This is a genomic window from Pedococcus sp. P2_E5, from assembly GCF_056403895.1.
In genome coordinates this window covers 1-56,681 of sequence record NZ_JBFUEP010000008.1, presented here as the reverse complement: position 1 = coordinate 56,681, position 56,681 = coordinate 1, and the positions used below count along the sequence as shown (strand labels likewise).

At 69.9% G+C, this 56,681-nt stretch carries 54 protein-coding genes and 2 tRNA genes (1 of these 56 running past the window's edge); 14 read left to right on the top strand and 42 right to left on the bottom strand.

Annotation, left to right across the window (positions count from 1 at the left end; all coding sequences use genetic code 11):
• A protein-coding gene (locus AC1DVZ_RS04175) for an ATP-dependent DNA helicase RecG (RefSeq protein WP_477616921.1) crosses the window boundary here: on the bottom strand, positions 1-1,426 show its 5' portion. 833 nt of this gene lie to the left of the window's left edge; only the first 1,426 of its 2,259 coding nucleotides appear in the window; the start codon lies at positions 1,424-1,426; its stop codon lies off the left edge, out of view.
• A gap of 11 nt (positions 1,427-1,437) precedes the next feature.
• The gene (locus AC1DVZ_RS04170) at positions 1,438-3,123 is read right to left on the bottom strand and encodes a DAK2 domain-containing protein (protein ID WP_477616920.1); all 1,686 of its coding nucleotides are present in this window, start codon (positions 3,121-3,123) and stop codon (positions 1,438-1,440) included.
• A gap of 170 nt (positions 3,124-3,293) precedes the next feature.
• Here AC1DVZ_RS04170 and rpmB point away from each other — a divergent pair, with 170 nt between their 5' ends.
• Entirely contained in the window at positions 3,294-3,488 is a 195-nt protein-coding gene (gene rpmB / locus AC1DVZ_RS04165) for a 50S ribosomal protein L28 (RefSeq protein WP_056922510.1), read from the top strand.
• Between the two features lie 200 nt (positions 3,489-3,688).
• On the opposite strand, the gene thiL is transcribed toward rpmB, so the two are convergent.
• Positions 3,689-4,654: a thiamine-phosphate kinase gene (gene thiL / locus AC1DVZ_RS04160; protein WP_477616919.1), complete on the bottom strand. Its 966-nt coding sequence runs from the start codon at positions 4,652-4,654 to the stop codon at positions 3,689-3,691.
• Between the two features lie 189 nt (positions 4,655-4,843).
• Here thiL and AC1DVZ_RS04155 point away from each other — a divergent pair, with 189 nt between their 5' ends.
• Together AC1DVZ_RS04155 and AC1DVZ_RS04150 are read left to right on the top strand one after the other, a co-directional pair.
• A complete protein-coding gene (locus AC1DVZ_RS04155) occupies positions 4,844-5,077 on the top strand; it encodes an Lrp/AsnC ligand binding domain-containing protein (RefSeq protein WP_140741828.1) in 234 nt (77 codons plus the stop codon).
• A gap of 16 nt (positions 5,078-5,093) precedes the next feature.
• Positions 5,094-5,594, top strand: a complete 501-nt coding sequence (locus AC1DVZ_RS04150; RefSeq protein ID WP_477616918.1) for a hypothetical protein — start codon at positions 5,094-5,096, stop codon at positions 5,592-5,594.
• A gap of 110 nt (positions 5,595-5,704) precedes the next feature.
• Here AC1DVZ_RS04150 and AC1DVZ_RS04145 read toward each other — a convergent pair whose 3' ends face one another.
• On the bottom strand, positions 5,705-6,835 hold the full coding sequence (locus AC1DVZ_RS04145) for a D-alanine--D-alanine ligase family protein (RefSeq protein WP_477616917.1): 1,131 nt from the start codon (positions 6,833-6,835) through the stop codon (positions 5,705-5,707).
• 74 nt (positions 6,836-6,909) lie between these two features.
• On the opposite strand from AC1DVZ_RS04145, the gene AC1DVZ_RS04140 reads away from it, so the two are divergent.
• The 3 genes from AC1DVZ_RS04140 (at position 6,910) to AC1DVZ_RS04130 (ending at position 8,639) form a co-directional block, all read left to right on the top strand.
• A complete protein-coding gene (locus tag AC1DVZ_RS04140; RefSeq protein ID WP_477616916.1) occupies positions 6,910-7,986 on the top strand; it encodes a trans-sulfuration enzyme family protein in 1,077 nt (358 codons plus the stop codon).
• A gap of 31 nt (positions 7,987-8,017) precedes the next feature.
• Positions 8,018-8,371 carry a VOC family protein gene (locus tag AC1DVZ_RS04135; RefSeq protein WP_477616915.1) on the top strand — a complete coding sequence of 118 codons (354 nt, stop codon included), beginning with the start codon at positions 8,018-8,020 and terminating at the stop codon, positions 8,369-8,371.
• A 67-nt stretch (positions 8,372-8,438) separates the two neighbouring features.
• The gene (locus AC1DVZ_RS04130) at positions 8,439-8,639 is read left to right on the top strand and encodes a hypothetical protein (RefSeq protein WP_477616914.1); all 201 of its coding nucleotides are present in this window, start codon (positions 8,439-8,441) and stop codon (positions 8,637-8,639) included.
• Between the two features lie 461 nt (positions 8,640-9,100).
• Here the strand turns inward: AC1DVZ_RS04130 and AC1DVZ_RS04125 are convergent, their stop codons facing one another.
• The 7 genes from AC1DVZ_RS04125 to AC1DVZ_RS04095 form a co-directional block, all read right to left on the bottom strand.
• Complete coding sequence (locus AC1DVZ_RS04125; protein WP_477616913.1) at positions 9,101-9,499, bottom strand: hypothetical protein; 399 nt, start codon at positions 9,497-9,499, stop codon at positions 9,101-9,103.
• Between the two features lie 50 nt (positions 9,500-9,549).
• Positions 9,550-10,143, bottom strand: coding sequence for a signal peptidase I (locus AC1DVZ_RS04120; protein WP_477616912.1), 594 nt, complete (start codon positions 10,141-10,143; stop codon positions 9,550-9,552).
• Between the two features lie 4 nt (positions 10,144-10,147).
• A complete protein-coding gene (locus tag AC1DVZ_RS04115) occupies positions 10,148-10,726 on the bottom strand; it encodes a SipW-dependent-type signal peptide-containing protein (protein ID WP_477616911.1) in 579 nt (192 codons plus the stop codon).
• Entirely contained in the window at positions 10,723-11,250 is a 528-nt protein-coding gene (locus AC1DVZ_RS04110; protein WP_477616910.1) for a signal peptidase I, read from the bottom strand. Before AC1DVZ_RS04110 ends, AC1DVZ_RS04115 begins: the two co-directional genes overlap by 4 nt.
• A 71-nt stretch (positions 11,251-11,321) precedes the next feature.
• Complete coding sequence (locus tag AC1DVZ_RS04105) at positions 11,322-11,843, bottom strand: alternate-type signal peptide domain-containing protein (RefSeq protein WP_477616909.1); 522 nt, start codon at positions 11,841-11,843, stop codon at positions 11,322-11,324.
• 158 nt (positions 11,844-12,001) lie between these two features.
• Complete coding sequence (locus AC1DVZ_RS04100; protein ID WP_477616908.1) at positions 12,002-13,000, bottom strand: NAD(P)H-dependent glycerol-3-phosphate dehydrogenase; 999 nt, start codon at positions 12,998-13,000, stop codon at positions 12,002-12,004.
• Positions 12,997-13,758 (bottom strand): lysophospholipid acyltransferase family protein, encoded by a 762-nt coding sequence (locus tag AC1DVZ_RS04095; protein ID WP_477616907.1) that lies wholly within the window; start codon positions 13,756-13,758, stop codon positions 12,997-12,999. The genes AC1DVZ_RS04100 and AC1DVZ_RS04095 overlap by 4 nt, the downstream gene beginning before the upstream one ends.
• 97 nt (positions 13,759-13,855) lie before the next feature.
• On the opposite strand from AC1DVZ_RS04095, the gene cofC reads away from it, so the two are divergent.
• The gene (gene cofC / locus AC1DVZ_RS04090) at positions 13,856-14,710 is read left to right on the top strand and encodes a 2-phospho-L-lactate guanylyltransferase (RefSeq protein WP_477616906.1); all 855 of its coding nucleotides are present in this window, start codon (positions 13,856-13,858) and stop codon (positions 14,708-14,710) included.
• A gap of 14 nt (positions 14,711-14,724) precedes the next feature.
• Here cofC and murA read toward each other — a convergent pair whose 3' ends face one another.
• The 4 genes from murA to leuC all read right to left on the bottom strand — a co-directional run bounded on the left by murA (position 14,725) and on the right by leuC (position 19,320).
• Positions 14,725-16,041, bottom strand: a complete 1,317-nt coding sequence (gene murA, locus AC1DVZ_RS04085) for a UDP-N-acetylglucosamine 1-carboxyvinyltransferase (protein ID WP_477616905.1) — start codon at positions 16,039-16,041, stop codon at positions 14,725-14,727.
• 93 nt (positions 16,042-16,134) lie between these two features.
• The gene (locus tag AC1DVZ_RS04080; protein ID WP_477616904.1) at positions 16,135-16,902 is read right to left on the bottom strand and encodes an HU family DNA-binding protein; all 768 of its coding nucleotides are present in this window, start codon (positions 16,900-16,902) and stop codon (positions 16,135-16,137) included.
• Positions 16,903-17,296: 394 nt separating this feature from the next.
• On the bottom strand, positions 17,297-17,890 hold the full coding sequence (leuD, locus tag AC1DVZ_RS04075) for a 3-isopropylmalate dehydratase small subunit (RefSeq protein ID WP_477615521.1): 594 nt from the start codon (positions 17,888-17,890) through the stop codon (positions 17,297-17,299).
• Positions 17,890-19,320 (bottom strand): 3-isopropylmalate dehydratase large subunit, encoded by a 1,431-nt coding sequence (leuC, locus tag AC1DVZ_RS04070; protein ID WP_477616903.1) that lies wholly within the window; start codon positions 19,318-19,320, stop codon positions 17,890-17,892. Before leuC ends, leuD begins: the two co-directional genes overlap by 1 nt.
• Before the next feature lie 159 nt (positions 19,321-19,479).
• Here leuC and AC1DVZ_RS04065 point away from each other — a divergent pair, with 159 nt between their 5' ends.
• Positions 19,480-20,223 (top strand): IclR family transcriptional regulator, encoded by a 744-nt coding sequence (locus AC1DVZ_RS04065; RefSeq protein ID WP_477616902.1) that lies wholly within the window; start codon positions 19,480-19,482, stop codon positions 20,221-20,223.
• Between the two features lie 132 nt (positions 20,224-20,355).
• Here the strand turns inward: AC1DVZ_RS04065 and AC1DVZ_RS04060 are convergent.
• From AC1DVZ_RS04060 to AC1DVZ_RS04040, 5 genes are all read right to left on the bottom strand, one after another.
• Positions 20,356-20,431 (bottom strand) — tRNA-Glu (locus AC1DVZ_RS04060).
• 107 nt (positions 20,432-20,538) lie between these two features.
• Positions 20,539-20,610: transfer RNA gene (locus AC1DVZ_RS04055), tRNA-Gln, on the bottom strand.
• A 102-nt stretch (positions 20,611-20,712) separates the two neighbouring features.
• Complete coding sequence (gene gltX, locus AC1DVZ_RS04050; protein ID WP_477616901.1) at positions 20,713-22,236, bottom strand: glutamate--tRNA ligase; 1,524 nt, start codon at positions 22,234-22,236, stop codon at positions 20,713-20,715.
• A gap of 71 nt (positions 22,237-22,307) precedes the next feature.
• Complete coding sequence (locus AC1DVZ_RS04045; protein WP_477616900.1) at positions 22,308-23,084, bottom strand: fumarylacetoacetate hydrolase family protein; 777 nt, start codon at positions 23,082-23,084, stop codon at positions 22,308-22,310.
• Between the two features lie 64 nt (positions 23,085-23,148).
• The gene (locus AC1DVZ_RS04040) at positions 23,149-24,102 is read right to left on the bottom strand and encodes a GlxA family transcriptional regulator (RefSeq protein WP_477616899.1); all 954 of its coding nucleotides are present in this window, start codon (positions 24,100-24,102) and stop codon (positions 23,149-23,151) included.
• Positions 24,103-24,185: 83 nt separating this feature from the next.
• Between AC1DVZ_RS04040 and AC1DVZ_RS04035 the strand changes: the two genes are divergently transcribed.
• The gene (locus tag AC1DVZ_RS04035) at positions 24,186-24,362 is read left to right on the top strand and encodes a hypothetical protein (protein WP_477616898.1); all 177 of its coding nucleotides are present in this window, start codon (positions 24,186-24,188) and stop codon (positions 24,360-24,362) included.
• Positions 24,363-24,398: 36 nt separating this feature from the next.
• A complete protein-coding gene (locus AC1DVZ_RS04030) occupies positions 24,399-25,373 on the top strand; it encodes a 3-methyladenine DNA glycosylase (RefSeq protein ID WP_477616897.1) in 975 nt (324 codons plus the stop codon).
• Here the strand turns inward: AC1DVZ_RS04030 and AC1DVZ_RS04025 are convergent.
• The gene (locus AC1DVZ_RS04025; RefSeq protein WP_477616896.1) at positions 25,268-26,071 is read right to left on the bottom strand and encodes a PadR family transcriptional regulator; all 804 of its coding nucleotides are present in this window, start codon (positions 26,069-26,071) and stop codon (positions 25,268-25,270) included. The two genes, AC1DVZ_RS04030 and AC1DVZ_RS04025, sit on opposite strands and share 106 nt — an antisense overlap.
• 365 nt (positions 26,072-26,436) lie before the next feature.
• On the opposite strand from AC1DVZ_RS04025, the gene argG reads away from it, so the two are divergent.
• Entirely contained in the window at positions 26,437-27,861 is a 1,425-nt protein-coding gene (gene argG, locus AC1DVZ_RS04020; RefSeq protein ID WP_477616895.1) for an argininosuccinate synthase, read from the top strand.
• Positions 27,862-27,866: 5 nt separating this feature from the next.
• Here the strand turns inward: argG and cimA are convergent, their stop codons facing one another.
• From cimA to AC1DVZ_RS03960, 12 genes are all read right to left on the bottom strand, one after another.
• Positions 27,867-29,447, bottom strand: a complete 1,581-nt coding sequence (gene cimA, locus AC1DVZ_RS04015) for a citramalate synthase (RefSeq protein WP_477616894.1) — start codon at positions 29,445-29,447, stop codon at positions 27,867-27,869.
• Positions 29,448-29,741: 294 nt separating this feature from the next.
• On the bottom strand, positions 29,742-30,470 hold the full coding sequence (locus AC1DVZ_RS04010) for a gamma-glutamyl-gamma-aminobutyrate hydrolase family protein (protein ID WP_477616893.1): 729 nt from the start codon (positions 30,468-30,470) through the stop codon (positions 29,742-29,744).
• A 39-nt stretch (positions 30,471-30,509) separates the two neighbouring features.
• Positions 30,510-31,277: a 3-oxoacyl-ACP reductase gene (locus tag AC1DVZ_RS04005; protein WP_477616892.1), complete on the bottom strand. Its 768-nt coding sequence runs from the start codon at positions 31,275-31,277 to the stop codon at positions 30,510-30,512.
• A gap of 11 nt (positions 31,278-31,288) precedes the next feature.
• Positions 31,289-32,683 (bottom strand): aldehyde dehydrogenase family protein, encoded by a 1,395-nt coding sequence (locus tag AC1DVZ_RS04000; protein WP_477616891.1) that lies wholly within the window; start codon positions 32,681-32,683, stop codon positions 31,289-31,291.
• Positions 32,680-34,047: a glutamine synthetase family protein gene (locus AC1DVZ_RS03995; protein WP_477616890.1), complete on the bottom strand. Its 1,368-nt coding sequence runs from the start codon at positions 34,045-34,047 to the stop codon at positions 32,680-32,682. Before AC1DVZ_RS03995 ends, AC1DVZ_RS04000 begins: the two co-directional genes overlap by 4 nt.
• A 19-nt stretch (positions 34,048-34,066) precedes the next feature.
• The gene (locus tag AC1DVZ_RS03990) at positions 34,067-34,789 is read right to left on the bottom strand and encodes a FadR/GntR family transcriptional regulator (RefSeq protein ID WP_477616889.1); all 723 of its coding nucleotides are present in this window, start codon (positions 34,787-34,789) and stop codon (positions 34,067-34,069) included.
• 58 nt (positions 34,790-34,847) lie between these two features.
• The gene (locus AC1DVZ_RS03985) at positions 34,848-37,316 is read right to left on the bottom strand and encodes a GcvT family protein (RefSeq protein WP_477616888.1); all 2,469 of its coding nucleotides are present in this window, start codon (positions 37,314-37,316) and stop codon (positions 34,848-34,850) included.
• Positions 37,313-38,248 carry a phosphotransferase gene (locus tag AC1DVZ_RS03980; protein ID WP_477616887.1) on the bottom strand — a complete coding sequence of 312 codons (936 nt, stop codon included), beginning with the start codon at positions 38,246-38,248 and terminating at the stop codon, positions 37,313-37,315. The genes AC1DVZ_RS03985 and AC1DVZ_RS03980 overlap by 4 nt, the downstream gene beginning before the upstream one ends.
• Entirely contained in the window at positions 38,245-39,834 is a 1,590-nt protein-coding gene (locus tag AC1DVZ_RS03975; RefSeq protein WP_477616886.1) for an amino acid permease, read from the bottom strand. Before AC1DVZ_RS03975 ends, AC1DVZ_RS03980 begins: the two co-directional genes overlap by 4 nt.
• Positions 39,835-39,991: 157 nt before the next feature.
• The gene (locus AC1DVZ_RS03970; RefSeq protein ID WP_477616885.1) at positions 39,992-41,101 is read right to left on the bottom strand and encodes a branched-chain amino acid aminotransferase; all 1,110 of its coding nucleotides are present in this window, start codon (positions 41,099-41,101) and stop codon (positions 39,992-39,994) included.
• Between the two features lie 102 nt (positions 41,102-41,203).
• The gene (locus AC1DVZ_RS03965; protein WP_477616884.1) at positions 41,204-42,271 is read right to left on the bottom strand and encodes a 3-isopropylmalate dehydrogenase; all 1,068 of its coding nucleotides are present in this window, start codon (positions 42,269-42,271) and stop codon (positions 41,204-41,206) included.
• 125 nt (positions 42,272-42,396) lie between these two features.
• Positions 42,397-42,486, bottom strand: coding sequence for a 3-isopropylmalate dehydrogenase (locus AC1DVZ_RS03960; protein WP_477615543.1), 90 nt, complete (start codon positions 42,484-42,486; stop codon positions 42,397-42,399).
• Positions 42,487-42,815: 329 nt separating this feature from the next.
• Between AC1DVZ_RS03960 and AC1DVZ_RS03955 the strand changes: the two genes are divergently transcribed.
• Positions 42,816-43,352: a GNAT family N-acetyltransferase gene (locus AC1DVZ_RS03955; RefSeq protein WP_477616883.1), complete on the top strand. Its 537-nt coding sequence runs from the start codon at positions 42,816-42,818 to the stop codon at positions 43,350-43,352.
• 141 nt (positions 43,353-43,493) lie between these two features.
• Here the strand turns inward: AC1DVZ_RS03955 and serA are convergent, their stop codons facing one another.
• The 6 genes from serA to AC1DVZ_RS03925 form a co-directional block, all read right to left on the bottom strand.
• The gene (gene serA / locus AC1DVZ_RS03950) at positions 43,494-45,077 is read right to left on the bottom strand and encodes a phosphoglycerate dehydrogenase (protein ID WP_477616882.1); all 1,584 of its coding nucleotides are present in this window, start codon (positions 45,075-45,077) and stop codon (positions 43,494-43,496) included.
• Positions 45,078-45,326: 249 nt separating this feature from the next.
• Positions 45,327-46,355, bottom strand: coding sequence for a ketol-acid reductoisomerase (gene ilvC / locus AC1DVZ_RS03945; protein WP_477616881.1), 1,029 nt, complete (start codon positions 46,353-46,355; stop codon positions 45,327-45,329).
• Between the two features lie 132 nt (positions 46,356-46,487).
• Complete coding sequence (gene ilvN / locus AC1DVZ_RS03940; RefSeq protein WP_140741388.1) at positions 46,488-47,000, bottom strand: acetolactate synthase small subunit; 513 nt, start codon at positions 46,998-47,000, stop codon at positions 46,488-46,490.
• 6 nt (positions 47,001-47,006) lie between these two features.
• The gene (locus tag AC1DVZ_RS03935) at positions 47,007-48,887 is read right to left on the bottom strand and encodes an acetolactate synthase large subunit (protein WP_477616880.1); all 1,881 of its coding nucleotides are present in this window, start codon (positions 48,885-48,887) and stop codon (positions 47,007-47,009) included.
• A gap of 247 nt (positions 48,888-49,134) precedes the next feature.
• Positions 49,135-50,862: a dihydroxy-acid dehydratase gene (ilvD, locus tag AC1DVZ_RS03930; protein WP_477616879.1), complete on the bottom strand. Its 1,728-nt coding sequence runs from the start codon at positions 50,860-50,862 to the stop codon at positions 49,135-49,137.
• A 92-nt stretch (positions 50,863-50,954) separates the two neighbouring features.
• A complete protein-coding gene (locus tag AC1DVZ_RS03925) occupies positions 50,955-51,479 on the bottom strand; it encodes a SixA phosphatase family protein (protein ID WP_477616878.1) in 525 nt (174 codons plus the stop codon).
• 216 nt (positions 51,480-51,695) lie between these two features.
• Here AC1DVZ_RS03925 and AC1DVZ_RS03920 point away from each other — a divergent pair, with 216 nt between their 5' ends.
• Positions 51,696-52,805, top strand: coding sequence for a PLP-dependent cysteine synthase family protein (locus tag AC1DVZ_RS03920; RefSeq protein WP_477616877.1), 1,110 nt, complete (start codon positions 51,696-51,698; stop codon positions 52,803-52,805).
• Positions 52,806-52,875: 70 nt separating this feature from the next.
• On the opposite strand, the gene AC1DVZ_RS03915 is transcribed toward AC1DVZ_RS03920, so the two are convergent.
• The 3 genes from AC1DVZ_RS03915 to AC1DVZ_RS03905 form a co-directional block, all read right to left on the bottom strand.
• A complete protein-coding gene (locus AC1DVZ_RS03915) occupies positions 52,876-53,160 on the bottom strand; it encodes a MoaD/ThiS family protein (protein WP_477616876.1) in 285 nt (94 codons plus the stop codon).
• Entirely contained in the window at positions 53,157-54,245 is a 1,089-nt protein-coding gene (locus tag AC1DVZ_RS03910; RefSeq protein WP_477616875.1) for a WD40/YVTN/BNR-like repeat-containing protein, read from the bottom strand. Before AC1DVZ_RS03910 ends, AC1DVZ_RS03915 begins: the two co-directional genes overlap by 4 nt.
• A 71-nt stretch (positions 54,246-54,316) precedes the next feature.
• Positions 54,317-55,315: a 2-hydroxyacid dehydrogenase gene (locus tag AC1DVZ_RS03905; RefSeq protein ID WP_477616874.1), complete on the bottom strand. Its 999-nt coding sequence runs from the start codon at positions 55,313-55,315 to the stop codon at positions 54,317-54,319.
• Positions 55,316-55,446: 131 nt separating this feature from the next.
• On the opposite strand from AC1DVZ_RS03905, the gene AC1DVZ_RS03900 reads away from it, so the two are divergent.
• Complete coding sequence (locus AC1DVZ_RS03900) at positions 55,447-56,655, top strand: PQQ-dependent sugar dehydrogenase (protein WP_477616873.1); 1,209 nt, start codon at positions 55,447-55,449, stop codon at positions 56,653-56,655.
• Positions 56,656-56,681: the final 26 nt, after the last annotated feature.

Genomic DNA, 56,681 nt, shown 5'->3' with positions numbered 1-56,681 from the left:
GCTCCCACGTGCGCTCGACCCAGCGGGGGTTGTCGGTGGGGACGACGTGCGTCGTGATGGGTGCGCGACCTCGCGGCAGCTCGGTCAGCGTCGAGGTCTCCATGTCGCCGAACACCGTCATCGTCACGGTGCGCGGGATGGGCGTAGCCGTCATCACGAGCACGTGCGGCGGTTGCTTTGCCTTGTCGCGCATGGCATCTCGCTGCTCGACCCCGAAGCGGTGCTGCTCGTCGACGACAACGAGTGCAAGGTCGAAGAACTGGACGTTCTCCTGGATGAGGKCATGGGTTCCGATGACGATGCCGGCCTCGCCACTCGCCACGTCGAGCAGCGACTTCTTGCGAGCAGCCGCCGACTGACTGCCGGTGAGAAGTGCGACCTGCGTGCCGATCTCGCTGCCTCCGAGCATGCCGCGCTCAGCGAGCTCCCCGAGCATGGTTGTGATCGAGCGATGGTGTTGTGCCGCAAGGACTTCCGTGGGGGCCAGCAGTGCGGCCTGACCACCCGCGTCGACGGCCGCCAGCATGGCCCGCAGCGCGATGACCGTCTTGCCCGAGCCGACCTCGCCCTGCAGCAGCCTGTTCATGGGGGTGTCGCCGGACATCTCGCGGGCCAGTGTCGCGCCGATCTCCCGCTGGCCCGCCGTCAGCTCGAACGGCAGCCGGGCGTCGAACGCGTCGAGCAGCCCACCCGCACCGGGAGTTCGGGAGACCGCGGTGTGCTGGAGGGCAGCCTGCGCTCGACGCCGGGCCAGCAGCGTCTGCAGGACCAGTGCCTCCTCGTAACGCATCCGCTGCCGGGCGCGATGGACCTCCGGCAGCTCGCTCGGGACGTGGATACCCCGCAGCGCCGCCAGCCGACCGGGCAGGCCGCGCCGCTGTCGCAAGGCGGCGGGTACCGGGTCCGGCAGCTCGTCGAGCTGGTCGAGGGTCAGGCGCACACACTCGGCAACGGCCCAGTTCTGCATGCCCTTGACCTGGAGGTAGACGGGGATCGGCCCACGGTCGGTGGCCGCCTCGCCCAGTCCGCCGTGCATGAGCTGGTATGCCGGGTGCGCCAGCTGCCAGCGCCCGCGGTACATCCCGACGGTGCCGGCGAACAAGGCCGTCGTGCCGGGCACGAGCGAGTCCTTGTGGCCCCACGCCTTGAAGAACACCAGGTCGACCTCGTGCGAGCCGTCGGTGATCGTGACGGTGAGCATCTCGCCGCGGCGGTTCTTCATCGACCGGGTGGCGGCCGTCTTGACGGTGGCCACCGCCACGACGTACATCCCGACGTGAAGCGTGCTGAGGTCCGCGGTGTGCTCGAGGTAGCGCCGGGGCCAGAACTCCAGCAGGTCCCCCACGACCTTGATCCCTCGGTGGTTCGCCAGCTTGGGCGCCGCCGTGGAGACGATCTGCGAGAGCTTGGTGGACTGCGTGACCACTCCGACCACGCCTACTCGACTCCGAGCAGCAAGGGGTAGTGCGGCTGGCCGCCGTCGATCAGGCTGACCTCGACGTCGCGGTGCCCGCGCTCGATGCGGGCGCCGAGCGACTCGGCGAGTCCGGGAGGCGCGTCGGCGCCACCGATCACCGTGACGATCTCACCGCCGCTGCTCAGCAGCCGGGCCACCACGTCGATGGCGACCTCCTCCAGGTCGGCGCCCACGATGACGACGTCCCCCGCGACCGCTCCGAGGACGTCTCCGGGTTCGCACGGGCCGGCAGTGGTCAAGGCCTGCTTGCTGGCGATCGCGACCGCTCCATGGCGGGTCGCAGCCGCCGCGTGGCTCATCTGGGCGGCATTGCGCGAGGCGCTCGCGGTGGGGTCGAAGACCGCCAGCGCCGCCAGACCCTGGACCGCCGTCCGCGAGCGCACGACGTGGAGCGTGATCCCGTCCTGCTCGGCCGCGCTCGCCGCCGCCTCGGCCGCCATCACGGTGTCGCCGTCGTTGGGCAGCACGATCACCTCGAGCGCATGCGCCGAGCGGGCGGCGTCGAGCAGCTGACCTGCGGACGCGCGCCGCCCCGGCCCGCTCTCGACGACCTTGGCACCGGCCTGTCCGAGCACCTCGGCCAGTCCCGGCCCCGCCGCACAGGCGACGACAGCGACGCTGGCCGCTGGCTGCGCCCGGGCGACCTGGTCAACGAAGTGCGTCACCCGCAAGCGGTAGGGACGTCCGGCGTCGATCCCTGCCTCCACGGCGGCTCCGACGTCGTCGACGTGCACGTGGACGTTCCACAGGTCGGGCCCGCCGACGACGAGCAACGAGTCACCGAGCGCGTCCAACGTGTCGCGCAGCACCCCCACCCTCTCCTCGTCACTGTCACGCAACAGGTACATGACCTCGTAGGCCGGCCCGCCGACGACCAGGTCGCCCTCACCTGTCGGTGATCCCCCGGTGGCGCCCGTCGGCGCGACGACGCCTCCGGCGTGGCTCCAGTCCTCCCGGCGGCGCATGGAGTGCTCAGCGAAGACCTCCATCCGCTCGCCCACGTGGGTCCCGTCCTGGTGCACGACCCGCGCGAGAGCCTCCAGGAGCAGGAGGTAACCCGCCGCGCCGGCATCGACGACGCCGGCGCGCTCGAGGGCGGGCAGCTGGGCGGTGGTGGCCTTCAGGGCCGCGGTGGCAGCATCGAGGGCGTCCTCCGCCACGGCGGCCAGCCCACGGTCGACGGCAGCCGCACCCGCGGTCGCCGCCGCCCGGGCGACGGTGAGGATGGTCCCCTCGGCCGGCCGGGTCACACTCGCGTAGGCGCGCTGGCTGGCGCGCTCCAGGCCATCGGCGATGGTCGCGGCGTCGGCGAGGTCCGCGCCGCTCTCGGCGATCGCCTCCGCGAAACCACGGACCAGCTGGCTGAGGATCACCCCGGAGTTGCCGCGCGCGGTCAACAGCAGCGACCGCGCCATCGCGGTGCACTCCTGCTCGAGCGAGGCGGCCCCCAGGATGCCGGCCTTCTCGTGCTCGGTGCGGACCGAGTCGAGCGCCGCGTCGAGGCTGAGGTAGAGGTTGGTGCCCGTGTCACCGTCGGGGACGGGGAAGACGTTGAGCGCGTCGATCTCGGCCCGCCGCGCGGCGAAGGCGGCCCGAGTGAGCACAGCCCATCGCCGGGCGTCCACGGCACTGAGGGCTTCGAGCACGGTGGCAGGCTAGTCGCAGACGCCCTCGTGAGCCCCGTTTTGGCCGTTGCGCCACACCTCGGCTACGCTTGACCGGTTCCCATGGACCTCTGCGTCGCTGGCCTGTGCCCGCGCGAGGAGACACCGGGAGCGCCCCATTTCTTGTACCAATCGATTTCAGGAGAACACCCGTGGCTGCCAACTGCGACGTCTGCGGCAAGGGACCGGGCTTCGGTCACAACATTTCGCACTCGCACCGCCGCACCAAGCGTCGCTGGAACCCGAACATCCAGCGCGTCAAGGCACTGGTGGGCGACGCGGGAGTGACCCCGAAGCGTCTCAATGTCTGCACCTCATGCCTCAAGGCCGGCAAGGTCAAGCGCTGACCCAGCCCTGCGGCATACCGAATCAAGCCGGCCTCCCCACGGGGAGCCGGCTTCTTTCATGCCCAACTAGCGCTTGAAGTACTTGATTCCTGCTACGCCCGGAAGTACTCGATTTCCTGCTACGCCCGGAAGTACTTGATTTCCTGCTACGCCCGGAAGTACTCGATTTCCTGCTACGCCCGGAAGTACTCGATTTCCTGCTACGCCCGGAAGTGATCCCAGCCGCGCGGCTGCTGCACCACGCCGCCGAGCATGACGCCCTCCCCCGCCTCGACCACACCGATGGTGCGCCAGCCGTCCGGGACGCCCGCGGGAAATGTCGCCAGGAGGCTGTGCTCCTCACCGCCGGCGAGCAGGCACTCCCACGCCGCGTCGCCGACAGCCTGCTCAAGGGCCGCGAGGTCGTCGTGCAGCGCCGCCGGTGACAACGCGAGGCGCGCTCCACTGGCTTCGGCGATCCGGTGTCCGTCACGCAGCAAGCCGTCGGACAGGTCGATCATGGCGCTGGCGCCGGCGTCGGCCGCCTCCCTCCCGGCAAACACGTGGATCCTCGGGCGCAGGTGGTGGGCGAGGCACGCAGCGGGTATGCCGGCCGCGGCCGCTCGCGGGTCGGCGCCACCCTCGAGCAGGGCCAGGCCGGCGGCGGAGCGACCCAGGGTGCCGTAGACCGCGACGACGTGCCCCGGCCGGGCGCCGCTGCGCAGCACCGGTTCGCGCCCGTCCAGGTCACCGAGCGCCGTGACCGACACCATGAGGACGCCCGCCGGCGCCGAGGACAGGTCGCCGCCGGCGACGACCACCCCCAGGGCGGCCGCGTCCTCCCCGAGGGTGCGTGCGAAGTCGACCACCCAGTCCAGCGAGGTCGCCGGGTCCGCGACGAGCGAAACCAGGATCGCGGTCGAGCGCGCGCCCATGGCCGCGACGTCGGCGAGGTTCTGGGTGAGCAGCTTGGTCGCGACGTCGCCGGGCGTCGACCACTCGTCGAGCCAGTCGCGTCCGCGGACCATGGAGTCCGTGGTGGCCACGGTGGTCGGGCCGGTGCGCAGGACCGCGGCGTCGTCACCGGGGCCGACGTCAAGCGACGGACCCGCCTCGAAGAACGGGAAGATCCGCTGCAGCAGGTCGGACTCGGACACATCCGCAAGCGTCAGGGCGGCCGTGACCATGACTTGACCTCCTTCTGACGGCCCGGGGGAGACGGGCGGGACACGGGCACGGTAGCGTCTGGCGTGGCCGAGGTGTGCCCCGGCCGCGCGGTTCTCCCGGGTCTTGGAAACAGGCTCTGTCTTAGAACAGGCTGTGCTCAAGGAAACAGGCTCAACCTGTTGTCAACAGAAAGTGTGAGGTGTCTCGTGGTGGTCCAGGCTTACATCCTGATCCAGACCGAAGTCGGCAAGGCGGCGTCCGTTGCCGAGGCCATTGCCGCAATCTCCGGTGTAGTCCTTGCGGAGGACGTGACCGGGCCCTACGACGTGATCGCTCGCGTCGAGGCCAACACCGTCGACGAGCTGGGCAAGCTCGTCATCGCCAAGATCCAGGACGTGCCGGGCATCACCCGCACCCTGACCTGCACCGTCGTCCACGTCTGAGCGTTCGACTCTCGACGTGAGCCTCGGCGCCCGCCTCGCGGCCGCGCGCCCACAGCGCACCACGACCACCGGCCTCCTCGTCCTCGGGGTGGCCGGTGGTCTGCTGTCGGGGTGTTCCACCTCGGTCGAGGTCACCCCTCCCCCGCACGCCGCAGCGTGTGAGTCCGCCACCGCGTTGTGGCCGACGAAGGTGGCGGGCAACGGGACGCGGGCAGTCGACGGTGGGGACGGCACCAGCGGAGCGGCAGCCAGGGACGCGAGGGCGTGGGGCGACCCGGCGGTCATCGCGTCGTGTGGCTGGCCCGCGCTCGGCGCCACCGACAAGGAGTGCCTCGACGTCGACGGCGTCTACTGGGTCGTCGAGCGGCTCGGGGACGGCGTGAAGTTCACGACCTTCGGACGCGCACCGGCGATCCAGGTGCTCGTGCCGGACGCCTACAAACCCGAACCCCTGCTGCTCCCGGCCTTCGGACCCGCTGCCAAGGCCCTGCCCACCAACGGCCGAGACTGCCGCTGACGCTCCACTCCTCCTCGAGGAACCTTTGCTAGCAAAGGAAAGTCAATCGTGGACAGGTTGCAACCTGTCCACCATCTGCTAACCCTTGCTAGCAAAGGTTGGTTGGGGCGTCAGCGCAGGCCGACGGGGCGGGTCAGGGCGAGCTGGATGAGCTCGTCGATCAGCTCCGGGTACGGCAGCCCGGTCGCCTCCCACATCTGCGGATACATCGAGTGCGGTGTGAACCCGGGCATCGTGTTGATCTCGTTGATGACGACGTCGCCGGTGTCGGTGTAGAAGCAGTCCACCCGCGCCAGTCCTTCGCACCCGAGCGCCTCGAAGGCCGCCCCCGCGAGCCGCTGCACCTCGGCCGAGACCGACTCGGGCACGTTGGCCGGGCAGGACAGCACCGCGCCGTCGTCGAGGTACTTGGCCTCGAAGTCGTAGAACTCGTGGCCACCCTCGGTCGTCACCTCGATCTCGCCGACGTGGGAGACCCGCGGCGCGTCCGTCCCTCGCCCCTGGAGCACCGCGCACTCGATCTCGCGGCCGACGATGCCCTRCTCCACGATGACCTTGCGGTCGTGCTCGCGGGCGATCTCGATGGCCGCCTCGAGCGCCTCGGGGGACGACACCTTCGAGATCCCCATGCTCGACCCCGCCCGCGACGGCTTGACGAAGACGGGGTAGTCCAGCGCCCCAACCGCATCCATCGCCGCCGCCTTGTCGCGCCGCCACCGCGAGTCGGTGATCACGGCATACGGGCCGACCGGGAGCCCGGCCCCCGCGAACAGGACCTTCATGTAATGCTTGTCCATGCCCGCTGCGGACGCGAAGACGCCGGACCCGACGTAACGGATGTCCGCCATCTCGAACATGCCCTGGATGGTGCCGTCCTCGCCAAAAGGCCCGTGCAGCAACGGAAAGACGACGTCGACCTCGCCGAGGCTCCGCGGGACCTCCTGCGGCTCCAGGGTCGTGAGGGTGCGGTCCGTCGTCGCCAGTGGCACGACGACGCCAGCGCCGCCCGGCGCGACCTCGGGCGTGCTGTCAGCGGTCAGCTCGAGCAGCTGCGGGTCGCCGTCGGAGAGCACCCAGTGCCCATCACGAGAGATGCCGATCGGGATGACCTCGTAGGCGTCGCGGTCGATCGCCCGCATCACCCCCGCCGCGGTCGCACACGAGACCGCGTGCTCCGACGAGCGGCCACCGAAGACGATGGCGACTCGAGGCTTGTGGGTCGCTGGCTGGTCCGTAGTCATCGCCGCCGAGCGTATCCCGACCATCCGCCGGGCACCCGGCGCGGCCCGCGTGGCAGCGCCTCTACGCTGGCGGCGTGAGCCATGACCACCTGTCCCCCGCCTCCCGTGTCGTCGCCCTGGGACGCCAGCCCCGTATGCCGGGTGCCGGGGTCAACGCGCCCCTAGAGTTCACCTCGACGTACATCGCCGACGGGCCGGTGAACTACGCGCGCGCCGGGAACCCGACGTGGTCAGCCTTCGAGGAGGCACTGGGCGGACTGGAAGGTGGCGACGCCCTCGTCTTCGCCTCGGGGATGGCCGCCGTGTCGGCGACACTCTCGCTGGTCCCGCACGGGGGCGCGGTCGTCGTGCCCTCGCACGCCTACAACGGCACGACGACGCTGCTCGACCAGCGCGCCGAGAGCGGTGCCGTCGAGGTCCGGAGGGTTGACCCCACCGACCAGGACGCGGTGCGCGTCGCTGTCCAAGGCGCGGCACTGTTGTGGATCGAGACGCCCACCAACCCCATGCTCGAGGTGTCGGACATCCCGGCACTGGTGGCGATGGCGCGCGAGTCAGGTGCGCTGACCGTCTGCGACAACACGTTCGCCACCCCGTTGGTGCAGCAGCCGCTCGCCGACGGCGTCGACATCGTCCTCCACTCGGTCACCAAGTACCTGTCCGGACACTCCGACGTCATCCTGGGCGCCCTCGTCACCTCCTCCACGGAAGCGGGTCGTGGTCTGCACGCGCGCCTGTCGACCGCCCGCCTCCTCGGCGGTGCCATCGCCGGACCGATGGAGACCTGGCTGGCGCTGCGCGGCCTGCGCACCCTGCACGTGCGGCTCGAGCGGGCCACCGCCAACGCCCGCGAGCTCGCCGCCCGACTCGAGGGGCACCCCGCGGTGTCTCGCACGCGCTATCCCGGGTTCGGCGCGATCATCGCGATCGAGGTGCAAGGCGGCGCCGAGGCAGCCGAACAGGTTGCCACCACCACGTCCCTGTGGACGCACGCCACCAGTCTCGGGGGTGTCGAGTCCCAGATCGAGAGGCGCCGTCGCTACCCCGCGGAGCCCCCGACCGTCCCCGACGCCTTGCTGCGGCTGTCCGTCGGGATCGAGGACGTCGACGACCTCTGGCACGACCTCGACCGCGCGCTGACGGACCGGTGAGGACCCCAGCGACGAAGGAGAAACGAGCGACATGGAACGTGTACAGGGAATCGGCGGATACTTCCTGCGGTCCGCGGATCCGGCGGCCCTGATCGCCTGGTATCGCGACTGCCTGGGGCTCGATCTCGACGAGATGGGCCTGTGGCAGCAGCCTGCCGGGCCGACCGTCTTCGCGGCGTTCGAGTCCGAGACCGACTACTTCGGGTCCCGCGCCCAGCAGACGATGCTCAACTTCCGGGTCGGGGATCTTGACGCGATGCTCGGGCAGCTGCGCGCCAAGGGGGCGGACGTGGCTCTGGAGACTCAGGACATGGAAGGTGTCGGCCGATTCGGCTGGGTCACCGATCCTGAGGGCAATCGGGTCGAGCTCTGGCAGCCCGTCTGACCACGCTTGCGTCATGAGTCTGCCGTTTGCGCGTCCTTTGGGTAGTCAACCAAAGGAGAACCACCGCATGGCCCAGGACGAGGACGGCCGACGACGTCGGCGCGGCGCCATCATCATCACCCTTCTGTGCATCGCCCTCGGCGCCGGCGCTGCCACCTCGGCGGTCGCCACGGTGCTGAGTGTTCAGCAGCCAGACGACCGAGGCGCGGTCCTGCGGGGTCCCGCCGACCTCGTGGACCCGGCATCGGTGATCTCCTACGGCGGCTGACTCCACCGGTCACGGCAACACCAAGGGCACAGGGCTGGCAGCTGCCAGCCCTGTGCCTTGTGTCGTGTGCCCTGAGGCAAACACGCCTTGGGCCGCCTGACTGGTCCTGGTCACGCCTGCCGGCGGTGTCTGGCATGGGGTTCCAGGTCCACACGAGTCCTCGTGGCGTGATGGCGGCCGTGGTGGGGCTGGCGACAGCTGGGCGCCGGGTGCTCCCGGCCTGGTGCACGGCATGCCTGGTGGCGCCGTCGCGCCTGGCCACGTGCCCAGCGACGACGTGGTGGCATCCGGGCATCAGCCGTCCCCTTGCAGGTAGTGAGAGATGGGATCCCAGCGCCGACACCGACAGCGACCCGCCAGCGCTGGGACCCCGCCCTCGGCCGTTCGGTGTGGCCTCGGGTACCTATAGAGACGCGCATGGGCTCTGGACGTGACTCCACCCTTGAGGGTGGCCGGCTCAGTCAGCTGCAGAGGCTGACGGCCGCGACGGTGTAGGAACGCGTCGGCGACGCGGCGGAGGTCCAGGTGGTGGCGCCGAAGTTCCGGTTGGCCTGGACCCAGGCGGTGCCCCCGGAGACCACCGCGGTCACCACGGTGGTGGTCCCTGTGACGACTGTGGTCTGGGCGCCGCTCGCGCCGTAGTGGAGGGTGTAGTTGGTGGCGCCGGTGACGGCGGTCCAGTGGAACCTCACCGAGAGGGCTCCGAGGGCGCCGCAGGTGAAGGTGGCGGGGGCAGGGACCGTGTAGGTCCCCACCGTGCTGCCGGAGACCGGGACGGGGTCGCTCCACGCGGCCCGAGCGGGGACCGCGGAACAGGTGCCGAGTCCCAGGACAGCGGCTGCGGTGACGACCCGGATCATGGTGCGCGACCGATGTCTGGGCAGCCACGTCGTGCGAGTGACCGACGACCTCACCGGCGCGTGGACACGCTCGGGCCGCCTGACTTCCGATCGTCGCGCCCGATCGGATCGTCGCGCCCGATCGGATCGTCGCTCCCCCTCGGATCGACCCCCCGAGGGGCCCGGGGCCGATCGCCGCAGGAGCAGCGCAAGGAGGCGGCGGCATACCCCGCCAGCACGAACACGCCAGGGGTCCGCGACAGCCATGCGAGGAGCGCACCGGCCCGGGGCACCGAGACGAGCACTCGGGGCGCGGCCACGACCTCGTGGGGCCGGTCGTCGGCGCGGGCGTTCGCGTCTCCGCGCAGCCGCAGGGTTGCCGACCCATCGTGGCGGGTGATGGCGACGATGCGGTGGGTGACCTGTCTGTCGCCGACGGGTACGGCGACGACGTCGCCGACGCGCAGGTCTGCGGCTGGCACGGGGCGGACCAGGGCGAGGCTCCCGGCCGGGATCGTGGGAGACATCGATCCCGAGAGGAAGATCACCGGTCGGACCCCCCAGGACACCCCAGCCACCGTCATGACCAGGCACAGCACCCCGGTGGCGGCGCCCAGGGACAGGGCGAGGTGACCCACCCGATTGAGCACGCGCCGGGGGCTCATGGGCTCACTGGCTCGCGGTGAAGGTCAAGGAGATGTTGGTCGTCGCGCCCTGCAGCGAGCTGACCGCGGTGGTCGGCAGGGTCGCCTGGATGCACAGCGTCTCGGACACCCCAGCGGCCAGGGATCGCTGAGTCGCAGGGGCGCCCACCAGGTTCCCGGCGAACGTGGTGCCCGTCGTGGCCAGGGCCGCCCCGGCGCAGGTCCGTGCCGGCGCCGTCCCGGTCACGGCGGAGTCAGCAGTCACCTTGACGACGAGGGCGGCACCGAGGCCCTTGCCGTCGGCATTGGTGGCGGCTGCGGTCGCGTAGTAGGTCAACGGGATGGTCCCGGCATTCCGGACGGTGAGGATGCCTGCCACGGTGTTGCCCGGGACCATCCCGGTCAGGTTCAGATCGGTGTAGGCCGGGACGGCGTCGAGGGTGTTGACCTTGAGGTCCAGGACCCCTGACGAGATCGTCACCCCCGAGACCGGCACGCTGTCGGTCCACAGGGCATAGGTCCCGCTGACTCCCACGGTCAGGACGGCTCCGAGCGCGAGAGCGGCCCTGACCCGGGTTGACCTCAGGTGGCGTGGACGAGTCATGGGTGCCCTCCCTCGCGTTGCAGCGCCGCCCGATGCCGGTCTCGCAGGCTGCCGGTGAACATGGCGGCCGCGTAGGCGAGCAACGCCGCGGCCACGACGTAGACGAGCAGCCGGTGCTCCCGCCCGCTCAGGGCGGCATTGACCCGCCCGAGCAGGGGGGCGGCATACCAGAGCTCGCCCTTGAGCTGCACCGGCCTGACCCACCCCTCATCCGGGACGTCGTTGGCGTCGCCGCGGGTCCGGAAGGTCCGCGAGCCCGCACCGTCGACCCCGAGGGCGACGACCCGGTGGGTCACGACAGCAGGCTCACCCGACCGGAGCTGGTAGGTGATGACCGACCCGATCCCGATCGACGCCGACGACACCGGCCGGACCACCGCCAGGGTGCCCTCGGGCAGCGAGGGCCGCATCGAGCTCGTCAGCACCGCATAGGGGGTGGCACCGAACGCGCGGGGGACGATGACGGCCACAGCCAGGACACCGGCGACTCCGAGGATCACCACCCAGGCCAGGACGTGCCCCACCCACCCGGCCGCACGAGGTCCGCGGGTTGGGTCCGACCGAAGGACGACGTCGGGCACCGACCTGTCAGCCGTCAGCCGTCGTGGGTCTGGGTCGCGACGACGTTGACATCGTTGAGGGTCGCCAGCAGCCCCTGGCTCAGGTTCGTCGCAGCGGGTCCGTTGAACACCACACTGACCGTCGCCTGGATCTCACCGACCCCGGTGTCGTCGGCCGTGGTGACGTGGGTCTTGGCTGCGCCGTTGACCGTGAAGGTTGCCGAGGCCGCCAGCTGGTTCGTCAGCGTGTTCGTCGCGCCCCACGACGGCAGGCCCAGGGCAAGGTCGGCGCCGAGGTGCGCGCCGTCCGCCACGAGGTCGATCGTGCAGACCTCGGTCAGGACGTCACCGGGGACGAGCGCCTGGGTGAAGGCGGCCCCACCGTCGAGCGTCCAGCCCTGGCCGCAGTCCGGCTCTCCGAGCCACATCACGCCGCTGACGAGGTCGACGCCAGGCACGCTCACGGTGTCGTTCCAGTAGGCCAGCGTCCCGGCCCCTCCGAGCAACAGCACGGCCGCGGTCGTGGCGGCGAACGCACCCTTGGTCGACTTCTTCATGGCGGTCCTTCCCGAGGAGTCCACCGCACCCGCCACGGTTCAGTCCGATGTGTTGTCCCCCGAAAGACCCCACGACGACACGAACCCTTACGCGGTCGGGCAAAGAAGATCAGGCAGAAGGGAAGACCGCAGGTCGCTGGCGACCCCCGAGCGTGTCGCTAGTCGGTCTCGTTCTTGAGGGCGCGCACCATCAGGGCACCCACGACGTCCTCGACCCGTCGTCCGTCGTGCACGACCGCGGCGACCTGCTCGATGATCGGCACCCGCACGTCGTGCTTCTGCGCGAGCTGCAGGATCGACTCGCAGGACTTCACGCCCTCGGCCGTCTGCTTGGTCACGGCGACGACCTCCTCGACGCTCATGCCCCTGCCGAGGTTCACGCCGAAGGTGTGGTTGCGGGACAGTGGCGACATGCACGTGGCGATGAGGTCGCCCACGCCGGCCAGCCCCGCGAACGTCATCACGTCGGCGCCGAGCGCCATGCCGAGCCGGGTGGTCTCCGCCAGGCCGCGGGTGATGATGGAGGCCTTGGAGTTGTCGCCCATGCCGAGCCCCTCGGCCATGCCGACCGCGAGGGCGATGACGTTCTTCACGGCACCGCTGATCTCGGTGCCGACCACGTCGGTCGAGGTGTAGGGGCGGAAGTAGGCCGGGTTGGAGGCCTCGGCGACCCTGCCCGCGACTGCTTCGTCGATGCAGGCGACCACGCTGGCCGCAGGCTGCTTGAGCGCGATCTCCTTGGCGAGGTTGGGGCCCGAGACGACGACGATGCGCTCGGGTGCAACCCCGCCCGCCTCGGCGATGACCTCGCTCATCCGCTTGGTGGTCCCGAGCTCGACGCCCTTCATCAGCGAGACCACCGCCGCCGTGTCACCCAGCACCGCACCCCAGTCGCCGAGGTTGGCCCGCAGCGTCTGCGAGGGCACCGCCAGCACGATGATGTCCGCGCCGTGGGCAGCCTCGGCGGGGTCGTGCGTGGCCGACACCGTCGAGGGCAGCAGGAGGTTGGGAAGGTAGTCCTCGTTGCACCCCGCGTTGATCTGGTCGACCACGGCCTGACGGCGTCCCCACATCCGGACCGTCGTCCCGCCGTCGGCGAGGATCGCGGCATACGCAGTGCCCCAGCTGCCCGTCCCGAACACAGCAGCGGTCGTCATGCGTCATCTCCCTGCGGTCGGCGGAACTTCCCGGTCTCGGGAAGTCCGTGCTTGCGCGAGTCGAACCGCTCGGCGGGGGCCTGCTCACCGCGGATCGTCTCGAGCTCGGCCGTGATGGCAGCCATGATCCGGTCGGTTGCTTCGCGCAGGAGGGCACCGGTCACGGGCTGGTCATAGAGGTCGGTGAGGTCGACGGGGGGGCCGGCGCGCAGGTGCATCGTCCTGCGGGGCAGCAGCCTCGGACGCTTGCCGTAGGGCTCGAGGACGTCCTGCGGTCCCCACTGCGCCACCGGGATGACGGGGCACTTCGTGCTGAGCGCGATGCGGGCGGCCCCGGTCTTGCCCACCATCGGCCAGAGGTCGGGATCGCGCGTCAGCGTGCCCTCGGGGTAGACCGCCACGCACTTGCCGCTCTCGACCGCGTCGACTGCGGCACGGAAGGCGTCGGCGGCCTGGCCGGTGTTGCGGTAGACCGGGATCTGCTGCGCGCCACGCAGGATCGCCCCGACGACGGGGACCCGGAAGACAGCCTCCTTGCCGAGGAAGTACGGCGGGTGGTCGTTGTCGACCAGGAAGTGGGCGAACGCCAAGGGGTCGAAGTACGAGAGGTGGTTGGGCGCGGCCACGAACCCACCGGTGGTCGGCAGGTGCTCCACACCGCGCCAGTCTCGCTTGGTGAGGAGCATCAGCAGCGGACGCAGGATCGCCACGGTGAAGCGGTAGGCGAAGGGCAGAGCGCGTGTGCCGCTGGCGGTCACGTGGTCTCCAGATCGATGGGGAAGGTGTGAGTGAGCATCCTCGCGGCTCCCGGGGTCGGTGTCGAGCAACCGCGCCAGCACTGCGACGATCGTCCCAATGACCACCTTTCCCGACTGGCACCTGGTCGTCCCCGTCAAGGGCGGCGCCTCAGCCAAGTCACGGCTGCACCCCCCGGCGGGCGTGGACCGAGAAGAGCTGGCCCTGGCCCTGGCCACCGACTGCCTCAGCGCCTGCTGCGCCGGTATGCCGCCCGCCCGGGTCGTCGTCGTGACCTCCGACGAGCGCGTGGCCCAGATGGCCGCGGGCCTGGGGGCGCGGGTCGTCGCGGACCCCGCGGCAGGGCTCAACGCGGCCGCCGCAGCCGGCAGGGACTTCGTGCTGACCGAGGAGCCCGACGGAGCTGTGGCGGTGCTGCTCGGCGACCTGCCCGCGCTCCGCGCGGAGGACCTGACGACGGCACTGGGCGCCGCGGCGGCATACCCCCGCGCGGTGGTGCCCGATGGCGGCGGCGGCACCGTGCTCCTCACTGCCCTGGCCGGTGCGGACCTCGTGCCGGCGTTCGGCACGGGCTCCTCGAGGCGGCACCAGGGTGCCGGGCACCACCTGCTGGACCTCGATCTGCCGCGCCTTCGGACGGACGTCGATGACGACGCGGGCCTGCAGGCGGCGTTGTCGCTGGGGGTGGGGCCGGCCACGCGACGCACCCTCGGCGCGGCGCCGACTACGCTGCCGCCCATGCAGGCGAGCGTGCACACCTTCGACGAAGCCACCGGTGCCGGGTCCGCGCTGCTGGACGACGGACGCGAGGTGACCTTCACCGCAGAGGTGTTCGCGGCCAGCGCGCTGCGCCACCTGCGCGTGGGCCAGCGGCTGAGCCTGGACCTCGAGGCCGGTACCGAGATCAGGAAGCTGTGGATCGTCGGGATCGGTGACGACCAGCGGATCGGCTGAGCTCCGCCCAGCGCTCAGCCGACCTCGTAGTCCGCGCCCAGGGAGTCGAGCTTGTCGGAGAACCGCTCGTAGCCGCGGTAGATCAGCTCGATCCCGTGCACCTTTGACTGGCCCTCGGCGGCCAGCGCCGCGATGAGGTAGCTGAAGCCACCTCGGAGGTCGGGGACGGTGATCTCGGCACCTCGCAACGGCGTGGGCCCCGAGATGACCGCGCTGTGCCGGAAGTTGGCGCGCCCGAAGCGGCACGGGGAGCCACCGAGGCACTCCTTGTAGAGCTGGACGACCGCACCCATCTCCCCCAGTGCCTCCGTGAAGCCCAGGCGGTTCTCGTAGACCGTCTCGTGGACGATCGACAACCCGCTGGTCTGGGTCAGGGCGACGACCAGCGGCTGCTGCCAGTCGGTCATGAAGCCGGGATGGACGTCCGTCTCGAGGACGAGCGAGTTGAGGGTGCCCCCGGCGTGCCAGAAGCGGATGCCCTCGTCGTCGATGTCGAAGTCGCCGCCGATCTTCCGGAAGACGTTGAGGAAGGGCATCATCGCCTGCTGCTGGGCGCCGCGGACGTAGACGTCACCCTTGGTCGCCAGCGCCGCACACGCCCACGAGCCGGCCTCGATGCGGTCCGGGATGGCCAGGTGGTCGTAGCCGCCGAGGCGGTCGACACCGTCGATCTTGATGACCCGGTCGGTCTCGACGCTGATGATCGCGCCCATCTTCTGCAGCACGGCGATGAGGTCAAGGATCTCGGGCTCGACGGCGGCGTTGCGCAGCTCGGTGACACCTTGGGCGCGCACCGCGGTCAGCAGCACCTGCTCGGTGGTGCCGACGGACGGGTACGGCAGCTTGATGCGCGTGCCCTTGAGCCCGTTCGGGGCGGTCAGGCGCAGCCCTTCGGGCCGCTTCTGGACATCGGCGCCGAACTGGCGCAGGACGTCGAGGTGGTAGTTGATCGGGCGCTCACCGATGCGGCACCCGCCCAGGTCGGGGATGAAGGCCTCCCCCAGCCGGTGCAGCAGCGGGCCGCACAGCAGCACCGGCACGCGCGACGAGCCGGCGTGGGCGTCGATGTCGGCGACGTGGGCCTGCTCGACATTGGTGGGGTCGAGCAGCAACTCACCATCACGGTCGGTGGAGTCGATCTTGACGCCATGGAGCTCCAGCAGCCCGGACACGATCTTGACGTCGGAGATCTCGGGGACCCCCCGGAGCCGGCAGGGACCCTCCGCGAGAAGCGCGGCCACCATGGCCTTGGAGACCAGGTTCTTGGCACCCCTGACCTCGAGGTCTCCGACCAGCGGTACGCCGCCATTCACGGTGAGGATGTTTGCCATGGGGCAAGTATCGCGGCACGCGACGGAGGCCGACACCCCGAGGGGGTGCCGGCCTCCGTCATGGGGCTGGTGGGGCTGGTGCCCCGCTTCGGACTAGGCCTTCTTGGCCGCGCGCTTGGTCGCGGCCTTCTTGGCCGGTGCCGCCCTCTTCGCGGGGGCGGCCTTCTTGGCCGGGGCGGCCTTCTTGACGACGGCCTTCTTCGCCGGTGCCGCCTTCTTGGCGGGGGCGCTCTTGGTGGCCAGCGTCCTCGCGGCCGTCGTCTTCTTCGCCGTCGACGCCTTCTTGGTGGCCAGCGTCCTGGCGGCCGTCGTCTTCTTGGCAGGTGCCGCCTTCTTCGCGGGCGCCGCCTTCTTGGCCGGAGCGGCCTTCTTGACGACGGCCTTCTTCGCCGGTGCCGCCTTCTTGGCCGGAGCGGCCTTCTTGACGACAGCCTTCTTCGCGGGTGCCGCCTTCTTGGCGGGTGCCGCCTTCTTCGCGGGTGCGGCCTTCTTCGCAGGAGCGGCCTTCTTGGCGGTGCTCACCGCTGCCTTGGTGGCGGTGCCTGCGGCAGCACGAGCGCCTGCGACAGCTGCCTTGGGCAGCGAGCGCGGGTTCTTCACCACGTCCTTGAAGGCCGAGCCGGCGCGGAACTTGGGCACCACGGTCTTCTTGATCTTCACGCTGGCACCAGTGCGGGGGTTGCGACCGGTGCGCGCGGCACGGGCGGCCTGCTCGAACGTTCCGAAGCCGGTGATGGCAACGCTGCCGCCCTTGGCCACTTCGCGGATGATCACGTCCACGACGGCCGTCAGTGCATCGCTTGCTGCCTTGCGGCTGCCCAAGCGACTCTCCAGCTCCTTGATCAGTTCTGCCTTGTTCACGTCTTCCCCTCCACAGGGTTGGTGACGCCGGACCCCTTAGCCCGACGAGGGTGAGCCGCCGAGCCAATGCCCGACTTGGGTCTGACGTTAGGGCGGTTGCGCGTGCGAGTCCACCATCCCGAGCGCCCGATCTGTTGTGTCGCAACGGATTGCGGCGCACCGACAGGCCCCTCGCCGAACCCGGGCTCCCGCTCAGGCTTGCCGCTCGTTTCGGGCTGCGAGATTTGCCTCGCGGCCAGAAGCGTTGCGCCTCAACGCAATTCGTGCCCCGGTAGACCGGCCAGGCGCCGTGTCAGGACAGGAAAGGCCCCCGACGCGGAGCATCGGGGACCTCCTTCACGCGCCTCGACGTGCGACTTCGGGGAATTTGCCCCGCATCGGCGCGCCGCGCGCGTCAGGCCACCGTGGTGGAGGGCTTGTATGCCGGTCGGCGGGCCTCGAAGTCCGTCACGTCCTGCTCGTGGCGCAGGGTGAGGCTGATGTCGTCGAGGCCTTCGAGCAGCCGCCAGCGGGTGTAGTCGTCGACCTCGAAGGGCGCGACGATGTCTCCTGCAGTGACGGTGCGCGACACGAGGTCGACCGTCACCGAGGCGCCGGGTTCGTTCTCGAGGTACTTCCAGATCAGCTCGATGTCGTCCTGGGCGACCTGGGCGGTCAGCAGCCCCTGTTTGCCACTGTTGCCGCGGAAGATGTCAGCGAACCGCGAGGACAGGACGACGCGGAAGCCGTAGTTCATCAACGCCCACACCGCGTGCTCGCGCGAGGAACCGGTCCCGAAGTCGGAGCCGGCCACGAGCACCGACCCCGCGGCATACGACGGGTTGTTGAGGATGAACGTCTCGTCCTTGCGCCACGCGGCGAACAGGCCGTCCTCGAAACCGGTGCGCGTCACGCGCTTGAGGTAGACGGCCGGGATGATCTGGTCGGTGTCGACGTTGCTGCGGCGCAACGGGACGCCGATGCCGGTGTGGGTCGTGAACGCATCCATCACTTGCTCCCCTCGGAGACGCCGGCGTCGACGAGGTCGACGAGGTCGGCCGGGCTGGACAGGGTGCCGCGCAGCGCGGTGGCGGCGGCCACCAGCGGGCTGACCAGGTGCGTGCGGCCACCCTTGCCCTGTCGGCCCTCGAAGTTGCGGTTGGACGTGGAGGCGCTGCGCTCGCCGGGGGCGAGCTGGTCGGGGTTCATGCCCAGGCACATCGAGCAGCCGGGAAGGCGCCACTCGGCTCCGGCGGCGGTGAACACCTTGTCCAGGCCCTCTTCCTCGGCCTGGACGCGAACCCGCGCCGAGCCGGGGACGACGAGCATCCGGACACCGTCGGCGACCTTGTGCCCCTTGACCACCTCGGCGGCCGCGCGCAGGTCCTCGATCCGGCCGTTGGTACAGGAGCCGACGAAGACCGTGTCGACCCGGATCTCGCGCAACGGGGTGCCCGCGGTCAGGCCCATGTAGTCGAGGGCGTGCTGGGCCGCGGCCTTCTCGTTGTCGTCGCCCATGGTCTCGGGATCGGGCACGGACTCCCCGAGCGGCAGACCCTGACCGGGGTTGGTCCCCCACGTGACGAAGGGCGTCAGCGTGGTGGCGTCGAGCGCGACCTCCTCGTCGAAGACGGCGTCGTCGTCCGAGCGCAGGAGGGTCCACGCCGCGACCGCCTCGTCCCAGTCGGCGCCGGTCGGGGCGTTCTCGCGACCCTCGAGGTAGTCGAACGTGGTCTGGTCGGGCGCGATCATGCCGGCGCGGGCACCCGCCTCGATCGACATGTTGCACACCGTCATCCGGGCTTCCATCGACAGCGCGCGGATGGCGCTGCCGCGGTACTCCAGGACGAAGCCCTGACCGCCGCCGGTGCCGATCTTGGCGATCACGGCCAGGGTGATGTCCTTGGCGGTCACACCGGGCTGGAGCTCGCCCTCGACGTTGATCGCCATCGTCTTGAACGGTTTGAGCGGCAGGGTCTGGGTGGCGAGGACGTGCTCGACCTCGGACGTGCCGATACCGAAGGCCAGGGCGCCGAACGCGCCGTGGGTCGAGGTGTGCGAGTCGCCACAGACGATGGTCATGCCCGGCTGGGTCAGGCCGCGCTGGGGGCCGACCACGTGGACGATCCCCTGCTCGGCGTGGCCCATCGGGAACAGCCGGACGCCGAACTCCTCGCAGTTGCGTCGCAACGTGTCGACCTGGGTCTTGCTGACGAGGTCGGTGATCGGGCCGGGCGTCGTCGGGACGTTGTGGTCCTCGGTGGCCAGGGTGAGATCGGGGCGGCGGACGGTGCGTCCGGCCAGTCGCAGGCCGTCGAAGGCCTGGGGAGAGGTGACTTCGTGGATGAGGTGGAGGTCGATGTACAGCAGGTCCGGCTCGCCCTCGGCGCGCCGGACGACATGCGCATCCCAGACCTTCTCGGCCAGCGTTCCTGACACGTCTTCACCCTTCTGTTCTGATTGCGGCCTTCGTCACGTCCTGGGCACGGACTTCGCCGCGTCGCATCGTGAGCACGGCGCCGTGCTGCAATCCGAGGTTCGCACGCAGGACACGCCCACGGATTTGCGTCTCAGCGAATGAGACGTCAATATCAAGCCATGGACACAACCAGTGGAGTCGGCGTTCTCGACAAGGCAGCCATCGTCCTGGGCGCCCTCGAGGCCGGGCCGTCGACCCTCGCCCAGCTCGTCACCGCGACCGGCCTGGCTCGCCCCACCGCCCACCGGCTCGCCGTGGCGCTCGAGCACCACCGCCTGGTCACGCGAGACCTGCAGGGTCGGTTCGTGCTCGGGCCGCGCCTGGCCGAGCTCGCCGCCGCCGCCGGCGAGGACCGCCTGCTCGCCGCCGCGGGCCCGGTGCTGGGCGCCCTGCGCGACCACACCAACGAGAGCGCCCAGCTGTTCCGCCGCCAGGGCGACCACCGCATCTGCGTGTCGGCAGCCGAGCGCCCGGTCGGCCTGCGCGACTCGATCCCGATCGGCGCGACGCTGTCGATGCTCGCCGGGTCGGCCGCCCAGGTGCTGCTCGCCTGGGAGGAGCCCGACCGCCTGCACCGTGGGCTGCACGGCGCGAAGTTCACGGCGACGACCCTCTCCGGCGTCCGTCGCCGCGGCTGGGCCCAGAGCGTCGGCGAGCGCGAGGCCGGCGTCGCGTCCGTGTCCGCACCCGTCCGCGGCCCGTCCGGTCGCGTGGTCGCCGCCGTGTCCATCTCGGGTCCGATCGAGCGGCTCTCCCGCCAGCCAGGTCGGCTGCACGCGGCCACGGTGATCGCCGGGGCCAACAAGCTCACCGAGGTGCTCGCGAGGCACCACGCGCAGCAGCAGCAGCAGAACCACGTCTGAGCCACGACGCCTGAGCCCGCACACGCAACAACCACGAGCGCGAGGTAGGCCGCGCGGCTGAGCCAGCCGCGCGGCATACCCATGCCGAGGCGGAGATGGGAGAAGCCTCCGTCCGTGGACGGAGGCTTCTGCTGGTAGCCCCGACGGGATTCGAACCCGCGCTACCGCCTTGAGAGGGCGGCGTGCTAGGCCGCTACACAACGGGGCCCTAGCGTGTTGCCCGCGCACTTTCCAGTGGCGGGCAGCGGAGAGAACCATACCGGCAGGCAGTGGATTTCTCCGAATCGGCGTGTGCCACAAGGGCTTGCGCCTGAGCTGGGGTACCAGGACTCGAACCTAGAATGACGGTACCAGAAACCGTAGTGTTGCCAATTACACCATACCCCAAGGGGGTATCACTTCCAGCGCGCCCGAAGGCCTTCATGGGAGTGAACCGAGACGCGATACTACCGGCCCGTCGGTCGCGTTCCCAAATCGGCTCCCCCAGCCTCAGGCGAGCTCGTCGTGCAGGCGGTGCAGGCGCGCCAGGGTCGAGGTCTTGCCGAGGATCTCCATCGACTCGAACAGCGGCGGGCTGATCCGCTGGCCGGACACAGCGGTGCGCAACGGTCCGAAGGCGAACTTGGGCTTGATGCCCATCCCCTCGACGATCGCCGAGCGCAGCGCGGCCTCGATGGCCGCGGCTCTCCAGCCACGCTCGGACCCCAGCACCCCCGAGCGACTGTCGTCGATGTCCTCGATGGCCTTGATCGCCGCTGCGAGCACCTCGCCCGAGTCGTCCGTGAGCTGGGCGCGCGCGTCGTCGGCGATCTCGAGGGCGTCGTCGGCGGTGTAGAACGGCGCCACCAACGCACTGGCCTCGGACAGCAGCGCCATCCTGGTCTGGATCAGCTCGGTGACCTTCTCGAGGCGAGCGAGCTCGCCCAGGCTGGGGTTGCCGGACAGCACGCCGTCCCGCTCGAGGTAGGGCAGCAGCCGGGAGGCGAGCTCACCGGTCCCCAGCTCGCGGATGTAGACACCGTTGAGCCACTCGAGCTTCTTGAGGTCGAAGATCGGCCCGACCGGGTTGACCTTGCCCCAGTCGAAGTCGGCGCTGAACTCGTCGAACGTGAAGACCTCGACGTCCTCGCCGTCCGGCCCGGACTTCGGCGGATAGGCAAGCAGCGCAAGGAAGTTCACCAGCGCCTCGGGCAGGTAGCCCTGCTCCTTGAACCACGTCAGCCGCGCGGCCGGGTTCTTGCGCTTGGAGATCTTGGACTTGTCGGTGTTGCGCAGCAGGGGCATGTGGGCGAACGCCGGCGGCGCCAGCCCCAGCCACTGGTAGAGCAGGACGTGCTTGGGGGTGCTGGAGATCCACTCCTCGCCGCGCACGACGTGGGTGATGCCCATCTCGTGGTCGTCCACGACGACGGCGAGGTGGTAGGTCGGGAACCCATCGGCCTTGAGGATGACCTGGTCGTCGGGGCGGGGCGCCGAGACGCGGCCGCGGATGAGGTCGTCGAACTGAAGCGGGGCGTCGTCGGGGATGAGCATCCGGACGACAGGCGTCTCCGAGAAGCCCGGCAGCTCGGCTCGCTCGTCGCGGGTCTTGCCGACGCACAGCCGGTCGTACCCCGTGGGCTGCTTGAGCTTCTGCTGCATCTCGCGCATCTGCGTCAGCCGCTCGGTGGAGCACCAGCAGTGGTAGGCCTTGCCCTCCTCCAGCAGCCGCTCGACGTAGGGCCGGTAGGTGTCCAGCCGCTCGCTCTGGCGGTAGGGCGCACACGGGCCACCCACGTCCGGGCCTTCGTCCCACCGCAGGCCGAGCCAGTGCAGCGTGTCGAACACCTGCTGCTCGCTGTCGGCCTGGAACCGCGCACGGTCGGTGTCCTCGATGCGCAGCACGAACGAACCGCCCTGCTGCCGCGCGAAGGCGAGGTTGAACAGCGACATGTACGCCGTGCCCACGTGCGGGTCGCCGGTGGGTGACGGCGCGACGCGGAGGCGGGGTGCGGTGGCGGGCTTCTCAGTCATGGTGCCCCGATTCTAGGGACCACCCACGGATCGGACGTATGCCGCGTGGCCGGCCAGGCGGCATACACGCCTCAGCGGCGCACGAAGGTGTTGCTGAGCGTGCCGATGCCCTCGATCTCGACGTCCACCCGCTGACCGGCCTCGACGAGGCCGACACCTGCGGGCGTGCCGGTCAGGATGACGTCGCCGGGGAGCAGGGTGAAGGCCGCGCTGACGTACGAGACGAGGGTCTCGACGTCGAAGATCATGTCGGCGGTGCTGCCGTCCTGGCGGGTCTGGCCGTCGAGTCGGGTCTGGATCCGCAGGTTGCTGACGTCGAGCTCGGTGCTGATCCAGGGGCCGAGGGGCGTGGAGGTGTCGAAGCCCTTGGCGCGCGCCCACTGTCCGTCGCCCCGCTGCCAGTCGCGGGCGGTGACGTCGTTGGCACAGGTGTAGCCGTAGATGACCTCCTTGACGCGCTCCCGCGGCACGTCCTTGGCGATGCGGCCGATGACGATGGCGAGCTCGCCCTCGTAGGAGATCTCCTCCGCCCCGGCGGGCATCACGATGGGGTCGCCCGGGCCGACGACGGCGGTGTTGGGGACGAGGAACATGAGCGGTTGGGCCGGCGGCTCGCCACCCATCTCCTTGGCGTGGTCGGCGTAGTTGCGACCGATGCCGATCACCTTGCTGCGCGGGATGACGGGCGCGAGCAACCTGGCGTCGGCAAGGGCCACCTGCTCGCCGGTGAGCACCAGGGGCTGGTAGAGCGGGTCGCCCTGGACCTGGGCGATGAACTCGCGCCCCGGCTCCCCCTCGACGATGCCGTAGGCCGGGTCCTCACCTGTCGTGTATCTCGCGATGCGCACCCGACGAGCCTATCTGGGCCCGCCGGGTCGGCCGAGGGCGCGGCTGGTCGCCGCCCACCGTCCCTCAGCGGGCCGAGAACTCGCGGCGGTAGCGCTGGGGCGAGGTGCCCACCACCGTCTGGAAGTGGGTGCGCAGCAGGGCCGCCGACCCGAAGCCACTGTGGGCGGCCACCGACTCGACCGGCAGGTCGGTCGACTCGAGGAGCTCGCGGGCCCGCAGCACCCGCTGCTGGACGATCCACTTGTGCGGCGTGGTGCCGGTCTCCGCGACGAAGCGGCGCGCGAACGTGCGCTCCGACATCATCGCAAGCCGCGCGAGGTCGGGGACGGTGTGCGGAGCGTCGAGGTTCTCGGTGACGTGGTTGAGCACGGGCTGGATGCTCTCGCAGTCGGTCTCGGGCAGCGGCGCCTCGACGTACTGGCGCTGACCGCCGTCGCGCTGGGGCGGCACCACCATCCGGCGGGCGATCCGCGTCGCCACGGTCGAGCCGAGCTCGCGACGCACGAGGTGCAGGCACGCGTCGATGCCGGCCGCCGTGCCCGCCCCGGTGATGATCGACCCCTCGTCGATGAACAACACGTCCATCGACACCGTGGTGCGGGGGAACCGCCGGGCGAACTGCTCCGCGTAGCGCCAGTGGGTCACTGCGGTCAGGCCGTCGAGCAGCCCGGTCTCGCCCAGGATGAACGCACCGGTGCAGATCGACAGGATCGTCGCCCCCTGCCGGTGTGCCTCGCGGATCGTCTCGAGCAGCTCCGACGGGTACTCGTCGCGGATGCCACCGGCGGGGATGACGACGAGGTCGGCGCCGATCGCGTCGGCCCAGGTGTGCGTAGGGATGAACTGGCCGCCACTGGTCGTGCCGACGGGCTCGCCGGCCCGCTCACCACACGTGATGAAGCTGAACGGCGGGACTCCGTCGTCCGTGCGGTCGATCCCGAAGACCTCGCACGCGAGGGACATCTCGAACATGGCCATCGGGTTGGTCGCGATGGCGGCGATGCTGCGCAGTGCCATGGACAGCAGTATGGCAGAAAAGTTGCTGCGCGCGTCAGTTCTGCCACTCGTGGCTGATTTGGATTGGGCGCATGATTTCAGACATGACCATCATCCTGCTCCTGGCATTCGTCACTGCGCTGGTCTTCGCCGTCGAGCGACACCACCGCCGCACCTGGTCGCTCCCGCACGCACCGCACGGAGCCGACTCCACCATCGCCTTCACCGACCTCGACCACGACTGGGACCGCGTCCTGCACGACGCCGAGGCTCGCGCCTGAGGACTGCCCCCAACCCACCCGGATATCCTGCACGCGATGGATATCCGGGTGCTGGGGCGTGAGGCGTGGGAGGCCCTCGAGGCCCAGCACGCCGACCGCGTCGACGCGGCCACCTCGGGCCACCGCGAGCGTCGCCAGAGCGGCGTCGCCCACCCGGTCGAGGACTTCCTCTTCACCTACTACCCGTTCAAGCCGTCGCAGCTGCGTCGCTGGCACCCCGGTCCCGGGGTGGTCCTCCAGGGTGCGGCCGAGCTCGACCGTGGCGGCTGGCGGTTCTACCGCGAGGTGGACGGCGGCACCCAGCTGGACACCACGGCATACCTCGAGTCGCGGGGCGACACGGTCGACTTCGTCCGTCGGCTGGTGACGGCGACCCACGCGCGGCCGGCGCAGCTCGGGTGTTTCGGCCTGCACGAGTGGGCAATGGTCTACCGTCTGGCGGCCGACGAGGTGCGTCACGCCGCCTGGCCGTTGCGGCTCGGCGCGCGGGGCACGGACGACGTCGTTGACGGCCTGCAGATCAGGTGCACCCACTACGACGCGTTCCGGTTCTACACGCCTCCGGCGAGGTCGCTGAACCTGCTCCAACCGACCCGCGAGGACCAGGTGGCGCTCGAACAGCCGGGCTGCCTGCACGCGGGCATGGACCTCTACAAGTGGTGCATGAAGCTCGCGCCCGCCATCGCGAGCTCGCTGGTGATGGACTGCTTCGACCTCGCCCGCGAGATCCGCGAGCTCGACATGCGCGCCTCGCCCTACGACCTGAGCGCCCTGGGCTACCTCCCCGTCGCGATCGAGACACCGCAGGGCCGAGCGGAGTATGCCGCCGCGCAGCGCGACTTCGCCACGCGCGGCCAGGGCCTGCGGGAGCGACTCCTGCAGGCCCTGGACGCGATCGGTGGGGACTACTCGGCGGACTCGTTCGAGTCGGCCGGGGCGCCTGCGTCGGTTGGGGCGTCGGTCGGGGTGACGTCGGCGCTGCCGGCCTCTTCCTCCGCGAGGATGCGGTAGAGCGAGCGGCGGGCGTCGGCGAGCACCTGCTGTGCGGCGTCGAGCTGGGCCGGCTGGCCCGCGACGACGACCTGCTCGACGGCGACCACCAGCTGGCCGATCTCACGGCGCATCTCGCGGAAGCCGCGACGCGGAGTGGTCGCGTCGACGAAGGCCTGCGCGAGCTCCTCACCGTGGCCCTCGGCGTAGGCACGGCCGTCGTCGGTCAGGGCGAAGACCTTGCGACGCGGGTCGTCGTCGGACTCGTCGGGAGCGATCAGGCCCTCCTCGTCGAGCGAGCGCAGGGCGGGGTAGACCGAGCCGGGACCGGGCTGCCACGAGCCGTCCGACCGTTCGGCGATGGCGGTGATGATGCCGTAGCCGTTCATCGGCTCCTCGGCGAGCAGCGCGAGGATCGCGCGGCGGACGTCACCGCGGCGACCGCGGCGAGGTCCGCGACCGCCGCCGCGCGGGCCTCGGCCTTCACCACTGAGCCCTCTGCCATAGCCGGCACCCGGGCCGAAGCCCGCGCCGGGTCCGAAGCCGGCGAACTCGCCGCGGCCGCGGCCAGGCCCGCCGTGGTGGCCGTGACCGGGATGACCGGAGTCGCCCTCCTGACCGCGGTTGCGACCGGGCTGGCCGTCGATGGACCGGCCTCGGCCGGAGTGGCCCCCTCGACGGGGGTGGGACATCTGGATGTTCAAGTTCATGCGATTCATGGGTTCTCTCCTACGAATGTGGTGTGCGGGGGCCGTCGCTCTGGTCGGGCGGCTCTCTCTCGCACAATCGACAGTCTGTCGTCGATATATCGAATCATGCACTCGTCGATATATCGATGTCAAGTCCCAGCCTCGACTTCTGGCCACCGGTGGCCCACCGCGCCCGCTGAGACCCGCTTCCGTGCCCTAGCGGTGGCCAGAAGTGCAGGCATCCCCCGACTTCTGGCCACCGGTGGCCCACCGCGCCCGCTGAGACCCGCTTCCGTGCCCTACTGGTGGCCAGAAGTGCGGCGGGCGGGACCGGCAGCCAGCCACGGACCGGACCCGTGCGCGCGCTCCTGCGGCGGCCCGTAGGCTGACCTACCGTGTCGAAAGTTCTGACGTCCCTGCCTGTTGGTGAGCGTGTCGGGATCGCCTTCTCCGGCGGTCTGGACACCTCGGTCGCCGTTGCCTGGATGCGGGAGAAGGGGGCGATCCCCTGCACCTACACCGCAAACCTGGGCCAGTACGACGAGCCCGAGATCGACACGGTCCCCGACCGTGCCGGCCAGTACGGCGCCGACCACGCGCGCCTGGTCGACTGCCGGCCCGCGCTGGTCGAGGAGGGACTGTCCGCCATCGCGTGCGGCGCGTTCCACATCCGCAGCGGCGGCAAGACCTACTTCAACACCACTCCCCTGGGCCGGGTCGTCACCGGGACGCTGTTGGTGCGCGCCATGAAGGACGACGGCGTGGACATCTGGGGCGACGGCTCCACCTTCAAGGGCAACGACATCGAGCGGTTCTACCGCTACGGCCTGCTCGCGAACCCGGCCCTGCGGATCTACAAGCCGTGGCTCGACGCCGACTTCGTCAGCGAGCTCGGCGGCCGCAAGGAGATGTCGGAGTGGCTCCTCGCCCGCAACCTGCCCTACCGGTCGAGCACCGAGAAGGCCTACTCCACCGACGCCAACATCTGGGGCGCCACCCACGAGGCAAAGACGCTCGAGTTCCTCAACGAGAGCATGGAGATCGTCGAGCCGATCATGGGCGTCGCGTTCTGGGACGAGTCGGTCGCGATCGCCACCGAGGACGTCACCGTCCGGTTCGAGCAGGGTCGCCCGGTGGCCATCAACGGCCAGACCTTCCCTGACGCGGTGTCACTCGTCGACGAGGCCAACAAGGTCGGCGGACGCCACGGCCTGGGGATGTCCGACCAGATCGAGAACCGCATCATCGAAGCCAAGAGCCGCGGCATCTACGAGGCGCCCGGCCTTGCCCTGCTGTGGATCACCTACGAGCGACTGCTCAACGCGATCCACAACGAGGACACCATCGCCAACTACCACGCCGAGGGACGTCGCCTGGGGCGGCTGCTCTACGAAGGTCGCTGGCTCGACCCGCAGTCGCTCATGCTGCGCGAGTCCCTCCAGCGCTGGGTCGCGTCGGTCGTGACCGGAGAGGTCACCGTCCGGCTGCGCCGGGGCGACGACTACTCGATCGTCAACACGACCGGACCCGCCTTCAGCTACCACCCCGAGAAGCTCTCGATGGAGCGCACCGAGGGCGCGGCCTTCGGCCCGGTCGACCGCATCGGCCAGCTGACCATGCGCAACCTCGACATCGCCGACTCCCGGGCCAAGCTCGAGCTGTATGCCGCGCAGGGCCAGCTCGTCGCGCGTCACCAGGACCTCGTGGGCGACCTCGAGCCCGGTGGCGCCAAGGCCATCTCGTCGAATCCGCATGCAGCACAGGCGGACTCGGACGACGACGCGCTGGACCGGGCTGCGATGGAGTCCGGGACCGACTGACTGGGCTATCGGACGGGGACGCCCGCCCGCACGAGTCCATAGGTGACACCGTCCACGAGCGCCTGCCAGGACGCCTCGATGATGTTGCCGGCGACGCCGATGGTCTCCCACGACGTCGAACCGTCGGACGTCTCGATGAGCACCCGGGTCACCGCATCGGTGCCGTGTGCCGCGTCGAGGATGCGGACCCGGTAGTCGATCAGCTCGAGCTTGTCGAGCTCGGGGTAGGCCGGCGCCAGTGCTCGGCGCAGCGCGTGGTCCAGCGCGTTCACGGGACCGTTCCCCTCTCCGGTCGCCACGACCCGCTCTCCTCCCGCGACGAGCTTGACGGTGGCTTCGGACAGGGCGTTCTCGCCCCCGCGGGCGTCGGTGATGACGCGCCAGGACTCGACCTCGAAGAAGTCGTAGCTCGCAGCCTCGACCTCACGGCGCAGGAGCAGCTCGAACGACGCGTCGGCCGCGTCGAACGTGTAGCCGCGCAGCTCGAGGTCCTTGACCTTGGCCAGCACCCGCGTGAGCAGGTCCTTGTCGTCGGAGAGGTCGTAGCCCAGCTCGCGACCCTTGAGCTCGATGCTGGCCCGGCCCGCCATGTCTGACACCAGCATCCGCATGTCGTTGCCGACGTACTGCGGGTCGGTGTGCTGGTAGAGGTCGGGGTCGACCTTGATCGCACTGGCATGCAGACCGGCCTTGTGTGCGAACGCACTGGCACCGACGTAGGGCTGACGCGAGTAGGGCGGCACGTTGGTGATCTCGGAGATCGCGTGGGCGATACGCGTTGCCTCGCGGAGCCGTCCGGTCTCGAGCAGCGGCAGGCCTCTCTTGATCTGCAGGTTGCTGACCACTGTGAGGAGGTCGGCGTTGCCCGTTCGTTCGCCGTAGCCGTTGATGGTCCCCTGCACGTGGGTCGCACCCGCGTCGACGGCCGCCATCGAGTTGGCCACCGCACAGCCCGTGTCGTTGTGGCAGTGGATGCCCACCCGGGCCGAGGTCGCACTGACGGCGTCGGCCACCACGTCGGCGACCTGGTGGGGCAGCATGCCGCCATTGGTGTCGCACAGCGCGACGACCTCGGCGCCGGACTCCATCGCGGCCCGGATGACCTCGAGCGCATAGGCCCGGTCGGCGGCATACCCGTCGAAGAAGTGCTCGGCGTCGAGGAAGACCCGACGCCCCTCTCCGTGCAGGAACGAGACGGTGTCTCGCACCATGGCGAGGTTCTCCTCGAGGGTGGTGCGCAGGGCCGACTCCACGTGGCGCACATGGGATTTCGCCACGAGGGTGACGACCGGGGCTCCGGAGTCGACGAGGGCGCGGACCTGCGGGTCGTCGGCCGCGTTGCCGCCGGCCCGCCTGGTCGCGCCGAAGGCCGCGAGGGTCGCGTTGCGCAGCGACAGCTCGGTCCTGGCCCGCGCGAAGAACTCGGTGTCCTTCGGGTTGGCGCCCGGCCAGCCACCCTCGATGAAGCCGACACCGAGCTCGTCGAGGTGCAGGGCAATGGCCAGCTTGTCCGACACGGAGAGGTTGAGCCCCTCCTGCTGCGCGCCATCGCGCAGGGTGGTGTCGTAGACGTGCAGGTCGCTCATCGCGGTGTCCTCATCGGCTGGTTCTTCGGCTCGGTATCGCCTCGGTCGTGCAGCAGTTCCTGGTGGTCATTCTCCCCGGCATCGCGCCCGCTGCCCGGCGGGGATGGTGCTGGCAGCGGCTGACAGACTCAGTCTGACAAAACGAAAGACCCCCCGGGTGTGGGAGGTCTGCGCGACGAGGGAGTTCTCGTCGCGCTAGTCGATAATCACCATGGTGGTGGCCATGTGCCAGGACGTCACGTGCTCACTGTGACATGGCCGATCCACGCTGTGGAACCCCGGTCCGCATCGTGGTCAGGACGTCGAGGGGGTATGCCGCGCGGCCGCCTCCACCAGCGCGGCGAACAGCCGCGGGTCGTCGCCCTCCTCGGGATGCCACTGCACGGCCAGCCGGAACCCCGCCTCCGGGTCCTCCATCGCCTCCAGCGTGCCATCGGTCGCCCACGCAGCGGGCACGAATCCCGGGTGGGTCAGCACGGACTGGTGGTGGTAGCTCGGAACGACCACGGAGTCGCCCAGCAGCGAGTTCACGCGGGTCCCGACGACGGTGGTCACCGGGTGACGGCCGTAGGCCCCGACCTCGGGCGAGTGGTCCTGGTGGCCCACCCGGTCGGGCAGGTGCTGCTCCAGGTCTCCCCCTGCGGCGACGGCCATGACCTGCATACCGCGGCAGATCCCGAGGAGGGGCACGTCCTGCTCGGCCGCGGCCGTGGCCAGTGCCAGCTCCATGGCGTCGCGGTCCTCCCGTGACTCCTGGACCGAGGCGTGTCGCGGGCGGGCGTACCGAGCCGGGTCGACGTCGACCCCTCCGGCGATGACCAGTCCGTCCACTCGCGCGAGGATCTCGGCCGCCAGGCCCTGATCGCCGTCCGCCCGCGGCGGGATGATCACGACCAACCCGCCGGCCTGCTCGAGGTTGCGGATGTAGGAGTAGGGGACCGTGGCGCTCGGGAGGTCCCGCCAGACCGACCGCGTCACCGGCTCGACGTAGCAGGTCAGCCCGATCACGGGTCGGCGGCTCACGAGGTGCTCACGAGGTGCTCACCGTGCTTTCCGTCCTGCTCACAGCGGGGTGACGTACGCGCCGCTGATCCCGCCGTCGACGAGGAACTGCGAGGCGGTGATGAAGCTGGACTCGTCGCTGGCCAGGAACAGGACCGCGTTGGCGATCTCCACCGGCTCGGCGAACCGGCCGACCGGGATGTGCACCATCCGTCGGGCGGCCCGCTCCGGGTCCTTGGCGAACAGCTCCTGCAGCAGTGGCGTGTTGACCGGTCCGGGGCACAGGGCGTTGACCCGCACTCCCTCCCTCGCGAACTGCACGCCGAGCTCGCGCGACATCGAGAGCACGCCGCCCTTGCTGGCCGTGTAGGAGATCTGGCTCGTGGCGGCACCCATCACGGCGACGAAGGACGCGGTGTTGATGATCGAACCGCGCCCCTGCTCGAGCATGTAGGGCAGGGCGGCCTTGCAGCACAGGTAGACGCTCGTGAGGTTCACCTCCTGCACGCGGCGCCACGCGTCCAGCCCGGTCGTGAGGATCGAGTCGTCGTCGGGAGGCGAGATCCCCGCGTTGTTGAAGGCGACGTCGACGCTGCCGAACATCTCCTTGGCCGTGCGGAACAACGCCTCGACCTCGTCGGGGTCGGTCACGTCGCAGTGGACGTAGGCGCCGCCCAGCTCCGCGGCGATCGACTCCCCCGCGGTGTCGTCGAGGTCGCCTATCACGACCGTGGCGCCCTCCTCGGCGAACCGTCGCACTGTCGCGAGCCCGATGCCGCTGCACCCGCCCGTGACGACGGCGACCCTGCCCTCGAGCCTGCCTGCCATGAAGTGTCCTCTCAGCTGTCCGTGGAGATGCTGTGGTCTGAAATGAACACGTTCTTGACCTCGCTGAACGAGTCCAGGGCGTCCGGTCCGAGCTCCCGGCCGAGGCCGGACTGCTTGAAGCCCCCGAAGGGCGTGGAGTAGCGCACGCTGCTGTGCGAGTTGACCGACAGGTTGCCGGCCTCGACCGCGCGCGCCACCCGCAGCGCCCGACCCACGTCGCGCGTCCAGATCGAGCCCGACAGCCCGTATGCCGTGTCGTTGGCCTTCGCGATCGCGTCGGCCTCGTCGTCGAACGGCATCACCGCGACGACGGGCCCGAAGACCTCCTCCTGCCAGACACGGTCGGTCGTGGCCCGGGGCAGCACGACCGTGGGCGGGTACCAGTAGCCGGCGCCCTCGGGYGCCCCACCCCGGAAGGCGACGTCGACCGGCTCGGGCGACTCCTCGACGTACGACCGGACGGTCTCGCGCTGACCCGCACTGATGAGCGGACCCATCTCGGTGCCCTCGTCGCCGGGCTCTGCCACCACGACCCCTGCGACGGCCGGCTCGAACAGCTCCATGAACCTGTCGAACACGCTGCGCTGCACCAGGATCCGGCTCCGCGCGCAGCAGTCCTGGCCCGCATTGTCGAAGACGCCGTAGGGGGCGGTGGCCGCGGCCTTCTCGAGGTCGCTGTCGGCGAAGACGATGTTGGCGCTCTTGCCACCGAGCTCGAGGGTGATCCGCTTGACCTGGTCGGCGGCGCCCCTCATGATCCGCTGTCCCACCGCGGTCGACCCCGTGAAGCAGATCTTGCGCACGGCGGGGTGGGTGACGAACCGCTCCCCCACGACCGACCCCTTGCCCGCGACGACCGTGAACACGCCCTCGGGCAGCCCCGCCTCGAGGGCCAGCTCACCGAGCCGCAGCGCGGTCAGCGGGGTCAGCTCGGCGGGCTTGAGCACCACGGTGTTCCCTGCCGCGAGGGCTGGTGCGAATCCCCACCCTGCGATGGGCATCGGGAAGTTCCACGGCACGATGATGCCGACCGTCCCCAAGGGTTCCTTGAAGGTCACGTCGAGGCCACCGGCCACCGGGATCTGCCGGCCGAAGTGGCGTTCGGGTGCGGCCGAGTAGTAGGCCAGGACGTCGCGGACGTTGCCTGCCTCCCAGCGGGCGTTGCCGATGGTGTGGCCGGCGTTCGCCACCTCCAGTCGGGCCAGCTCCTCGAGGTGGTCGTCGACGACCTCGGCGAACCTGCGCAGGAGCCGGCCCCGGTCGGCCGGAGCCACGGCGCGCCAGGCCGGTCCCGCCGCCTCTGCGGCGGCGATCGCGGCGTCGGCGTCCTCGATCGAAGCCAGGCTGACCTCGGTCACCACCGCCTCGGTGGCGGGGTTGAGCACCTCGTGGATGGTCGTGCTCACAGCCGCTCGAACCCCCGGACCCGTTCCCAGTCGGTGACTGCCGCATTGAAGGCGGCGAGCTCGATCTCGGCGGCGTGCGCGTAGTGCTCGACCACGTCGTCCCCCAGCGCGGCACGGGCCACGGGCGAGTCGAGGAACAGCTCACGCGCCTGGCTGAGCAGGGACGGCACCCGGTCCTTGTCGGAGGCATAGGCGTTGCCGCCGAACGCCGGCTCGAGCGGCAGCTCCTCACGTATGCCGTGCAGCCCGGCAGCGAGCATCCCCGCCACGGCGAGGTAGGGGTTCACGTCGCCGCCGGGGACCCGGTTCTCGACCCGCAGACCGGCACCGTGCCCGACGACACGCAGGGCGCAGGTCCGGTTGTCCGTGCCCCAGGCGATGGCCGTGGGCGCAAACGAGCCGGGCTGGAAGCGCTTGTAGGAGTTGATGTTCGGTGCGTAGAGCAGGGTGAAGTCGCGCATCGTGGCCTGGATGCCTGCGACGAAGTGCTCGAACACCAGTGATCGTCCGCCTTCGCGGCCCTCGTCGGCGAAGACCGTCTCGCCACCGACTCCGCGCAGCGACAGGTGGATGTGGCAGGAGTTGCCCTCACGCTCGTCGAACTTCGCCATGAAGGTCAGCGACTGCCCGTGCTTGGCGGCGATCTCCTTGGCGGCGGTCTTGTAGACGACGTGGTTGTCGCAGGTCCGCAGCACCTCGTCGTAGAGGAAGGCGATCTCGTGCTGCCCGGGGTTGCACTCGCCCTTCGCGCTCTCCACGGTGACGCCCGCGGCGTACATCTCGTTGCGGATCTCGCGCAGCAGCGGCTCCACCTTGGTGCCGCCGAGGATCGAGTAGTCCACGTTGTAGCGGTTGGCGCCGGTCATGCCCTGGTAGCGCCGGTCCCAGCCCTGCTCGAAGCTCTCCTCGAAGACGATGAACTCGAGCTCGGTGCCGGTGAGCGCCACGAAGCCGAGCTCGGCGGCCGCCTCGACCTGGGCCTTGAGGACCGAGCGAGGTGACGGGCGCACCGGCCCGCTGCCGTCGAGCCACGACAGGTCGCACTGGACCGTGGCCGAGTACGGCTGGCCAGGTGTGCGCCGCAGCGTCGACAGGTCGAGGTCGAACATCATGTCGCCGTATCCGCGCTCCCAGGAGCTGATCGCGTAGCCGTCGACGGTGTTCATGTCGACGTCCACCGCGAGCAGGTAGTTGCACCCCTCTGTGCCGTGCCCGAGGACCGAGTCGAGGAAGAACTGGCTGTGGATCCGCTTGCCCTGCAACCGTCCTTGCATGTCCGTGAAGGCCACGATGATCGTGTCGATGGTGCCCGCGGCGATGTCCGCCTTGAGCTCCTCGACGGTGAGCTGGGGTGGTGTGGTCATGGCGTCTCCCTGTCCTGCCTCAGCCCAGCAACCCGCGCAGCAGGGCTGCAGTCGCGTCGCAGTGCTCTTCCATGGTGGCCCGGGCCGTGTCGGCGTCCCCGCCGAGGACTGCCGCGACGATGGCCTCGTGCTGGTCGTTGGAGTGCGCGATGTTGAGCGGCAGCACCGGGATCGCGGTGAGCAGCTCGTGCAGCGCCGACTGGGCGCGGGTGACGGCCTCGATGAGCATCGGCGAGCCGGAGAGCGTCGCGATGGCCAGGTGGAAGCGGCTGTCGGCCAGACGGTGGGCGGCGTTGTCGGGAGCCTCACGGGCCGCCCTGGCGCTCTCGATCAGCCAGGCCCGCTGGTCGGCGGCGAGCGCCTTGGTGGCGGCCAGGGCAGCCGCGCCCGGCTCGACGACCCGTCGGAAGTCGATCGCGTCGGCCAGCGCGGCACCGGTGCGCACCGGCGTCGCTCCCGTCCCCGGCTCGAGTCCGACGTAGGTGATGACCGTGCCGCCACCACGGCCGCGACGCGTCGTGACGAGGCCGGACTCGCGCAGCGCCGCGATCGCCTCGCGGAGGGTGTTGCGGCTGACGCCGAGTCGCTCGGCCAGCTCGCGTTCGGGCGGGAGCTGGTCGCCATCGGTGAAGACCCCCAGCCGGATGGCTGTCGCGAGCTGCTCGACGGTCGACTMGAACGCATTCCCCGACGCAGGCCGCAGCACGACGTTCGGCAGGGACGTCTGCGGGGCGGGACTCACGCTCAGATCCAATACCTCCCTAGGAGCCACGTCAATGGTCTGCGAAAGAACCATTTCCTCACCTCGCCGTCTCGCGCTCGAGCTTGCGCCCGTCCGGGTCGAACGGCGGACGAAGCCCCACCGTCACCGGGTAGCGCGTCCCCGCGAGGTCGATCTCGTAGCTGCCGCTGCGCAGCCAGTCGGCGGTGGTGCTGCCCGTGGTCCGGTCGCCCACGAGGGCCAGTCCGACCCCGCTCCCGAGGCTCGCGCCCCACGCCGCACTGGTGACCTGCCCGACCGGCTCGCCGTCACGCAGCACCAGCTCGCCGCCCCACGGGTAGGCCGCGGGGTCGCCGACCACGAACGAGACGATCCGGCGAGCAGGGGGCGCCAGCCGAGACTGCTCGACGGCGGCACGACCCAGGAAGTCGATGTCGGTCCCGAGCTTGCAGGCAAACGTGAGCCCCGCGACCACGGGCCCGGTCTCGGTGGTCAGCTCGCGGGCAAAGGCGCGATAGCCCTTCTCCAGGCGCATCGACTCGATCGTGGAGTAGCCGGCAGGGACGACACCGAGCTCGCGGCCCGCCTCGAACAGGTCCTCGTAGACCCCCGCAGCGAGATCGGTGGGAACGTAGAGCTCCCAGCCCAGCTCACCGACGTACGTGATCCGCGTCGCCCGCACGGTGGCCTGCCCGATCCTGACCTCCCTGCTGGTGGCGAAGGGGAACGACGCGTCGTCGAACGCATCGGGCGAGAGCCGCTCCAGGAGCTCGCGGGACCGTGGCCCCATGACTCCGAGGACGGCATACGCGCCCGTCAGGTCGACGACGTGCGCCGGCGCGTCGGGCGGGAAGTGACGGCGCATCCAGTCGATGTCACGGACCGTCGTCGCGGCGCTGCTGACCACGAAGAACTCGTCCGCGGCGGTCCTGGTCACCGTCACGTCGGACTCGTAGGTGCCACGGGAGTTGAGCATCCCCGTGTAGACCGCGCGGCCAACGGGCCCACCGACATCCGCGGTGCAGACCCACTGGAGGGCACGCTCGGCGCCGGCCCCGACCACGAGGTACTTGGAGAAGGAGGTCTGGTCGAAGACGGCGACCGCCTCCCGCGTCGCCAGCTGCTCGGCGACCGACCAGTCGACCCACGCAGGACGCTCCCAGGAGTAGTCGATGACGGGCGCGACACCTTGGGGGGCAAAGACATTCGGTCGCTCCCAGTTGTTCCGACTCCCCAGGCAGGCGCCCTGGGCGACGACCAGGTCGTGGACGGGTGAACGCCGCAGAGGCCGCCCGGTCTCGAGCTCGCGGTTGGGCCAGGGCACCGCGTAGTGCAGTCCCAGCACCTCACCCACGCGGCGGCGCAGCCAGTCGTTGTTGCCCGCCAACGGGGAGAACCTGCGGATGTCCGCGCTGATCAGGTCGGTGGTCGGCTCGCCCTCGATGATCCACTCCGCGAGCGCGCGACCTGCACCACCGGCCGACGCGATCCCCACGGAGTTGAAGCCGGCCGCGACGAAGAAGCCGGCGAGCTCGGGCGCCTCGCCGATGATGAACTGGTTGTCGGGCGTGAAGCTCTCGGGCCCGTTGTAGAACTTGCGGATCCCTGCCTCCGCGAGCACCGGGAGCCGGTGCACCGCACTGTCCATGAGGACCTCGAAGTGCTCCCAGTCCTCGTCCAGCAACGCGAACTCGAAGGGGTAGGGGATCTGGTCCGGAGGAACCCATGGCTTGGCGACCGGCTCGAACCCGCCGACGAGCAGGCCCCCCACCTCCTCCTTGACGTAGGTGTAGCCATCGGGGTCACGCAGGATGGGCAGGTCGCGATGCACGCCGTCGATCTGCTCGGTCACGACGTAGAAGTGCTCGGCCGAGTGCAGCGGCACGGTGACCCCGACCAGCTCCCCCACGGCCTTGGCCCACTGACCCGCGCAGTTGACGACGAACTCAGCCTCGACATCCCCCTGGTCGGTCCGCACCCCACTGGCCCGATTCCCCTTCGTCAGCACATCGGTGACACGTACCCGCTCAGCGATCCGCACCCCACGCATCCGAGCGCCCTTCGCCAGGGCCTGGGTGAGGTCGGTCGGGTTGGCCCGCCCGTCACCAGGGAGCCAGATCGCGCCGACGAGGTCGTCGGCCCGGATGAGTGGGTAGCGTTCGTTCGCCTCCTCCGCGGTGAGCAGCTCGCAGTCGAGGTCGTATGCCGCGGCGCTGGCGGCCGTGCGCCGCAGCGCCACCATCCGCTCCTGGGTGCGGGCCAGGGTGAGGCCACCGCAGACCCGGTAGCCGGTCCCGAGGCCGGTCTCGGCCTCGAGGCGCGAGTACAGGTCCGTGGAGTACTGCACGAGGCGAGTGCTGGCCTCTGTCGCCCGCAGCTGACCCACCAGACCCGCGGCGTGCCAGGTCGTGCCACCGGAGAGGGAACCCTGTTCGAGCAGCAGCACGTCGGTCCAGCCGAGGTGGGCCAGGTGGTACGCGACACTGCAGCCGATCACCCCGCCACCGATGATGACGACCCGGGCCCGTTGCGGCAGCTGCTCGCTCATGCGGGGCCACCAGACGCCGGGTGCCCGGTCGCGGGACTGGTGGCAGCCTCGATGAGCTCGTCCAGCCGCGGGCTCGTGAAGAGCGCCGCGGCGAGGTCGCGGCGCTCGAGGGCGAAGTCCCAGAAGTCGTGGTCCACGTCGGACACGCCGTGCTGGATGGCGCCCCAGAGGGTCCAGGTGTAGCGGCCCGCCAGGCCCCACAGCTCGGCTCGGGCCAGCAGCCGGTCGTCCACCCGCCCGTAGTAGGCCTCGACGAGCTCGACCAGGTGCTCGTGACCCAGCTGCGACTCGTTGACGAGGTTCCCCAGCTCGAAGGACGCCTCGTTGGTTCCGGAGTACTCGTAGTCGACGATCCGGATGCTGCCACCGTCGTCGAGGAAGTTGGCCGCCAGCAGGTCGTTGTGGCAGGGGACGCGGACTTCCGGAAACCTGCGCAGCGCGGCCTCGACGCGGGCAGCCACGTCGCCCAACGCGGCATACCCCTCAGGAACCCGCAGACCCCGATGGGTGACGATGCCCCAGTAGCGACGCTGGATGTCGAAGATGTCGAAGTCGGACGCGAAGGGCGGGCCCGCGTGGAGCAGACGGACGGCTTCGGCGATGCGCCCCAGGTTGGCGGCGACGTCGCCCGCGGCATACGTCCTGCCGGGGAGGAAGCCGACGACGAGGACGCCCTGTCCCGGGAGGTAGTCAACGACGGGAGCGCCGACTCCGGCGAGCGCCGCGGCACGGCTGTTGAGCCACTCGTGCTCGCGGTTGACGGCGAGCAGGTCCGTCGTGGGTGGCGAGATCCGGACGACGACGTCCTGCGTCGCCGTCCGGACCCGGTAGTTGTGGTTGGTCAGCCCACCGGGCAGCTCAGTGACTTCCCGGTCGCCCGCGAGGGCCGGGAGCTGGGCGAGCGCCTGGTCGAGGGTGACCCCGTGGCTCACTCGCCGAAGGCCTCGACGACCGCCTGGTCGATGGTGTGCTTCGGACCCTTGAACCATTTGCGGGCCGAGACCTGCCACCACACGGCGAGCACGAGCAGGGAGCCGATCGTCAGGATCGGTGCGTAGTTGACGAACTTCCAGTTGAAGTCGTCCGTGAACGGCACACCGGCGGGGACGAACGGCAGGATGAAGTACACCGAGATGATGGCGATCTCAATGACCGCAACGAGGTTCATCCACTTGTACTTCGCACCGTTGTTCCAGCTGCCTGCCTGGAAGGAGTCACCCATCCGCCATCTCAGCCAGATCGGGATGAGGAAGGCCAGGTAGAGCCCGATCACGGCGACCGAGACGACGGCGTAGAAGGCGACCGGCAGGATGAGCGGCTCCTCGGCCGTCCCGATGTTGACCTCCTTGAGGGCCGGCAGGGTGATCAGCGCGGCCACGACGGCGACCAGCATGACGGCGTTSGCCGGSACCTTGYTSSYGGASAGSGAGGACCACAGSCGCGAGCCGGGGATCGCGCCATCGCGACTGAACGCGAACGTCATGCGCGAGGCACTGGTCATGCAGGASGTCGWGCAGAAGAACTGCCCGATCGCCGAGATGAAGAGGATCGCCGTCGCCCAGGAGGAGCTCATGGCGTTCGTGAAGATGTAGGCCACCCCTCCACCGCCGACACCTGCGTTGTCCGGCGCACCGTCCTTGTCGGGCACGGCGAACAGGAAGCACAGCAACAGGATCCAGCCACCGATGGCCGAGTAGAAGATGGACTGCCAGATCCCCTTGGCGGCTGCCTGGGAGGCGGCAGAAGTCTCCTCCGACAGGTGAGCCGAGGCGTCGAACCCGGTGATCGTGTACTGCGTGAGCAGCAACCCGAACGGCACCACGAGGAACCAGTACTTCAACGAGCTGTTCGAGCCTCCGCTGTAGCCGGAGTTGTTGAACCGCTCGGTGAACACGTAGGAGAAGCTCTGGTGGTGGTCCGGCACGAGGACGAGGATCAGGATGACGATCGCCGCACCGACGACGTGCCACCAGACCGAGACGTTGTTCATCAGGGCCATGAGGTGCCCACTGAAGATGTTGAGCACCGAGGCGAGCACCAGGACGCCGAGGAAGGTCCAGAACACCCTCGTCAACGAGTAGCTGCCCGCGTAGTCCTCGGAGAACGTGCTCAGGGTCAGGTCGATGAACGTCGCACATCCATAGGCCACCGAGGCCGTGACGGCCACGAGGCCGATCAGGTTGAGCCAGCCCGTGAAGAAGCCGGCCTTGGCGCCGCCCATCTTGCTGGCCCACCAGTAGATGCCGCCGGAGGTCGGGTAGGCCGACACGAGCTCGGACATGGTGAACCCGATGATGAGGATGAAGAGCGACACGATCGGCCAGCCCCACGAGATGGCAATCGGGCCACCGTTGTTGAAGCCCTGTCCGAAGGTCGTGAAGCAGCCCGCAAGGATCGAGATGATGGAGAACGAGATCGCAAAGTTGGAGAAGCCCGACCACGACCGGTTGAGCTCCTGCTTGTAGCCGAGTTCCGCCAATCGGCGTTCGTCGTCGGACAGTTCACTGACGCTGGCCATACGGGCTCCTAGTCTTCGGTGCGAAGTGGAGCCGATATTTCACCCACGAGACTCACCCTGTCAATGGTCCAATCACAAACCATTGACTAGTCACCCCGCCGCGTGAGACCACGGTGGGACGGGGATCAGACCAGGACCAGACCGGGACCAGACCGGGTCAGAYCAGGCGCGTCAACCAGCCGTGGGTGTCCGCGGTGCGGCCGTACTGGATGTCGAGGAGCCGCTCGCGGATGGTCCGGGTCACCTCGCCGTAGTCGACGCCGTTCCGGTGGTCGCAGGACCCACCCGCCCAGCGCAGCTCGCCCACCGGCGTGATGACGGCCGCGGTGCCGCAGGCAAAGATCTCGACGATGTCGCCGCTGGCCGCGCCGTCCTTCCACTCCTGGATCGGGATCCGTCGCTCCTCGGGCTCGAGCCCCATCTCCTTGGCGAGCGCGAGCACCGAGGAACGCGTGACGCCCTCGAGGATCGAGCCGGTGAGCTCGGGCGTGATGAGCTTGTTGTCCTTGGTCACGAAGAACAGGTTCATGCCGCCGAGCTCCTCGACGTAGGTGTGCGTCGACGCGTCGAGGAAGACCGCCTGGTCGCAGCCGTTCTCGATGCCCTCGAGCTGCCCCGCGAGGCTCGAGGCGTAGTTGCCGCCGCACTTCGCCGCGCCCGTGCCACCCTCGCCGGCGCGCGCGTAGTCGGTCGAGAGCCACAGGGTGACCGGCTTGATGCCGCCGCTGAAGTAGGCGCCGGCCGGAGACGCGATGACGGAGTAGGTCACCTCGGACGCTGGTCGCACCCCGAGGAAGGCCTCCGAGGCGTACATGAAGGGCCGCAGGTACAGGCTCGACTCGCCACTGGCGCCAGAGGGCACCCAGGCCCGGTCGACCTCGACCAGCGCACGCAGTGAGCCGAGGAAGTCCTCCTCGGGCAGCTCCGGCAGCGTCATCCGGCGGGCGCTGCGCTGCATCCGCTGGGCATTCGCCTCCKGGCGGAAGGTCCAGATCGACCCGTCCGCGTGCCGGTAGGCCTTCATGCCCTCGAAGATCTCCTGGGCGTAGTGCAGCACCGCCGCCGACGGCATGAGGGTGATGGGTCCGTATGCCGTGACCTTGCCCTCGCTCCATCCCTCGCCCTTGCGCCACATCGCCGTGACCATGTGGTCGGTGAACGTGGTGCCGAACCCCGGGTTGGCCAGTACGGCCTCGCGCTCCGCGTCCGGCCGTGGGTCGGTGCGGCGGGTGACCTCGAAGGTCAGCGGGGCGGTGGTCTGGCTCATGGAGTCCTCCTGGGTGTCGCCCACTCCGGGGCGGGGCTGCTCCTGCCGAGATTACCTGCCCGGCTCACCAGCCGGGCAGGAGACGTCGGAGGCAGCCAGTGACTAGAGGAGCGACGCGATGGCGTCGCCGACCTGGGGTGTGCTGCGTACGCCGCTGCCCCGCGTGGCCAGGTCCGCAGCGACCGCCCGTTCGACACGGGCGGCCTCGTCGGTCCGCCCCAGGTGCTCGAGCAACATGCCGACCGAGAGGATGGTGGCGGTCGGGTCTGCCTTGGCCTGACCAGCGATGTCGGGTGCGGAGCCGTGAACGGGCTCGAACATGCTCGGCGCCGTGCGCTCGGGGTTGATGTTGGCGCTGGCGGCGAGGCCGATGCCGCCGACGATCGCGGCGGCGATGTCGGTGATGATGTCGCCGAACAGGTTGTCGGTGACGATCACGTCGAACCGCCCCGGGTCGGTCGCCAGGAAGATCGTGGCCGCGTCGACGTGCTGGTAGGCCGTCGTGACCTCGGGGAACTCGGCACCCACCTCGTCGACGGTGCGGCGCCACAGGTGACCGGCGTGGGTGAGCACGTTGTGCTTGTGGACGAGGGTCAGGTGCCTGCGCGGCCGGGCCTGCGCGCGGGCGAAGGCGTCACGGACGACCCGCTCGACGCCGAACCGGGTGTTCACGCTGACCTCGGTGGCGATCTCGTTGGGGGTGCCGGTGCGCAACGAACCACCGTTGCCGACGTAGGGACCCTCCGTGCCCTCGCGGACCACCACGAAGTCGATTCCGTCGGGAGCCACGCGTTCCACGGCCAGCGGGCTCAGCACCCCCGGGTAGAGCTTGGCGGGACGCAGGTTGACGTACTGCTCCAGGGCGAAGCGCAGCGGAAGGAGCACACCGCGCTCGAGCACTCCGCTGGGGACGGTGGGGTCGCCGATCGCTCCGAGGAGGATCGCGTCGTGGCCGCGGAGCTCCTCGAGCACGGAGTCGGGCAGGGTCTCGCCGGTGGCGTGCCACCGGCGCGCACCGAGGTCGTACTCGGTCGTGTGGAACTTGGTGCCGGTGCCGGCGGTGACCGTCTCGAGGACCTTGAGTCCCTCGGCCACGACCTCTGGACCGATCCCGTCCCCGCCGATGACGGCGAGGTTGACGGTGTCGTTGCCACTGCTGTCGGAAGCCATGCTCTCCAGCCTAAAGACGGTCTTGCGATCTGATACCGGCGTCTCACATGACGAACGGCTTCGAGCAGGTGCCCGAAGCCGTTCGTCCTCGCACCACGACGGTGCGGAGGGTGTCGCCGACGACGTCAGTCGTCGGAATGACCCTGCTCGCGCAGGTCCATCGACTCCTGCAGTGCCTGACGTGCCTTCTCGGCCTCTTCGCTCATGTCACTCATTCCTTTGCGGATGCCCCTGTGTCCCAACAGGGTTCGGGTTTGTGTGGGTTCTCGGTGTCTCACCGGGCGCTCGCCGGTTAACGGGGCGCCACTGCCAGCCACGCACGCGGGATCTCCGCGGCGAGTGGGCTGACTACCGGAACTCGCCGCGGCGGATAAGAATTACGACCTGCCGCGCCATGTCTTCGAGGTTACGTGGACGTCCAACTAAATGACACCCGTTTCCCACTCAGTGAGACATGTCTGGACGTGACCGGCGCCACAGTGCTGGACCCCGACGCCGCACGACCCGCGGCGTCGCCGGAAGCGTGAGTGCCTAGGGTGACGACGTGCTCCCCGACGGCTACGCCCTACGCCCCCTTTCGCTCGGCGATTCCGCCGCCCTCGCCGCGTCGTACGCCCGAAACCGGGAACATCTGCGACCCGCGCCCGTGCGACCCGAGGCGTTCTTCACCGAGGAGGGCCAGCGCGAGGCGATCCGCGACCGACTGCGACAGGTCGAGCTCGGCCTGTTCGACGCCTGGCTGTTGTGGCACGGTGACGACGTCGTCGGGACAGCGACCCTCCAGAACATCGTCCGAGGGGCCATGTACGGCGCCGACGTGGGGTACTGGATCGACCAGGACCACCTGCGACGCGGCCTGGCCGTGGCCTCGCTCGAGTTCCTGATCCAGCAAGCCCGGGAGCTGGATCTGCACCGACTCGGGGCCGGCACGAACGTCTCGAACCTCGCCTCTCAGCAGGTGCTGCGGCGGTGCGGGTTCGAGGAGTGCGGCAGGATCCCGGCGTTTCTCTACCTCGACGGATTGTGGCGCGACAACATCATGTTCAACCTCGTGCTCCACGACGGGCCGCCCCCGGGCTGAACCGGCGCAACCCGACGGCTGCCGCGGCGTACCCCACCGCTGGCCCCCTCCCCCACCGGGGACACGACTCGCCGCTGGCAGCGGCCACTCTCCGGATGTGCCCCGGCGCGTCGTGTCCTCGGTCGAGAGGGGGTCGGGGTTTCAGCTGAGGTCGACGACGCTCACGTCGGCACCGATCTCGGTGACGATCGCGGCGAGCACGTCCGCAGGGATGGTGCTGTCGACCGTGAGCGCGACCAGGGCCTGGCCGCCCTTCTCGTTGCGGGCCACCTGCATCCCGGCGATGTTGACGTCGGCGTCGCCGAGCAGCCTGCCCACGGTGCCGATGACACCTGGACGGTCGACGTAGGTGAAGAAGGCGAGGTGCTCGGTGAGCGGCACCTCGAGGTCGAAGCCGTTGACCCCCACGATCTTCTCGATCAGGCGCGGTCCGGTGAGGGTGCCGGAGACACTGATCGTCGCACCGTCGGCAAGCGTCCCTCGCAGGATCGTGACGTTCCGGAAGTCCTGCATCGTCGGGTCCGTGAGCAGGCGCACCTCGCACCCGCGCTGCTCGGCGAGCAGGGGCGCGTTGACGTAGGTCACCGGGTCCTCGGTCACGTCGGCGAACAGGCCCTTGAGCGCGGCGAGCTTCCAGATCGACACGTCGTGCTGGGTGATCTCCCCCCGGACGTCGACATCCAGCTGCACCGGCACCGAGCCCGCGAGGGAGGTGAAGATGCGCCCCAGCTTCTCGACGAGGGCGATGCCGGGCCGCACCTCCTCGGGGACGACGCCACCGGACACGTTGACGGCGTCGGGAACGAGGTCACCGCCGAGAGCGAGCCGCACGGACTTCGCGACGGAGACTCCGGCCTTCTCCTGGGCCTCGTCGGTCGACGCACCGAGGTGCGGCGTCACGACGACGGACTCGTGCTCGAACAGCGGGCTCTCGGTCGTGGGCTCGGTGGCGAACACGTCGATGCCGGCCCCGGCCACCCGTCCTTCGCGCAGCGCCTCGGCCAGGGCGTCCTCGTCGACGATGCCGCCGCGGGCGGCGTTGATGATGCGCACGGTGGGCTTGACCTTGGTCAGGGCCTCCTTGCCGATCAGGCCAACGGTCTCCGCGTTCTTGGGCAGGTGCACGGTGATGAAGTCGCTCTGCTCGAGCAGCTCGTCGAGGGTGACCAGCTGCGCACCGAGCTGGCCGGCGCGCTGGGCCGAGACGTAGGGGTCGTAGGCGAGGATCTCCATACCGAAGCCCTTGAGGCGCTCGGCGACGAGCTGGCCGATGCGACCGAACCCGACGACGCCGACCTTCTTGTCGAGCAGCTCGACACCGCCGTACTTGCTGCGCTTCCAGGCCCCCTGCTTGAGGGCCTGGTTGGCCGGGGCGATGTTGCGGGCCGTGGACAACAGGAGACCGACGGCGAGCTCCGCCGCCGAGGTGATGTTGGAGGTCGGGGCGTTCACGACCATGACACCGGCCCGCGTGGCGGCCGGCACGTCGACGTTGTCGAGGCCGACGCCTGCTCGCGCGATCACCTTGAGGTTCTTGGCGGCGGCGATGGCCTCTGCATCCATCTTCGTGGCGGAGCGGATGAGTACCGCGTCGGCGTCGGCGAGAGCCGGGAGGAGGGCCTCACGGGATGCTCCGTCGACGTGGCGCACCTCGAAGTCGGGCCCGAGGGCGTCGAGGGTGGCGGGCGAGAGTTCCTCGGCGATCAGCACGATCGGCTTGCTCACGTGTCAGTCCTTTGGTGGGTCAGTGGGGGATCACTGATGGGTCACTGATGGGTCCGGCACCGCGCTGTGCCCGCGGTCAGCATACGACCGCGCTCAGCATGTGGATGCCACGGCTCGACATGTGGAACGCCGATCACACGTCGCCCCGGGCATTGTTGAAGGTTTGTCCACCGTTGGGGACAACCTGGGGACAACGGTGCCGGCCGGCCCCGCGAACGGGACCGGCCGGCATACCTCGTGGTGAGAACGTCAGCGGGCGGCTGAGCCCTCGACGTAGTCGGAGTCCGTCTCCTTGATCCAGCTCATGAGCTTGCGGAGCTCCTTGCCGGTCCCCTCGATCGGGTGCTGGGCGCCCTTCTCACGCAGGGCCTTGAACTCCGGGCCGCCCGCGTCCTGGTCGTCGATGAACCGCTTGGCGAACGCACCGTTCTTGATGTCGGCGAGCACCGCCTGCATGTTCTCCTTGACGCGGGGGTCGATGACCCGGGGTCCGGAGACGTAGTCGCCGTACTCGGCCGTGTCGGACACCGACCAGCGCTGCTTGGCGATGCCGCCCTCGACCATCAGGTCGACGATCAGCTTGAGCTCGTGCAGGCACTCGAAGTAGGCGACCTCCGGCTGGTAGCCGGCCTCGACGAGCGTCTCGAAGCCGTACTGCACGAGCTGGGACGCGCCACCGCAGAGGACGGCCTGCTCACCGAACAGGTCGGTCTCGCACTCCTCGGTGAAGGTCGTCCTGATGCCGCCGGCGCGCAGGCCACCGATGGCCTTGGCGTAGGACTGGGCCAGCGCCCAGGCGCCGCCGGAGGCGTCCTGCTCGACGGCGAGCAGCACGGGGACGCCGCGGCCGTCGACGTACTCACGGCGCACCAGGTGACCGGGACCCTTGGGGGCCACCATGATCACGTCGGAGCCGGCTTCGGGCTTGATGTAGTCGAAGCGGATGTTGAAGCCGTGCCCGAAGAGCAGACCCGCGCCCTCCTTGAGGTTGGGCGCGATGTCGTTGGCGTAGACCGTGCGCTGCACCTGGTCGGGCGTGAGGATGACGACGAGGTCGGCCTCCTTCACCGCGTCCGCCACGGACCGCACCGTGAGCCCCTCGGCCTCGGCCTTGGCGCGGCTCTTGCTGCCCTCGGCGAGGCCGACGCGGACGTCCACCCCGGAGTCGCGAAGGTTCAGCGCGTGGGCGTGGCCCTGGCTGCCGTAGCCGATGACGGCCACCTTCTTGCCCTGGATCACGCTCAGGTCAGCGTCGTCGTCGTAGAACATCTCGGCCACGGTGGCCACTCCTTAGTGTTGTCTGGCTTGCTTCGGGTGATCAGTGAAATCTGTTGGGCTGCAAAAGACCTTCAGGTATGCCGCGTGGTCGCCGCGACCGTGGCGGCGCGGCCGCCGTCGGTCCCCTGCGCGCTACGCCGTCCGCAGGGCCCGGTCGGTGATCGACCGAGTACCGCGGCCGATCGCGACCATGCCGGACTGGACGAGCTCCTTGACGCCGAACGGCTCGATGACCTCGAGGAACGCGGCGAGCTTGTCGCGGTTGCCGGTGACCTCGATGGTCAGGGTGTCGCTGGCGACATCGACCACTTTGGCACGGAACAGCTGAACCGTCTCGAGCACGTGGCTGCGGCTGTGCACGTCGGTGCGCACCTTGACCAGCAGGATCTCGCGCTGGACCGAGGCCGTGGGCTCGAGCTCGACGACCTTGAGGACCTCGATGAGCTTGTTGAGCTGCTTGGTGACCTGCTCCAGCGGCAGGGCGTCGACGTCGACGACCACGGTCATCCGCGAGATCTCCGGGTGCTCGGTGGGACCCACGGCGAGCGAGTCGATGTTGAAGCCGCGCCGCGAGAACAGGGCCGCGATGCGGGCCAGGACGCCGGGCTTGTTCTCGACGAGGACCGACAGGGTGTGCTTGCTCATCGCCATCTACTTTCCGTCCTTGTCCGCGTCCTCGGGCTGCTCGGTGGCCTCGTCCTCTTCACGGTCCCACTGCGGTGCGGTGTCCTTCGCGACCTGGATGGCATCGTTGCTGACACCCGCCGGCACCATCGGCCAGACCATGGCGTCGCGGTGCACGACGAAGTCGATGATGACCGGGACGTCGTTGACCTCCATGGCCTTCTTGATGGTGGCGTCGACGTCCTCCGGGCGTTCGCACCGGAGACCGACGCAGCCGTACGCGTCAGCCAGCTTGACGAAGTCCGGGATGCGGCTGCCCACGGAGGTGTGCAGGTCGGTGTTGGAGTAGCGCTTGTTGTAGAACAACGACTGCCACTGGCGGACCATGCCCAGGCTGCTGTTGTTGATGATCGCGACCTTGATCGGGATGTTGTTGATGACGCAGGTCGCGAGCTCCTGGTTGGTCATCTGGAAGCAGCCGTCCCCGTCGATGGCCCAGACCACACGGTCCGGCTGGGCTACCTTCGCGCCCATGGCGGCCGGCACGGCATACCCCATCGTTCCGAGGCCGCCCGAGTTGAGCCAGGCGTTCGGGCGTTCGTACTGGACGAACTGGGCCGCCCACATCTGGTGCTGGCCGACGCCGGCGACGTAGACCGACTCGGGTCCGCTGATGGCGCCGATCCGCTCGATGACGTACTGCGGCGACACGCTCTCCTCGCCCTCGGGCGTGGTGTAGCCGAGCGGGAAGGTGGCCTTCCAGCCGGCCGTCTGCTCTCGCCAGGCGTCGTAGTCGCCGACCGTCCCGGCTGCGCGGTCGGCAGCGACCGCCTTGATGAGCTCGCCGATGACCTCGAGCACGTCGCCGACGATCGGCACGTCGGCGTTGCGGTTCTTGGAGATCTCGGCGGGGTCGATGTCGGCGTGGATGACCTTGGCCTCCGGTGCGAACGTCGACAGCTGGCCGGTCACCCGGTCGTCGAAGCGGGCGCCGAGGGTGATGAGGAGGTCGGACTTCTGCAGGGCCGTGACCGCGGCGACCGAGCCGTGCATGCCGGGCATGCCGAGGTGGAGCGGGTGGCTGTCGGGAACGGCACCGCGCGCCATCAGGGTGGTCACGACAGGGATCTGGGTCAGCTCGACGAACTCACGCAGGGCGTCGGAGGCGTTGCCCCGGATGACCCCGCCACCGACGTAGAAGACCGGTCGCTTGGCCGAGGCGATGAGCCGGGCGGCCTCGCGGATCTGCTTGTTGTGCGGCCGGGCGACGGGGCGGTAGCCGGGAAGGTCGTACTTGGGCGGCCACGAGAAGGTCGTCTTCGCCTGCAGGGCGTCCTTGGAGATGTCGACGAGCACCGGGCCGGGCCGCCCCGTCGACGCGATGTGGAAGGCCTCCGCGATGACCCGAGGGATCTGCGAGGCGTCCGTGACGAGGTAGTTGTGCTTGGTGATGGGCATCGTGATGCCGCGGATGTCGGCCTCCTGGAAGGCATCCGTGCCAATGGCCGCCGAGGCGACCTGGCCGGTGATGGCCACGATCGGCACCGAGTCCATGTAGGCGTCGGCGATCGCGGTCACGAGGTTGGTCGCACCCGGACCGGACGTCGCCATGCAGACCCCGACCTTGCCGGTCGCGCTGGCATAGCCCTCGGCCGCGTGGCCGGCACCCTGCTCGTGGCGGACCAGAATGTGGCGGACCTTGACCGAGTCGAGGAGCGGGTCGTAGGCCGGCAGGATCGCCCCGCCGGGAATGCCGAAGACCGTGTCGACCTCCATGGCCTCGAGGGAGAGCACCAGGCTCTGCGCGCCGGTCACCTGGGCGGGCACCTTCGCCCTCGCCTGCTCGGCCAGCCTGGACGGGCTGGGCGGGCTGGATGCCGGACTCGGGGCCGGTTTCGTGTCGCTCACGTCGCTACCGCTTTCGGTTCTCGCTGGGTCTGCTCATGCTGCATCTGACATGAAAAAGCCCTCCAATCCTCGGGTGAGGACGACGGAGGGCAGCGCGCTGGCTCAAGGAGCCTGCGCGCTAATGAAGTACGAGAATTCGTGCCACACGAGAACTCTCCCGCCGTCCACTGGTGGTGTCAACGTACGAGACAACCGGTCCCACGATCCGGACCTGTCGTCTCAGTCACAGAACCCGCCCGCCCCGAGGTCAGCCGCAGACGGCTCCGCCACTGGCACTGCCCACGAGCTTGCGGTACTTGGCCAGGACACCGCGGGGGTACTTGGACTCCGGTGGCACGAAGCCCTCCGCGCGACGAGCCAGCTCGGCCTCGTCGACATGCACGTCGAGCACGCCGTTGGCGACGTCGAGCGTGATGCGGTCACCGTCGCGGACGAACGCGATGGGACCGCCGTCAACGGCCTCCGGCGCGACGTGGCCGACGCACAGGCCGGTGGTCCCGCCGGAGAAGCGCCCGTCGGTGAGCAGCAGCACGTCCTTGCCCAGCCCGGCACCCTTGATGGCACCGGTCACGGCCAGCATCTCGCGCATGCCCGGACCGCCCTTGGGCCCCTCGTAGCGGATCACGACGACGTCGCCCGCCTTGAGCGAGCCCTGCGCGACGGCATCCATCGCTGCGCGCTCACCGTCGAACACCCTCGCGGTGCCCTCGAAGACGTCGGAGTCGAAGCCGGCCGACTTCACCACGGCACCCTCGGGGGCGAGCGACCCCTTGAGGATCGTGATCCCACCAGTCCGGTGGATCGGCTCGGTCATGGCCCGGACGACCTTGCCGTCGATGTCCGGCGGCGCGATGTCGGCGAGGTTCTCGGCCATCGTCCTGCCGGTGACCGTGAGGCAGTCGCCGTGCAGGAGGCCGGCGTCGAGCAGGGCGCGCATGACGACGGGTACTCCCCCGACGCGGTCGATGTCGGTCATGACGTACTGACCGAACGGCTTGACGTCGGCCAGGTGCGGCACCCTGGCCCCGATGCGCGAGAAGTCGTCGAGCGTCAGGTCGACCTCGGCCTCGTTGGCGATCGCCAGCAGGTGGAGCACAGCGTTGGTGGAGCCGCCGAACGCCATCACGACGGCGATGGCGTTCTCGAACGCCTCCTTGGTCATGATGTCCCGGGCCGTGATCCCCCGCCGCAGCAGACCGACGACCGCCTCCCCCGACTTGCGGGCGAAGCCGTCGCGGCGGCGGTCGGTGGCGGGCGGCGCGGCCGAGCCGGGCAGCGACATCCCGATGGCCTCGGCGACCGAGGCCATCGTGTTCGCGGTGTACATGCCACCGCAGGCACCCTCACCCGGACAGATCGCCCGCTCGATCGCGTCGACGTCGGCCCGCGACATCAGCCCCGCAGCACAGGCGCCCACCGCCTCGAACGCGTCGATGATCRTCACGGTCCTCTCGGAACCGTCGGACATCTTGGCGATCCCCGGGAGGATCGACCCGGCATACAGGAACACGCTCGACAGGTCGAGGCGTGCCGCTGCCATGAGCATGCCGGGCAGCGACTTGTCGCAACCCGCAAGGAGGACCGAACCGTCGAGGCGCTCCGCATTCATCACCGTCTCAACGGAATCCGCGATGATCTCGCGGCTCACGAGGGAGAAGTGCATCCCCTCGTGGCCCATCGAGATGCCGTCGCTGACCGAGATCGTGCCGAACTCGAGCGGGTAGCCACCGGCTGCGTGCACGCCGTCCTTGACAGCCTTGGCGAGCCGGTCGAGCGACAGGTTGCAGGGCGTGATCTCGTTCCACGAGCTGGCCACCCCGATCTGCGGCTTGACCCAGTCGTCGTCGCCCATGCCCACCGCGCGGAGCATGCCCCGCGCCGCAGTCTTCTCGATGCCGTCGGTGACGTCGCGGCTGCGCGGCTTGATGTCGACGCCGTTGGTGGCTGCCCCCGCGGCGGGTTCGGTGGTCGTCATGGGCCGAGTCTAGAACTCGGGTCCACAGGGTGGGACGCCGGTCTCACAGACCGAAAGCCAGTCACCCCAAGCCACCGAGGTATGCCGTGCGGTCACCCGCGCGAGACGTGGCACCGCTCGAGCGCGGCAGTTCCGAAGTCGAGCCCCGACCAGGGTCCGGCGTAGCGCAGCACCGCGAGCGACGACGTGGGGAACCCGGCCGCCAGGCACTCGTGCGCCGCCGACGACCCGTCACCCTCGGACAGCCCACTGGCGAGCGCCGCCATCGTGGGGTTGTGCCCCACCACCAACACGACCTGCGCCTCGCCCGCCGATTCCCGGACCGTCTGCAGCACGGTCTGCGCGCCGCCGGAGTAGATGCTGTCGTCGAACTCGATCGTCTCGCCGCAGGCTCCTCCTTCGACCGCCGCAGCCCACGTCTGTCGGGTGCGCATCGCGGAGGAGCACAGCACCAGCTCTGGGCCGAGCTCGTGCTCGTGCATCCAGACGCCGGCCGCCCGGGCATCGCGCCTGCCGCGTCCGGTGAGCGCTCGTTCGTGGTCGGGCTTGCCGATGACCTGCTCAGCCTTGGCGTGACGGAAGAGGATGAGCACCTTGTCATCACTGGCGAGGGTCATACCCCGAGCATGGACCCGTTGGGCGACAACAACCAGTCTTGACAGCGGCGCTCCGGGCGCGGCGACATACCGGGCCGGATCGGCCACACAGGCCACCACCAGGGCCGCCCTGGTCACCCTCTCCGGCCGCTACCCTTCGTCCCACCACGACGAGGTGGACCCACGGCAGTGAACCCGCGGCCGCGGCATACCTCTCCCCGCAGTGAGGAACGACCGATGGAGCAGCCGCCCGCCCTGATCGACGTCAGGGCGACCGCACCGACAGACCGGCCATGGCTCGACGAGGCGATCCGCCGCATCCAGGCCGACGCCAATCGCAGCGCCGACACCCACCTCGTCCACGTGCCACTCCCCGGGCTACCCGACATCGACCTCTACCTCAAGGACGAGTCGACGCACCCGACCGGCAGCCTCAAGCACCGCCTGGCGAGGTCGCTGTTCCTCTACGCCCTGTGCAACGGCGAGCTGCACGACGGCACCACGGTCATCGAGGCCTCGAGCGGGTCGACGGCGGTGAGCGAGGCGTACTTCGCGCGGATGCTCGGGCTGCCGTTCATCGCGGTCATGGTGCGGACGACGAGCCCGGAGAAGATCGCCCTCATCGAGCGCGAAGGCGGCCAGTGCCACTTCGTGGACGACGMGGGCGAGGTCTACGAWGTGGCGCGACGGCTCGCCGAGGAGCGTGGCGGCCACTACCTCGACCAGTTCACCTACGCAGAACGTGCGACCGACTGGCGCGGCAACAACAACATCGCGGAGTCGATCTTCGAGCAGATGGGTCGCGAGCGGCACCCGGTCCCCCACTGGGTCGTGGTCGGCGCCGGCACCGGCGGCACCAGCGCGACCATCGGGCGCTACGTCCGCTACAGGGGGCTGGCCAGCCAGGTCTGCGTCGTCGACCCCGAGCACTCGGCCTTCCTCCCGGCGTTCTGCGGCGACGACGCCGGCGTCACGGCGGCGTGCGGGTCACGCATCGAGGGCATCGGGCGGCCGCGTGTCGAGCCGAGCTTCGTGCCGAGCGTCGTCGACCGGATGATGCTCGTACCCGACCCCGCATCCGTCGCGGCGATGCGCTTCCTCACCGAGCGCACCGGGCTGCGCGGCGGCGCCTCCACCGGCACCAACGTGTTCGGCGCGATGCGCCTCGCGTGCGAGATGGCCGAGCGTGGCGAGGGCGGCAGCATCGTCTCGCTGTTGTGCGACGGGTCGGAGCGGTATGCCGGGACGTACCGCAACGACGCCTGGCTCACCGAGCGCGGGTGGGACCTCGAGCCGCACCTCGGCGTGCTGCGTGCGGCGTGGGACCGGGGCGTCTGGACCGCCTGAGCGAGACCACACCCTCCCGAGTCTGAAGGATCTGCGGGGCCCTGGCCCTGCGGATCCTTCAGACTCGGGGCTACCCGCCGGAGACGGCGTTGATGACGTGCACCGTCGAGTTCGGGGTGACGACGGTCTGCACCCCGTCGGCGCGCTTGGCGTCCTCGCCGTCGACGAAGACGTTGACGTGACGGCGGATCTGGCCCCGCTCGTCCCGGATGCGCGAGGCGAGGATCGGCCACGGCTCGAACGCCCGGTCGAGCACGTCGGCGAGCGAGGCCTGCGCCCCCAGCTCGACGGGCAGCTCGGCCGCACCGTCGGCCAGCTCGCGCAACAGGCCCGGCAGCACCACCCGGGCTGTCATGGGAGCGTGACCGCCCGCACGCAGAGCACGTCGGGCAGCTGTTCGACGATGCGGGTGAACGAGTCGCCGCCGTCGACCGAGCCGTAGACCTCGCCGTTGCGCGTGCCGAGGTACAGGCCCGGCTCCTCGGGGTGGTTGTCCAGGCCAGCGGCATCGCGAAGGACGTTCGTGTAGCTCGGGGAGGGCAGTCCCTCGTGCTGGGTGCGCCACGTCGCCCCGGCGTCGTCGGTGCGCTGCACCTGCAGCTCGGCCGCCGGTGGGATGCGCTCACCGTCGGAGGCGATCGGCACCAGCCACATGGTGTCGCCGCGACGCGGGTGGGCCAGGGCGGTCATCCCGAAGTTCGTCGGCAGCCCCTCCTCGATCGACGTCCAGGTGACCCCGTCGTCGTCCGAGCGGTAGACGCCCTTGTGGTTCTGGGCGTAGAGACGGGTCGGGGTGCCGCTGTCGCGCACCACCTTGTGGACGCACTGGCCGAACTCGGGCCACTCGTCGTGCGGCTGGAAGTAGGCGTGGATGCCGGTGTTGCCTGGATTCCACGACACCCCGCCGTCGCGGGTGTTGTAGACGCCACCCGTGCTCATCGCGACGAGCATGCGGTCGGCGTCGACCGGGCTCGGCAGGACCGTGTGGATGGCTCCGCCGCCGAAGCCCTCGCCCCACTCGGGGCGGTGCGGGTGCTCCCACAGCCCGCGGTTGAGCTCGAACGTCTCACCACGGTCCGCGCTGCGCCACAGCCCCTGGGGCTCGGTGCCCGCCCAGACCACCGCGGGGTCGTGCGGGTCGGCCACGAGCTGCCAGGTCGCCTTGAGCGCCGTGTCGGTGTCGTCGGGGAACCGGATCGACCCGTCGGGGTGCTCGACCCAGCTGGCGCCGAGGTCGTCGGAGTGCTGCAACGAGGGACCCCAGTGCGAGGAGCGGAACCCCACGAGCAGCCGGGTCGGGTCGGTGCGGGTGTCGAACAGCAGCGACAGGACCTCGCTCATCAGGAAGTGCGGACCCTCGACCCGCCACGACTGCCGGTCCTCACTGCGAGCCAGCCACAACCCCTTGCGCGTGCCGATCCCGACGACGGTCTCACCCATGTTTCCCATACTGGCACTCCTCTGGCCGTTGGACACGTGTTGTCGATACCGACCCGGATCCACGGCAGAACTCATCGCCGCCCAGGTGGAGTCATCGCTGGAGCGGCGCTGTCACCGCCGGAGAGCCGAAAGCATCGGTGGCCCAAGCGAAGCTCAGACCAGGTTGCGCAACGGTCTCCCGGCGGCATACGCCCCCAGCTGCTCCTGGAGCAGGCGCGCCGCCCGCGGCATGAAGGCCGTCGAGGCCCTCCGACGTGCGGCGTGATGACCACCCCCGGCGTGCTCCACAGCGGGTGGTCAGGCGGCAACGGCTCGGGGTCGGTGACGTCCAGGGCCGCCCGGATCCGGCCGGCCGCCGTGTGGCGCACCAGTGCGTCGGTGTCGACCACACCACCGCGCGCGACGTTGACGACCAAGGCTCCGTCAGGCAGGGCGGCCAGGAAGGCGTCGTCGACCAGACCAGCCGTGTGCGCACTCAGCGGCACGATCACGATGACGACGTCGTGCTGTGGCAGCAGGTAGGGCAGCTCGTCGACGCCGTGGACGGACCGCACGAACTCGTCCCCCGCCCGCGCGCGGCTCGCCACGGCGCTCAGCTGCACCTCGAACGGCGTGAGCCGGGCTGCGATCGCCCGCCCGATGGCGCCGTAGCCCAGGACCAGCACCCGTTTGTCGGCCAGGGCCTGGTGGAAGGTCGACGGGAGCCAGCTCCTGTCCCGTTGCGCCGCAAAGAAGTCCGGGAAGTCGCGCAGGCTCGCCAGGGTGAGCGCCACGGCCAGCTCCGCCGTCGACGCGTCGTGGACTCCGGTGGCGTTCGCGAGCCGCACCCCGTCGGGCAGCACGGCCTGCACGTCGTCGTAACCGGCCGTCAACAGCTGCACCAGCTCGAGGTTCGGCAGGTGCGACAGGGCGCCCAGCCGACCACCTGCCCCGATGTAGGGCGGCACCACGACCCTGATCTCGTCGGCCCGGTCCGGAGCGCCCTCGAGGTCCCACACGGCGAGCTCGACCCCCGAGATCGGCCCCACGGCTTCCACCCATTCCTGCCCCGGCAGGGTCACCATCGTCATGCCTCCCACGCTAGCCCGCAGGGAGAGGGGCCGTCGCTGCCGGTCGCTGTGAGGTGCTGACCCGCCCCGCCGTCAGGTGAGTGCCCCGCGGCTGACAGGTGCGAAGCTGTCCAGATCACGCACAATGGGGTATGCCGCGTGCACCGCTTCGTCGATGGCGCACCTCCGCAGGGGCCGCAGCCACCACCGGGGTGGCTGCCCTGCTGCTCGTCGGCGGGTGCTCGGGCACCGACGGATCGGGCGACGGTGCCAGCGTCACGGCCCCCGTGCTCACCACCTCCAGCGCGGCCACGTCCACGCCGAGCAGTTCGTCGACCACGACGAGCACCACCCCGACCACGACCCGAACGACGACGTCGCCGACGAAGGCCGCTGTCCCCGCGACGTCCACCATCGCGAGAAACCTCGACGTCCCGTGGGCCATCGCGTTCCTCCCCGACGGCTCGGCACTGGTCACACTGCGCGACAGGGCCCAGCTGATGCACATCCGGCCCGGCCACGCGCCCACGGTCCTCGGCCGGATCCCGGGAGTGCGGCCGGACGGCGAAGGAGGCCTGCTGGGTGTCGCGGTCTCACCACGGTTCGCGAGCGACCGGAGCATCTTCGTCTACTTCACCGCCGCAGACGACAACCGCGTCGTCCGGCTGACCTTCACCGGTGGGAGGGCGACGAAGCCGACCGTCGTGCTGCGCGGCATACCCAAGGCCGGCAACCACAACGGCGGAAGGCTTGCCTTCGGTCCCGACGGCTACCTGTACGTCACCACCGGGGATGCCAACCGGTCCGAGCGTTCCCAGGACAAGGGATCGCTCGGCGGCAAGATCCTGCGGATCACGAGGGACGGCAGACCCGCGCCGGGCAACCCGTTCGGCAACTCCCCGGTCTGGACCTACGGGCACCGCAACGTGCAGGGCATCGCGTGGGCGCCCGACGGGCGGATGTACGCGAGCGAGTTCGGGCAGAACACCTGGGACGAGCTCAACCGCATCGTGCCCGGACGCAACTACGGGTGGCCGGTCGTCGAGGGAAGGGCGGGTCGCTCGAAGTTCACCGACCCGCTCGCCCAGTGGGCGACCTCCGACGCGTCGCCGAGTGGGATCGCCGTGGCTGACGGCGCCGTGTGGATGGCTGCTCTGCGAGGTCAGTCGCTGTGGCGAGTTCCGTTGACTGCCAACGGCATCGGCACGCCCAAGCGACTGCTCAACGATCGGTACGGCCGGCTGCGCGACGCGGTGGCAGGTCCGGACGGCCGGCTGTGGGTGCTGACCAGCAACACCTTCCGGGGCAGTCCCCGCGCCGGCGACGACCGCCTCGTCGCGCTCAACCTCGCGAGCCTCTAGCCCGCCCGCGCCCCCCACCCCTCGTG

Excerpts from the sequence above, each read along its gene's own strand:
- thiL (WP_477616919.1), bottom strand. The coding sequence starts at position 4,654 with ATGGTCACGGCCGCCCTGACGCTTGCGGATGTGTCCGAGTCCGACCTG.
- AC1DVZ_RS04135 (WP_477616915.1), top strand. The coding sequence starts at position 8,018 with ATGGAACGTGTACAGGGAATCGGCGGATACTTCCTGCGGTCCGCGGAT.
- AC1DVZ_RS04130 (WP_477616914.1), top strand. The coding sequence starts at position 8,439 with ATGGCCCAGGACGAGGACGGCCGACGACGTCGGCGCGGCGCCATCATC.
- AC1DVZ_RS04125 (WP_477616913.1), bottom strand. The coding sequence starts at position 9,499 with ATGATCCGGGTCGTCACCGCAGCCGCTGTCCTGGGACTCGGCACCTGT.
- AC1DVZ_RS04120 (WP_477616912.1), bottom strand. The coding sequence starts at position 10,143 with ATGAGCCCCCGGCGCGTGCTCAATCGGGTGGGTCACCTCGCCCTGTCC.
- AC1DVZ_RS04115 (WP_477616911.1), bottom strand. The coding sequence starts at position 10,726 with ATGACTCGTCCACGCCACCTGAGGTCAACCCGGGTCAGGGCCGCTCTC.
- AC1DVZ_RS04105 (WP_477616909.1), bottom strand. The coding sequence starts at position 11,843 with ATGAAGAAGTCGACCAAGGGTGCGTTCGCCGCCACGACCGCGGCCGTG.
- AC1DVZ_RS04100 (WP_477616908.1), bottom strand. The coding sequence starts at position 13,000 with ATGACGACCGCTGCTGTGTTCGGGACGGGCAGCTGGGGCACTGCGTAT.
- cofC (WP_477616906.1), top strand. The coding sequence starts at position 13,856 with ATGACCACCTTTCCCGACTGGCACCTGGTCGTCCCCGTCAAGGGCGGC.
- murA (WP_477616905.1), bottom strand. The coding sequence starts at position 16,041 with ATGGCAAACATCCTCACCGTGAATGGCGGCGTACCGCTGGTCGGAGAC.
- leuD (WP_477615521.1), bottom strand. The coding sequence starts at position 17,890 with ATGGATGCGTTCACGACCCACACCGGCATCGGCGTCCCGTTGCGCCGC.
- AC1DVZ_RS04065 (WP_477616902.1), top strand. The coding sequence starts at position 19,480 with ATGGACACAACCAGTGGAGTCGGCGTTCTCGACAAGGCAGCCATCGTC.
- gltX (WP_477616901.1), bottom strand. The coding sequence starts at position 22,236 with ATGACTGAGAAGCCCGCCACCGCACCCCGCCTCCGCGTCGCGCCGTCA.
- AC1DVZ_RS04040 (WP_477616899.1), bottom strand. The coding sequence starts at position 24,102 with ATGGCACTGCGCAGCATCGCCGCCATCGCGACCAACCCGATGGCCATG.
- AC1DVZ_RS04035 (WP_477616898.1), top strand. The coding sequence starts at position 24,186 with ATGACCATCATCCTGCTCCTGGCATTCGTCACTGCGCTGGTCTTCGCC.
- AC1DVZ_RS04030 (WP_477616897.1), top strand. The coding sequence starts at position 24,399 with ATGGATATCCGGGTGCTGGGGCGTGAGGCGTGGGAGGCCCTCGAGGCC.
- AC1DVZ_RS04025 (WP_477616896.1), bottom strand. The coding sequence starts at position 26,071 with ATGAATCGCATGAACTTGAACATCCAGATGTCCCACCCCCGTCGAGGG.
- cimA (WP_477616894.1), bottom strand. The coding sequence starts at position 29,447 with ATGAGCGACCTGCACGTCTACGACACCACCCTGCGCGATGGCGCGCAG.
- AC1DVZ_RS04005 (WP_477616892.1), bottom strand. The coding sequence starts at position 31,277 with ATGGCAGGCAGGCTCGAGGGCAGGGTCGCCGTCGTCACGGGCGGGTGC.
- AC1DVZ_RS03995 (WP_477616890.1), bottom strand. The coding sequence starts at position 34,047 with ATGACCACACCACCCCAGCTCACCGTCGAGGAGCTCAAGGCGGACATC.
- AC1DVZ_RS03985 (WP_477616888.1), bottom strand. The coding sequence starts at position 37,316 with ATGAGCGAGCAGCTGCCGCAACGGGCCCGGGTCGTCATCATCGGTGGC.
- AC1DVZ_RS03965 (WP_477616884.1), bottom strand. The coding sequence starts at position 42,271 with ATGGCTTCCGACAGCAGTGGCAACGACACCGTCAACCTCGCCGTCATC.
- AC1DVZ_RS03960 (WP_477615543.1), bottom strand. The coding sequence starts at position 42,486 with ATGAGTGACATGAGCGAAGAGGCCGAGAAGGCACGTCAGGCACTGCAG.
- ilvN (WP_140741388.1), bottom strand. The coding sequence starts at position 47,000 with ATGAGCAAGCACACCCTGTCGGTCCTCGTCGAGAACAAGCCCGGCGTC.
- AC1DVZ_RS03925 (WP_477616878.1), bottom strand. The coding sequence starts at position 51,479 with ATGACCCTCGCCAGTGATGACAAGGTGCTCATCCTCTTCCGTCACGCC.
- AC1DVZ_RS03915 (WP_477616876.1), bottom strand. The coding sequence starts at position 53,160 with ATGACAGCCCGGGTGGTGCTGCCGGGCCTGTTGCGCGAGCTGGCCGAC.
- AC1DVZ_RS03910 (WP_477616875.1), bottom strand. The coding sequence starts at position 54,245 with ATGGGTGAGACCGTCGTCGGGATCGGCACGCGCAAGGGGTTGTGGCTG.
- AC1DVZ_RS03905 (WP_477616874.1), bottom strand. The coding sequence starts at position 55,315 with ATGACGATGGTGACCCTGCCGGGGCAGGAATGGGTGGAAGCCGTGGGG.
- AC1DVZ_RS03900 (WP_477616873.1), top strand. The coding sequence starts at position 55,447 with ATGCCGCGTGCACCGCTTCGTCGATGGCGCACCTCCGCAGGGGCCGCA.